This is a genomic window from Proteus hauseri, from assembly GCF_040139125.1.
Classification (GTDB): Bacteria; Pseudomonadota; Gammaproteobacteria; order Enterobacterales; family Enterobacteriaceae; genus Proteus; species Proteus hauseri_B.
Map to the genome: position 1 here is coordinate 1 of NZ_JBEEUB010000011.1, position 57,671 is coordinate 57,671.

Below are 57,671 nucleotides of genomic sequence, written 5' to 3' on the forward strand. Positions count from 1 at the left end.
TGTCTCCCCCAGCTGATACTGAGTGGGTTACCGTCGGGATTAAACTTCCAGCAGGCATTGAGGCGTTACCTTTAAATGTACTTTATCGTTCCGACATTTGCCAACGTGCTCGATATAATTCTGCGGGTGAGAAATATTATATTTCTGGTTTTAACCCTAATACCGTGGCACTTAAACAACAAGGTAATAGTGATATCTATCAAGTACAAATCGCCCTTAATGGGGGGGGGTCATGTCAATGGCAATTAAGTGAAGTTTGGATGTCAATCATTTACAAAAAAACACTGAATACTGATAGTGACTTTAAAACAATACCATCACATAAACTTATTTTAATCTTTAATAACCATAAATTTAACGAAGGAGAAATTATAAGAAATTTAATAAAAAATGAAAAAATAGAACTTAACTATTATCCGGTATTTATTAATAACAATATATCAAATGAAAAAAAATAATCCTGTTTAATAGTTGGGATAGGTCTCAATATATATTAGTCAATAATGAAAAAAACATATTATTTACCCCTATCTTTCATAAAGAAAATATAACGAAGATTGACATACCTAAAGAACGAGAAAAGGAGAATATCCTTTATTATTCAGATGGTACTATAGAAAAAATAAACTCTTCAAGACCCAATTATAATAAATTAAAAAGTCTTAACTAAATATAACTCTAATTAAAATCCAGGAGGTTATTTGAATTTGTTTCTTTTAAATATAAAGCAAGAGAAGAAATGGATCTTTTATCCGTTTTTTCTCTTACTTTCTATCATCATTGTTATTAAAATATTTAACTCAGCAGTGATATAAATAAAACCCCCTCTCCTATTTAATACCAAATAACTTACTGTTGGTATTCAACATCTAAAAGAGATTGAAGTATCACTTTTTAATATACATTAATGGAATAATTTATGAATAGAAAAATTATATTATTAGGCGATAAAACCAGTCATGGTGGTACAGTTATTACAGCCACCTCTGATTTTATTATCAATGGAAAAAAAGCGGCTAAAGTAGGAGATAAAGTTAATTGCCCAAAGAGAGGGCATGGAATTAATTATATTATTGAAGGTTCACCTTATTTTACTTGTCAAAGTACAGCTCTTGCGACTGAGGGATGCCATACAGAGTGTGGTTGTTATCTTATTGCTAGCATTACTAATTTTTCATTGGATTAATTATGGCATGGAATAAAGAATCAATTAAGTTAATATCAAAACCTACTCCTTTTCCTTATTTTAAATGGTGTTTAGCAATAGGTTTGTCGATTTTATTTCTAATCTATTCTTTAAGTTTTAAAAATAAAGATGAAGTTGCACAACAGAAAGAATTATTTAGTATTATTATTTCTACTCTACCTTTTTTAATAACAATAATTACATTTTTATATAAGCATATGATTTATATAAAAAACAAAAATATTTATTCTTTTTTATATAATGAAAAAAAATTTGCAGATAAAAAATGGGAGGATTGGGGAAGACGTAGTGTTTGTGTTATCGATAGCCTTGTTTTTCTTCCACAAAAGACAACGATTTCATATATAAAAAATAATTTATCAGAACATATATCATGTTATCACCTTCCTCTGGATATCGACTATTTAGATGATAAAAATCCATCAGTTTATTATTTGTTAAAAAACACACAACAAACCATAGAGAAATTACTTGATAAACTACCTATTAAAATAAAATATTTAACGACTAAAGATAAAAATAAAATAAGAAATGAATTTCAGCTTGTATGGAGAGAACTTTTTATTAATAAAGAAATACTAGATTTTGAAATAGTTGAAGACTTATCTTATCAGCATATAGAAAATACTATAGCAAATAATAATAATTATATTGAAATAATAATTATCGATCAGATTTTTACAGAAAAACAATCTTCAGTCTTGGCAATATTGATTATGGCATCAGATGAAATAATTAAAAAATATAATATTGACATAATGGTTAATATTCAACGTCCCATGTTAATTTCAGAAGATGAAAATTACCAAGAAGCACTAAGTATCTTTAGCGAAATTCAAATTGAATCGACTTTAGCCACACATGTTATTCTGGATAGTAAAGCAAATAGTAATATAACTTCAGCATTGTTCAATAATGATTGTCCATTAAATAAAATATCATTAGATAGCACCATGGATTTAGAATATTTTATTGGGCCTATTGGTGATTATTCTTCTTGGATAACAATGGGTTTATCTGTTAACTTTGCATATCAATATAAAAATAATGTTATTTCTTTATCTCATAAAGAAAATAACTTTTATATTAATACGATAACGACAAATAACGAGCGAATGGAATGAATGTGAAATTTTTATCATTATCTATAAAAACTACCTTCTCTTTTTTTATTATATTAATTCTTTGTATCGTCATCTGGCGTTATGGTGAATATTTTTTTATCGATACGATAAAAAAGAAAGAAATAGCTATTATTACTCTAGCATTGGTGTCTTTTTTTATTAGTACTTTATTTTTTTATTTTAATAAAATCAAAAAATATAAATATAGAAATAATGAGAAAAATTACAATAAATATCCTTCTGAAGAAAAAAGAATAAAAGGAGAAAGTAGTAGTAATAATCTTTTATTAGAAAGAATGAAAGAAAGTTATGGTTTATTTTGGCAGGGAAAAGTAAAAATTCACTTGTTAATAGGTACCTCGACTTCTATCGAAAAACTCGCCCCAAATCTAACCACTGAACTCTGGCAAGAAAATAACGGCACACTACTTATTTATGGTGGAGATATAAACCAAAATAGTAATGAGAATTTAATTCAAGACTTAAAACAACTTCGTCGTCGTCGTCCTTTAGATGCGGTGATTTGGGTATCTGAAAATAACTTGTCACAACAACTTTTAGGGCATTCACAATTAGCTCATCTTAATCAAACGAGTTCAGACACAGCAAGCCGCTATTTTCACCAGCTATTTCGCCAATTACGTTGGCAAGCACCAATATGGTTGTGGAATGTCAGTAATAATGGTGATATGACAATAGAAGATACGCCTGCTGTACTCTATTCCGCACCTTTAAAAGCTACTTCTGAAATACTTTCTGACGATCTGGGAAACCTATTATCCGCACTGATTGAACAAGGCACACAAGCCGTATTACATAACCAAACACACACTTATCTGTTAGCACTTGCTCGTTTTTTACAGCATGACGGTTGTGAAAAATTAGCCAATAACTTAGCGCCTCTTTTATCAGGTTATCGCTCGTTACCTTTTGCTGGCATATTATTTAGTACACCATCACCAGAGAATTTATCTTCAGCGCCCTCTTTGGATCATCAATGGCTAACTAATTCTCATTGGAAAGCATTACTGTTGGCAAATTCTCAACTCCCAGCTCAATTAAAAGCCTCCCCTTTAGGCATCAATGCAAAACGTGTCATGCAATATACTGCTGCCACCGCAATGGCACTTTGGGGCGTTGGTATGGTGGTCTCTTACTTTATGAACCGCCAATTAATGACGCAAAGCCAACAACAAGTTCAACTTGCGACTGATAACCATCAATCTGAATTAGCTCGCTTACAAGCCCAATATGGCTTACAGCAAACCCTCGGTATACTGAGCCACAGAGCCAATACGTCAGTTCCAATTTGGTTTCGTTTTGGCTTAAACCAAAATGCCCCATTACTTGACCAACTTTGGCCGATTTATAGTCAATCCATGTTGCCGTTATTACGGGATTCAACTCAGCATCATCTTGAAACTTATCTTCAAAGCTTTGTGCAGCTTCCACCTGAAAGTGCTGAACGCATAGAAGGCGCTCGTTCTGCTTATCAAGCACTGAAAGCCTATTTAATGATGAGTGATCCTTCTCATATAGAACCTGCGTTTTTTACTGAAAGTATACTCAATATTTGGTCCCAAAATAAAGGTCTAAAAGAAGGTGAATGGCAAACATTAGGCACCGAATTACTCACCTTTTATGCATCGCAATTACCTCAACATAATGATTGGGTAATTCAACCTAATCGCACATTAATTGCTGGTAGCAGAACAATTCTGATCCGCCAAATTGGTCAACGAAATGGAGAGTTAGCCCTTTACCAAAAAATATTACAGCAAGCACAATATAATTTCGCAGAGATGACATTAGATGATATGACCGGTGATACCGATGTCAGCTTCTTATTAACCTCAACCGAAACTGTTCCTGGTATTTTTACCCGAAAAGCATGGGAAGATTCTATTGAACCCGCAATTAAAAAAGCGGTAAATGAAAGACGTGAAGAGATAGATTGGGTGCTGAGTGATACGCAAAAAAATGCAGAAATTGATATCTCACCTGAAAAGTTACAGCAAAACCTGACTGAGCGCTATTTTAATGATTTTTCAGGTAGCTGGTTAAGCTTTCTCAACGGATTACAATGGCGAGAAACACAAAATTTATCCGATACCATTGACCAATTAACATTGATGAGTGATGTACGACAATCACCGATTATTGCGTTAATGAATACCCTTTCTTATCAAGGTAAAACAGGGCGTCAGCAAGAAAAATTAGCCGATTCTTTTGTTAACTCAGCGAAAGATTTACTTAATAAAGAGCAACAACCTGTCATTAACCAAAAAGCAGAATTTACAGGTCCTCTTGAACCTGTTTTTGCACCTATTCTTGCTTTTACTGATCCTCAATCTACCGCTCAAAATAGTGATGCGTTAAGTCTTCAAGCGTATTTAACCCGTGTCACTCGTGTTCGTCTTAAGCTTCAACAAGTGGTTAATGCGCCTGATCCACAAGCGATGTCACAAGCATTAGCAAGAAGTGTTTTTGAAGGAAAAACCGTCGATTTATCAGAAACACGAGATTATGGCAGCCTAATAGCCGCAAGTTTTGGTCAAGAGTGGAGTGGTTTTGGTCAGACTATTCTTGTACAACCGATGTCACAAGCATGGCAGCAACTGCTAGCGCCTACATCTCAAGGCATTAACAACCAGTGGCGCAATGCAGTCGTTAATGATTGGAATATGGCATTTGGTGGGCGTTATCCTTTAAAACAGACACAAAGTGAAATCTCACTCCCTCTTATGGCGCAATATTTACGGCCTGACAATGGGCGTATTCAGCGTTTTCTTGAGACTCACCTTAATGGTGTTTTACATAAAGAAGGAACACATTGGGTTCCTGATACCACCAATGCTCAGGGCTTAACATTTAATCCTGAATTTTTAAAAGCATTAGATAAACTGAGTTATTTAGGCGATGTTGTTTTTGCTAATGGTGAAGCAAGGCTCTATTTTGAATTACGCCCAGGAACCTCATCAGACATAATGCAAACGCATCTTATAATAGATAAACAATCGCTTATTTATGATAACCAACAGCCACAATGGCAGCGTTTTGTTTGGCCTGCAGATACGGTTGCATCAGGCGCTTCATTAAGTTGGATAACCACTAATACAGGCACACGTATATATGGTGATTATCGTGGTGTATGGGGAATTATTCGCTTATTCGAAGACGCTAAAATAACGCCTTATGCAGGAAGCAGCAGCAGTTATTCCATAAATTGGAAAACATTAAATGGCAAATCCTTAAATTACACGTTAAGAACTGAAATGGGTGAAGGTCCTATCGCTCTTTTACAACTACGTGATTTTGTTTTACCTGAAAAGATATTTTTGGATTAGATACATTATTTAATTTTCCGCTTTGCTTTATTCATTTCTATTTTAACGCTGAACGCTTATTCTCTTAAAAGGAAACATATTAACTATGTCCTTATTGGATACCTTAATTAAAGCCTGTTTTTCTGACGACCAAATAAAAATACAAAAACTTGCTCAGCAGCAAATTGTATTATGGGAACGTTGGTTATTACCTATTACTTCTGAGCAACCTGTCGGTAATGATCCCGCTTATGATGATAATTTTGAACGAATGAAAGAAGAAGTAAATAAATTATCGGGTGCTGATACCGATTTAATTTGTTCATTAGCTGAGAACTTATTACTTAATTCATGTAAAGATGTTCGTGTTATCACTTATTATATTTGGGCTCGATTACATAAAGAGGGCGAACATGGTTTTGCTGATTCATTAGGGCTTCTGGCTGGTTTACTTAACCGTTATCATGATGCTTTATTACCTATTCGAGCCACCAGCCGTAAAGCCGCTTTAGAATGGCTATCAGGACAACGTGTATTAGATAGCTTGTCGCTCTATCCTGAAGTCGACCATAATGAATTTTCTCGTATTGTTGCCTTATTAGCGACTATAGAAGCTGAATTAACAACATGGAATGATGCAGATAAACCTCAATTAATAGGTCTATTTAAAGCGCTAGAAAAACGACTTGCTCAATCAGGAGGAACGGACTCATTAGTGCCCCAAAATATAAGTCGTACTGAACCTAATTATGGTAATAAATCAGTTGCATCTCCCCCATCACAAAGCACAACAATAGAAACCATACAATCGGGGAGAGAGTTATTAGATCAATCCAAAGTACTTGCTAATTATCTGCGTAATCAACCTAATGGTTGGTTAGCAGGTCATCGCCTAATGAAAGTTGTAAGATGGGATACGCTTCATCAATTACCTCCTCAAAATCAACAAGGTTGTACGCGTCTTTCTTCACCTCGTTCAGATGCAAAAGCACAATTAAAACGCCTCTATTTACAGCAAAGCTGGGGAGAGTTAGCCGAACAAGCCGATAAACTATTTGCAGAAGGAGTTAACCATTTTTGGTTAGATTTACAGTGGTATCTCTATCAAGCATTAAGTAAGTCACCTACGCCTTGGAATGTCTGGTCTGATATTATAAAAAGTGATTTAAAACAATTTCTTATTCGCCTACCCGGCTTAGAAAACCTCTCATGGGAAGATGGTATTCCTTTTGCCGATGAGGTCACATTAAATTGGATAAAACAGCATGTCATGGAAGCCAGCTTTGATGTGATGCAAGACTTACCTAGCTCACCGATTAATCAAATTGGTGACGATGCCATTCTGACCTTAGAGATAGAAGCGATGACACAAGCTGATAACGAAGGTATAGAGATCGCACTAAAATGGCTTCAGCATCGTCCTGATATTAAAACACCCAGACAAAACTGGTTATTGCACCTTGTTATGGCGCGTATTGCAGAGCAGTTTGCTCGCCAAGATCTCGCACTTAATTTATTGCACGAATTAGATAAAAAAGCACAAATTATGCCTTTATCTGATTGGGAACCTGACTATATTTTTGAAATAAAAGCACGACAACTTCAATTATTAAGAACAAAGAATCAGCGTAATACCGTAGACAAAACAACCATCGAACAGCAAATGGAAACGCTATTAAGAGAATTAACCTCTCTTGATCCTGTTCGCTCTGCAATTCTTTATTCCTGATCTTCAATCATTATTTAAGGTATCAAATTAATGGATGATTTAACCCTGCGCTATTTTGATGCGGAAATGCGTTATCTACAAAAAGCCGCTAAAGAGTTTGCTCAAGCACACCCAGATAGAGCAGCAATGCTTGATTTAGATAAAGCAGGTACGCCCGATCCTTTTATTGAACGTTTATTTGAAGGCTTTGCTTTTTCAATGGGACAATTACGACAAAAAATTGATGATGATTTACCTGAATTAACCGAAGGATTAGTAAGTTTACTCTGGCCTCACTATTTACAAACTATTCCCTCTTTATCTATTGTTGAATTAACACCTGATATTCAAAAAATGAAAATGGCGGAAGATCTACCCGCTAAATTTGAAATACTTTCACGTCCAATAGGCGTAAAAAAAACAGTCTGTCATTATCGAACAACCCAAGACTTAACCCTTAATCCATTAAATTTGTCTTCTGTTTATTTAACAACAGAGCCTGATGGCAGATCAATTATTCGATTAAAATTTCAATGTAGTGAAATGATAAATTGGTCAGAAATAAATTTAACTAAGCTCTCATTCTATTTAGCTGGTGATATTCCGACAACCAATGCATTGCATTTAGCGCTGACAAAACAGGTCGCTAATACTTATTTAAAATTACCACAGTCAAAAGATAGGATTGCCCTACCTCTCTACTTTTCACCAGGTGGATTTGCCGATAACGATACACTTTGGCAAAAAAGCGATAGCACATTTAGTGGTTATCAATTATTACTCGAATACTTCTCTTTTCGTGAAAAATTTATGTTTGTGTTACTTAATGGACTCGAAAATATCACGTTTCCAGAAGAAACCCAGCAGTTTGAATTAGAGTTGGTACTCAATACATTATGGGATAATGATTTAGCACTTAGCGATGAAAATATTCGTTTACATTGCGTGCCCGTTATTAATCTATTTAATATTGAAGCAGATCCTCTTACTGTTAATGGGTTAGAGAGTGAATATTTATTACGACCTCGGCGAATTCAAGATGGACACACAGAGATTTACTCTGTTGATAGCGTACATGGCTCTCAGCGCTCTCAACAAGCGACTTACGTTCCTTTCACTAGCTTTCGCCATCGTGGTGGTATGTTGCGTCATAATGCACCAGAACATTACTTTCATACTCGTGTAAAACGAGGTGTCTCTGGATTACACGATACTTGGCTTATTCTCGGTGGTGATACACAAGATGTGAGTCAAGCCACACAACCTGAAACGCTTTCGTTGCAACTCACTGGCACTAATGGGCAACTACCTCGCAAAGCACTTCAAAGTACCTTGCTAGATAGAACAGAACAGACGCTACAAGTCCCATTAACTGTGCGTAATTTATGTAAACCCACCCTACCGCTTTATCCACCAGCAGAAGACCGTTTTCATTGGCGAGTATTAAGTCATCTTGGCTCAAGTTTTCTTAACATGATGGATAATGCCGACGTTTTACGTGGCACATTAGCGCTCTATGACTGGCGTGATGATGATATGAATCACCGTAAACTTGAAGCCATTATCCACGTTACACATCATCTGATAGAACGTTTTGAAAAAGGTTTTTTGCAGCGGGGAATTGATATAGAAATCACACTAGACGGCAATGGTTTTAATGGTGAAGGCGATATTCATCTCTTTGGTGAAATGCTTAATCGCTTTTTTGCCCTCTATGCTGATATTCATCTTTTTAATCAACTCAGTCTGATTATTTTACCTACCGGAAAACGAATTCAATGGAAAGAGAGCCACAAACCACAGCTACCCCGCTAATTAATGCACTTGGTGATAAACTGCCTTACACCAATTTCTATCGTTTTTGCCAATTACTGGAAAAATCTTGTATTGATAACCCCGCATTAGGTTGCTCTCAAGATCCAGAGCATGATCCGATTCGATTTCGCCCTCATCGCGGTATGGGGTTTCCTGTTACAGAAATTAGAGGCATTGATCCTGTTGATCGTTATCGCAATAGCTCAATTCCTAGTATAAGAACCACTTTTCTTGGTCTTTACGGTATAACTTCTCCTTTACCGACTTCTTATCTTGACGATATCGCTCAATATCGAGATGGCACCGATGCACTTACTGATTTTTTAGATATTTTTAATCATCGTCTTACTACACAGTTTTATCGGATTTGGCGTAAATACTCTTACCCTGCAACATTTGAATCTGGGGGAAAAGATAATACTTCACAATATCTTTATGGGTTAATTGGGTTAGGGATCCCGGGTTGTGAAAATCATATACAAGCGCCGCTATCACGCTTTTTAGCACTGCTCAGTATATTAAGATTGCCAACACGTACAGCTGAAGGGATCAGCGCTTTGGTAAAACTGCTAGCGCCATTGACTCAAGTAACAATCACGCCACATGACCCACGTAGGATAATCTTAGATTCGCCAACAAAAATATCTTGCCGACAACCTATTACCTTAAAAAATAAACCTGTATTAGGTTGCTATGCCACTGATGTAAATAGCCAAGTGTTAATACAGCTTCATACTGAAGATAAGATTGAAGCTCGTGGATGGCTGCCTGACGGTACTATTTATCAAGATCTAATGGCATTACTTCGCGTGTATTTAGGTGCAAGAGTTAATGCTCGTTTACGCTTAACACTTCCAAGGAAGCTATTACCTGACGCTAAATTGAATACGACAAAAAATCAGGGTGTTCAACTTGGTCGCACTGCGGTTATGCGCCCTTGTAGCGGTTCATCTAAACCTAAACAACCAGCTTCAATCTCCATTGGACTTGGTATATATCAACATCTATCACCTAACGTTCAACATAATAAAAGTGAAGAATATGGCAACTATCAATTCTAAATCTCAATCACATTTTTTATCTATTTGGCGATTTACACTGCTATTACTTATCTCATTAACTATTGCTGGATGTGGGTTAACACAAACTATTAGCGATGGCACAGTAGCTATCACTAAATCCATTTTCTATAAACAAATCAAAATATTGCATTTAGATTTCATAGCGCGTGAAGCACTTAATACCGATGATAATGGTGTATCACTTTCTGTGGTTGTACGTGTTTTTCAATTAAAAACTGTCGATACCTTTAATAATAGCGACTATGAATCGCTATTTAATCAAGACGAAGTGATTCTTAAAGATTCACTGCTAGCACAACAAGATTTACGTATTCGACCCGCTGAATCAATCGCATTAGATATGCCGATGGAAAAAGAGACTGAATTTGTTGCTATTGCGGCGATGTTTCATACTCCTGATGGCATTAAAAATAGCTGGCGAATTGTTATTCCTAAAAAAGATCTTGATCCAGATAATGCACGTAAAATTACTCTCGATGAAAACACCTTAACTTTACAACCGATGGATAAAAAATAGTTATGCCTCAACCTTCGCTTTATGAAATGTTAACGGGTTACTTTGCTGGAGGGTTACCTGTTAGTTCTTTAACAGAAGAAGAACAAGTCATTTTATCGGTAATGGATAATATTCGTCGAATTCTTAATTCTCGTGCGGGTACATTAAAACACTTACCTGATTATGGCTTACCTGATATGAGTAAGATAATTCAAAGCTTACCGGGTAGTGCACATAAAGTAATGGCAATTTTATCAACAACATTAATAAAATATGAGCCTAGAATAAAAACCGTATCACTAGGAATATTACCAGAAAATGAGTTTGGCAAATTGCGTTACTCGTTAGATATTGAATTACATGAGCAAGGTCTTATTCGTTATGGTACTGAGTTTTTACCTGATGGGCGGATCTTCCTTCATCACTTAAAAAACAATTCAACCTAGCTTAATACTTTTCATTGCTTCAGTTCTAACAACAAATTAACGCTTAAACCTATTTTTGAGGCAGTTATGAGTGCTTATTTAGATTCACTTCCTATTGGTCGTGACCCTCGTGTTTTTAATCAATTTTTATCCCTTAAAGAAGAGTTAGATAAACGCTTTCATCCAGCTCGTCCTGATATTAACTGGCAACAAGTTTATGATTTATGTCTCTCTTTATTTAATCAAAATGGAATTGACCTCCAAACTACAGCTTGGTTTGTTTTATGTCGCCAACAACAAGCTGGGTTAAATGGATTAAATGAAGGGCTATCTCTTATTCATAAAATACTCATTCAACACTGGCAAACCATATGGCCAACACAAACACACACTAGAGTAAGTATCCTTTCTTCACTTAGCCAACAACTCGTTACTGGAATTAGAGGAACTCATTTTGTTTATGCTGACTTACCTCTTTTATATCAAGTAGAAGAGTCATTAAAGAATATAAATGGTCATCTTCAACAATTAGAATTGAAGCACCTTATACAATTTGAGCATTTACAGAGTTTAATTATTACTCAGGCAAAACAACTAGAAAACGCAGATACGCTTGATAACGATTTTTATCCTCTTAATGTATCTAGCCCATCGACTATAGTAAATAAAGGGGGGAATAGTGTAACATCCTCAACTGAGCCATCTCTATCGAATATAAATACATTTCAAGAGAACCAAGCCGCGCCACAATCCTATACATCAACATCAATTCAATTAGATCTACCTATAAAGAAAAAAAATAGGCGCGACTTATGGCAAGGTATTTTTATTGGCGTATTACTGAGTAGTTTATGTTTTTTTGTGATTTTTTATTTTTGGCTATCTGAATTAAAAGATGAAAGATTAATTGATACACTTCCTTATATTCCAACCTTTAATTCACATACTAGTTCGATTATTGAACAACAATTAACTAATTATTCAGATATAGAAAAACCACTTAATCAAGAACAATTTTCTCTTGTTCAACAACGATTAGATGAGTTGCTATTACTTTCACCTATTTGGGCGCAAAGCTATGGAATAGTAGTAGTCAATTATTTAAAAACACAATATGAGAATAACGATGAAGTGTCTTTATTTATTCAGAGTTGGAAAGGCAACATTCAAGTCAATGCGATGGGAGATGATAAACTTACACAATGGTCTGAAGGAATGGCTCAACTAGATGCATTAAGTGAACGCCTAGATAGTTTTGATGGTAATCCTAAAAATTACATTACTGGTTCTGAATTAAAATCGATTATTTTTAAAGCTCGTCAACACTTTATCCAAGGAAAACCGCTCGAAGAAGAGTTACGTTTACTTGAACGACAACCTTCTAAAGAAGCAATTCCAGATTCAGAATATCAGCAAATAGATAACCATTTTAAGCAGTTATTAAATCGATATGCTTTATTACGTAATCAATAAGTTTATTTTTAAAATAAGACCAATAAAATTGGTCCTATTTTCATTTAGCTAGTATCTGATTTTCGTATAAAAAAGATCCCTCAAGAATAATCGCCAAGAGGGATGTTATCGAAACTTAATTAGAATGAATAACCGAGATTTATCCAACCGGTATAATCTGTTCTATCAGAATTAGCTTCTCCACTAATACGTACATCAGAAGTAAAACCGTTCTCACTCACTAACGACATACCCGCATCAAATGAACCTGACGTTGATTTATCTTTCGTTGTCACACGTACAGAATTAGCATTAGGCACTTGCTGATCTATTTTAATTTCATCGCCATATAATGTTTGATGTACACCTAAGCTTAAATAAGGTTTAAGGAGTGTTTCATTGGTTAATGGATAACGTCCATCAAAACGTAATTTAGCATTCGCAATAACGGCTTGCCCACTGTAGCTTTTATAATGGGTATCAATTAAATCATAATCGACATTATGAGAAGATACAGTATAACCTTCACGTTGCTGCCAAATATGAGTTAGTCCTAACATTGGTGTGATTTTATAGTTACGGTTGATATCCCAACTCTTACCTGCTGAAATATCCGTATAAAGCCCGTTACTAGTGTAATCGGTGCTCTGGTTTCCTATACCTGAATAATTATTGCTGTCTGTATAATCAGTTTTACTGCTAAACCATGTTGTTGTTGCAGTGGCAAACATATCATTTTCAAATGTCATCCCACCTTGCATACCCAGCATAAAGGTATTTACATCTTCTTTGCGTCCATCTGACGTGCCATTAAAACTAGTTTCTGCTTTTTCGTAACCACCATGCCAACCGAGGTTAAAATTATCAAACTGATGATCTTGTCCTAATAACACCCCATAGCGATGACCGCTATAACCAGATGAAACCTGATCACGGCGATAATCTCCGGCATAAGGCGTAATAAACATACAGTTGCTTGCATCTGTTTTTTCATTACATCCTTCACGGATAAATTGCTCATTTAACCGTGATGAAATGATATTAGATGCTTGAGTCATTGATGAACGCTGAACTAACGCAGATACACCGGCATGTGAAACATGGGGAGCATAAACTAACGCAGCAGAGCCTAAATCACCGCTACCAGTGTTTGTATGAATCACTTTAAAATCTTGATTAATACCAGAAAGAGAATCGATATTTCCAGTAACCGTTGCAGCCTGATTATTACTGGTATCGTAAGCTAAAGAATCAAGAGCATAATCTTTACCATATTCAAACCCATCCCCTTTTTGTCCTGGCATAAAGATAAGATCAGCACCTTTATCTCCATTACCAAGCACAATAGAACCACCATTACTCACTGACCATGGGGTTTCTGAACCTAATGTCATCATATAACTTTCAATATTAACGACAGAACCATCAGCCATGACTTCATAAGCTTGTTGAGAACCATTACCGGATGTTGAAACAAAAATACGTCCTTGCGACTGAATAACTGCATGACCATTTACAACATTAATACCATAAGCATTTGCGCTATCTTCAGCTTCAGCATCTACATTAATAGTGCCATTATTGCGAATAATAACGTTATCACCTTCGGTATATATACCACTGGCTGTTGCTGTTTTACCTGATGCAGTAATATTCATCTGACCATTATTGGTCATCACATGAGTTGGATTGCTCGGGTTGTTACTATCAGGTGTTACATTAGGATTACCTTTAATGGTATGTAAACCTGATGCTTTAGCGATACCACTTTCACTTTTTGCACTGACAGTAAGTTCGCCGTTGTTGGTTAAACCATTTGCCGAGTTGGTATAAATTCCTTGCGCTGTTGCACTATTTTTTGCATCAGCATTAACCGTTATTTTTCCATCATTAAACAGTGCCATATGGTCGCCATAGCGATCATAGGGGTTATCAGAAAATGATAAACCTGCATTAATGCCAGCAGCTTGAGCATCACCTTGATGACTTTGACTAGAGACATCAACACTTCCTTGATTACGTATTGTTGACCAATATGCATCGGAAGCTTGCAAACCATTTGCCGCAGATAGTCCATTTTGGCTTTCTGCCGAAATAACGACACTACCGCCATTTTTATTGGTAAAAGTACCTGATTTAACTAATACCCCACTGGCTCTTGCATCACCCGCCGTTGGTGCTAGGGTTAATGCCATTTTGCCACTATTGGTGGCATCGACAGGATGACCTTCAGTATTAGCCGTTAAATCAGATAATTGAAACTCGTTAATACGCTTATCTGCAATCACTTCAATAGTGCCGCTATTATTTGGCTTTTCAGCAAAATGATAAGTCTGATTTGCATAAGCGTTGCCACTAATAATAAGTGCGGTAGCGATAGCCGATAAACGCCACATTGTTTGGTTCTTCATCATTTACCTCTAAATCAAGATATCGTTTAATTTGAATTAATTAAAATGTCTTTACTTCATTAGAAATTAACAATGAAGCCAACTTTGGCGAAAATATCTTCTTTATCACCCCAAGACCACTCATTTCCTTTATGTGCTTTTTGATCTTTAAATTGTAAATCAGCCATTAAAGAGAATGTTGGATTAAATGGGATTTCAGTATATAAGGCGTAGTTATTATAGTTATAACCACTACCATCATGTGTACGAATACTTCCAACTTCCCAACGTAATTCAAGGTAAGTATTATTAGCAAATCGATATTGTACTAATGGACGAACTGCGGATTCACGCCATCTAAAATCATTATCTTCAGCATGATAATAAAACTTAGCACCCATATTAAAATTATCAGTTAAACGATAAAGATATAAAGGTTCGGTTTCAATATAAGCGCCTCGATCTGCACGATCAATCCAGCCTATTTCTGTATTTAAATGCAAAAAGTTACGACCAAAACCAAGGTTGATTTCAGGGCGAATGTGATACATCTGTTTTTCAGCAGAGTCTTTTGCATCACCAATATGTTCATAACCAAGTTCTACGCCATAACTAAAGTTTTCATTTACCCAATTTATATATTTAGGTAAAAGTTGAATCTCAGTAAAGGTGTCACGACGAATACGATTGCTTCCTGAGCCAACATATTTATTATTTTCAGCGGTATCATAAATAGTTGTTTCACGAATAACATAACCCATACTTAATTTATCAGTAATACGAGTAGAACCATCAGCAATTACGAAAGTACTTAATAATTGTCCTGGGTGTTTAGAGAATTTAATATTTTCATATTCATATCCTGTAAATACTCGTGTTCTTTTTGGTGCTGAATTTTGGCGTGTTGTATCATCATCAACAAAAATAATATCGCCAAAACTACGAGATACACCAAATAAATCTAAATTTGAATTTTTAATGCTTGTTGTATTTTCTTGATTATTTAAAAGCGGTTTTTCTATTTGCTGCTCTGCAAATGTTGCACTTGATGCCATCAGCAATGCAACAGGGAGAATGATCTTTTTCATGCTCGGGTTGATCCTTATTAATTCATCGCTAACCGCCCTAACGCTATCCAAAGAAGCGATAGAATTAGGAACAGAAATATGTTGTTTTACTGCATTGAAGAACTATTGATGACATTCATATTTTTATAGTTATTTGGTATAAAGCCTTGATATAGCGTTTCTAAATCCTTGAGATGTCCCTGACTTTCTAAATAGGTTTTAACATCAGCATTAATTTCTTTCGACATAATGGCAGTGACAAACATACCAACATCAAGTGATAAAATGTTTTGAGTCATATTGCCTTTATTATCAACAGCGTCATACCATCCATAAGGGGATTGAATATGAGGATAAACTTGCTTGAGTTTTTTCAGAGCACTAATGGCACCGTCAGGATCAACAATATAAGATAATGCAATAGCATGAGGAGTACCGGTATTACCATCCTCAATCACATTATTAAACCGCACTTTACTTTCTGAAAGCGCAGGAACACCAAAGGAGTGATAACCATTATCAATTCGAGCTGATGATGAAACCATTGGAATACCATGTTTAGCACCATAGATTTTTTGGATTAATGTATGGTCTTCAACAATCTTATAATCTGGCATTAGTTCTTTTTCATTTAGCCAAATTTGCGGCATCATCATTTGGAAATAAGCACCATCCCAAGTTAGCAATGGATTATAAATTTTATCGTTAATTTTATAATGCTGGGTATAGAGTTCCATTTTATGGAATGCACTTTCAGGAATAGAATTAGCACCTAAATCTTTGGTATCTAAAATAGCCCAAATAACAGCAGCGCGGCTTTCATTCCCTTTTCTATCAAGGTAATAACCTAAAAACGCATTATTTTTTGTTGACCAACCAGACGACATTAACCCTTTATTTTCATCATATAGCGCCACCCAACCTTCTCTTTGCCCATCAAGAATAGCTTGAACTCGTTTTACAATTTCTTGTTTATCAGGATCTGGCGAGTTTAAAAAAGCCCCTGCCACTGCCATCAATGCAAACGAAAAGTTACCATTATCAACGGCTGGCACAATTTCATCTGGATTTTTAACTAATTTATTATCACGAATATCATAAGGCCAATAAAACAAACCCTTCCATTTAGGGGCTTGTTCCATAGTGGTCAATGTCTCTTTGATTCTCTCTACCGCATCCTGATTTCCAGCTTTAGCCGACTGAGTTAACACATTGAGATATAAACCAACTTCTGTCGTATTAGTATAATATCCTGGTACAACACGATTACCTTCAATTCTTATGGTGTCGTAAGGTACTTTGACATATTTATCGACACCGACACCATCTCGGAAAAAGTTGAGATTATTTTGAAATTCTTCTTCAAAACCCGCTGGGTATAAATGTTCAGCAACTTTGATTTCATTAATAACAACATTATTGGCTAAAGATTGCGTGCTAAAAGCCAGCAATAGGGAAGCGAGAAGCATCGAACCATTCTTAGTCATATCATTTTGCCTTCTAAGCGAAAACTAATTATCAAATCGTAGAAACGTTTCTATAATCATCTCACTAATAACCCTTGGTCAAGTCAATTTATTATCATTTAGCTAAAATGTGACGAGTAGTGTATTTTTAAACTACTTTAGGCTGAAAAAATATACCACAAAAAATAAAACCAATAAAATCAATAAATTACACAAATTAAAACATCTTAATGTGATAAGGATCTCGAATTAAATTGATCAAATAAATTACTGTTGACAGGATTTATTAAGCATTCATAATCTATAGAAACGTTTCAATGAAATGCGGAGTGTAGTGATGGCAGGCGTCACATTAACCAACGTCAATAAAATCTATCCAAATGGTACACATGTGCTTCATGATATTAATTTGGATATCAAAGACGGTGAATTTATGGTCATCGTTGGTCCATCTGGTTGTGCTAAATCCACCATGCTGAGAATGATCGCAGGACTTGAAGCTATATCTTCAGGGGAGCTACGTATTGCAGATAATATCTGTAATGATATGCCGCCCAAAGATCGTGGTATTGCCATGGTTTTTCAAAACTATGCACTTTATCCGCATATGACAGCCTATGAAAATATGTCTTTTGGTTTGCGCGTTTCTAAAAAATCGAAAGAAGAGATAACCAAACGCGTTTCTGAAGCAGCCGAATTACTTGAAATAACCGAGCTTTTAAAGCGTAAACCTAAAGAGATGTCAGGCGGACAGTGCCAACGCGTCGCATTAGGCAGGGCAATGGTAAGAAAACCTGCGGTATTTCTTTTTGATGAACCACTATCAAACCTCGATGCTAAACTCAGGGTTTCTATGCGATTACGAATAAGTAAATTGCATCAACAACTTCGTGAAGCAGGCAAACCTGCAACCATGATTTATGTTACTCACGACCAAATAGAAGCGATGACAATGGGAGAACGCGTCTGCATTTTACGCAAAGGCCGTATTATGCAAGTCGATCATCCTTTAAACGTTTACCACCATCCCAAAAACAAATTTGTCGCGGAATTTATTGGCTCTCCACCAATGAATATTATTTCAGGGCAAGTTATTCAACATCATGATCAGCTAGCGATTCAATGTGATGGAAATATCTTCTCTTTACCAACAGATAAACAAGAAAAAGCGAAAGCGTATCTTAATAAAGAGATCTATTTAGGCATTAGACCTGAGGATATTAGAGTTATTGATAAACTTGATAATAACTGTTTATCAACATCTATTCTTCGTGTTGATGCGATGGGCTCAGATGAATTTATCTATTTTCACTTGGCTGATAATGAAGTTATTTGCAAACGCCCTAATCCAGAAATAGAAATAGATAAAACAAAAAACTGTAGTTTCCATTTTAATATGGATAAATGCCATCTCTTCGATAAAGAGAACGAACAGAATATTTTTTACACTTAGTATTTTTAGGATGAGTAACATGACAATTAAGCCAGTTAATAATGTGGTCTATAGTAAAAAAAACGCACAGCTCACATTTAATTTTATGCCAGGCCAAATGCTTAAAAATATTATGGCGGGTAATATCATGCTCAACCTATTTGAGACACCAAGATTAGATACTGCCATCAGTAATATCTATCTTCGTGAATTGAGCGACAACCATATTATTTCTACTACGCCTCTTTTAACGAGTCATGCTAAAACTCAATTAAGTAAAAGCGAACAAGGAAATATAACTTGGCATATTGAAACTGAGAATTTCCTTGCCTCGGTTACCCTCTCTTTGTCAGACGATCCTGCAAATATTTATTATTATTCTGTTAATGTAAAAAACATCAGTAATAAACCACTTAATTTTGATCTCATTTATGGGCAAGATCTCTCGTTATCCGATAGCGGTGCAACAAAAACCAATGAATCATATTGCAGCCAATATCTTGATCATAAAGTATTTAATATAGAAAATTACGGGTATATTACCTCTTCACGCCAAAACTTACCTCAAAGTAGTGGTAACCCACTCTTACAGTTAGGAAGTTTCTCTCCTGTTGTGGCTTATTCTACTGATGGCTATCAGTTTTTTGGTAAGCAGTCTAAATTTACTCATCAGCCAATCATAACAAAAGAGCTAGTATTAGCTAATGAGAACTATCAGTATGAAATGGCGTTTATTGCCTTACAACTAAAGCCTGTAACACTTGAACCACAAGAAGAGTCTGACCAAGTATTCTATGGTTATTATGTTGCTAATCAACCTGAAGCTAATATTGAACAACCTATTAGCATAAAAAAAATTACCGATAACTATGACAAACCAGACGTTGATAGCGCAGTAAAAATCAGTGAAAAAACAGAAGTTATATTCGATATTCAGCCATTATCAGGTTATAAGCTCACATCTCAAGAGTTAGATAGTTTATTTCCTGGAGAACGAAGCTTTGAAGAAAACGAACATGGTGAATTACTCTCTTTCTTCCAAAAAGAGGGGCGTCATTATATTACGCTAGCCGATAAAGAGCATTATCAAGAGCGAGCAACAGGGCATATTATCTCATCAGGTAATAACCTTAATTTTAACAATTCAATTATGAACTCAACTCACTATATTTATGGTGTTTTTAATTCACATCTCACACTAGGAAACACTTCATTTAATAAATTACTGGGTACTAATCGTAATTTTTTAAACTTCTTTAAAAGCAGTGGTCAACGCATTCAAGTTAAATTAAATAATCAATACCATTTACTTGCCATGCCTTCTGCATATGAAGTTGGATTTAACTTTTCTCGTTGGATTTATAAATTACCAGAAGGAATTATTGAAGTCTTAGCCTTTGCTAGCCATGATAATCCTATTATTCAACTTGATATTAAACTTCATAATTTTGCTCAAGCAATAGATGTTATTGTCAGTCATCCATTGATTATGGGTAATCAAGAAGAAGAGTCTATTATTCAGGTTTCACAGCCCAATAAAGAAAATAGTATACTGATTACAAGTGCAAATAATCCTAATGCGCCAATATTTAGCTTAACCTATAGCCCAGAATTTACTGATATTGAACAATATAGTGATGTTGAAACTGATTCTGTTCAATACCTGATGCTTAAAGGTAAAATTCATAACCAAGCCAGTATTGTTTTTGGTGGCAAAAATAACCAAGTTAATACATTAGGTAAGTGGTTAACTTTTGCATCTGAAGTGGTAAATTATGAAAATCAGCAAGATGAATTATTGAATAATTTTTCTATTGATTTTTCGCAGAAACCAAAGCATGCAAAAAAATTAAATCATACATTACATTGGTTTACACATAATGCACTGGTTCACTACAGTTCACCGCATGGGCTTGAACAGCCATCAGGTGCGGCTTGGGGAACACGTGATGTATCACAAGGTCCTATTGAATTCTTTATGTCATTAGGTCGCTATCAACATGTTGAACGTATTTTATGTGAAATGTATAGCCACCAATATTTAGAAACGGGTAATTGGCCACAATGGTTTATGTTTGATAACTATGCTCACGTTCAACAGCAAGAGTCTCATGGTGATGTTGTTATTTGGCCGTTAAAAGCATTAGCAGATTATCTATTAGCAACAAATAATACAGATATTCTTAATACCGAATTACCTTATACAAGCATTACCAACAAATTTGCTTTTACAACTGAAAAAGAGACACTGTTACAGCATATTTATCGTCAGCTTGAGCATGTTATTGAACATTTAGTTCCAGGTACTCATCTTTCTAGTTATGGTGATGGTGATTGGGATGATACCCTTCAGCCTGCAAACCATTCGTTACGTAAAAATATGGTGAGTGGCTGGACTATTCCGCTGACATTACAAACATTTAAGTTATTGATGAAGGCATTAGTGAATCAACCTTTATTTGCAGATTTGCTGACAAAAATTAATGATCTCTTTATTAAGATGGAAGCCGACTATCATAAATACCTAATTAAAGATGGTGTTATCAGCGGTTTTATTCATTTCAATCAAAATGATGTTGAGTATTTATTACATCCGTCAGATGTTAAAACAAATATAAAATATCGTTTATTACCTGCTAATCGTTCAATTATTTCTGAATCATTTGATAAAGAAATGGCAGAGAAACATATAAAGATTATTCTCGATAATCTGCTTTATCCTGATGGTGTTCGTCTTATGGATAAAACAGCACAATATAAAGCGGGTCGCCAAAGCTATTTTAAACGCGCAGAGCTAGCTGCAAATTTAGGTCGTGAAGTTGGATTACAATATTGTCATGCTCATATCCGCTTTATTGAAGCACTTTGTAAGATGGGAATGGCAAAAGAGTTATTTGAGAACCTCTTTAAAATCTCCCCGGTGGGTATAAAAGAGAGTGTACCTAATGCTGAACTGCGCCAAGCAAATAGCTATTTCTCTAGTTCTGATGCAAAATTTAACGACCGCTATCAAGCCTATGATAATTTTGAGCAATTAAAAACAGGTAAAGTTGCAGCAAAAGGTGGTTGGCGTATCTATTCGAGTGGACCAGGTATTTATATTAACCAAATTATCTCTAATGTTTTAGGTCTTCGTTATGAATTTGGTGATTTGCTGCTAGATCCGGTTATTAGTAAAGATTTTGGCGATATTAGCCTTAACTTTCAACTTTATGGAAAATCGATTGTGATTAATATTTATCCTAATGAGGGTGAATATACACCTAAGCGTGTCATGCTTAATAATCAAACACTGGATTTTACATTGCAAAATAACCCTTATCGTACAGGCGGCGTTTTAATCAAAAAGTCGGATGTAATGGCTTATTTATTGAATAACAATACACTCGATATTTATCTATAAATATCAACATAAAGCTTAGAATTTGGCTCTTGCTACTCATCGTAAGAGCCTACTAAATGGTATATTTACGTATTGTGTGTTTATTTTTTGAGGGATGAAGATGAGTGTTACCATAAAAGATGTGGCTAAAAGAGCAAATGTATCAATCTCTACCGTGTCTTACGCGATAAATGGTAGTCCGAAGATTACTGAAAAAACACGCCAATATGTACTCAAAATTGCAAAAGAGATGAATTACATTGCCAATAGCAATGCAAAAATGCTCAAAACTAAGCGTAGTGGTGCTATCGGTCTCTTTTTTAACTCTTGGTTTGGTCCTATATACAGCGAATTAGTACGTGGTATTCAAGAACAAACACACAGTGAGCAATATGATTTAGTCGCATGTAGCCTTTATGGTGGTGAACAATCAACCGCTCATAAATATTTACGAGAACGTATTGTTGATGGTGCGATTATTTTATCTAGCTCATTTGATGATGAGTTTATAAAATCTATCGCATCTGAAAACTTACCTGTAGTCGTATTAGATAGAGAATTAAAAAGTCCCCATATCTACAGCGTATTGATAGATAACTTTGGTGGTGCATTTAAAGCTGTTAATGCGTTAGTCAATTCTGGTGCTACCGATATTACCTTCTTTAGTGGTCCTGAAGGTTCTTACGATAATCAAAAACGCTTAGATGGCTTTATTGCAGCATTAGGCTATAACCGTATTCCTTTAAATCCCGATCTCATTATTCACTCAAACTTTACTGAAGTTGATGCTTACCAAAAAATGAGTGCATTAATTGAAGCCGGCAAAATGCCTTCTGCAATTTTTTCCGCCAATGATGAAATGGCTATTGGTATTTTGAGGGCGGCAAAAGAACATAATATTCAAATTCCTGAACAATTAAAGATTGTTGGTTTTGATAATATTTATGCATCAAGCATATTAACGCCAGCGCTAACAACAATAGATCACCATAAATATGAAATGGGTGTTATTTCAGCAAAGCTTTTATTAAAAGCAATTAAAGAAGAAACAGATATTGATGAAGTAACCTTTCTTCCTACTGAATTAATAGAACGTGAAACACTTTAATTTATTTTAATATCATCAGGATAATAGTTTATGAAACTAGTTTGTTTAATTACGGCTGCACTATTCTCTTTTTCGACTATTGCAGCGGAAAGATTAGAAATCATGGTTCCTAGTGGAAATTATGTTTCTTTTATTCGTAATACTGTTGTTCCTGAATTTAAAAAGCAACACCCTAATGTCGAACTTGTTGTATCTAACGATGAACAACTCGATACTCGTATGGCAGCTGGTGATAACCCAAACATTTATATTGGTGTTTATGGCTATCAACCTGCGCATTTAGCAAAATTAGGAAAGCTGGCTTATTTAGATAAATTTGATGACTTTAGTGCGTTAATAAATCGTATTGATAGTCATTTCCTACATCAAAATTTTGGTCGTACTTATTATATTCCTTGGAATGCGACCACTCAGATGATGATTTATAATAAAGCACTATTTATTGAAGCTGGGTTAGATCCCAATTCACCACCAGAGACTTGGGATGAGTTTCTTATTGCCGCAGAAAAAATTTCAGCGCTACCCGCCAGGAAAGATGGCAATAAAGTTTACGGTACCGTATTTTGGAATGATGTATTGTCATTTGGCAGTTGGTATTGGAACTTACTCGCCCCTATTTATTACAACGTAAATCAAGGTAATTACCAGTTACTCAATAAATATGGCACCGATGTTATTTTTGATAAACCGCAAGCACATATGACTGAATTTATTTCATTAATGCAACGCGCTCAAAAATATGCACCTCCAACAATGGAAAAAAGCTTTTTTTCACGCAATATTGGTATGTGGCTACAATTTGGTTTTGGTTGGAAAGCATCATTAACAACTGCTGCAGGAAAACCAATGGTTATTGGTGATGATGTTGGTATCGCACCTATCCCAGTAATGAAAAAAGGGGATACACATTATTCTATTCTTGATGGTAGAGCGATTATGATTTTTAAAAACACATCAGAGAAAGAAAACTTAAGTTGGGATCTAATTAACTTATTAATGCGTGATGATATTAATTTAAAAGCAAATATTGAATTAGGTCAGCTACCAACGTTAAAATCATTAAAAAATCATGAGTATTTTCAAAGCGATGAAGCAAAGCCTTTTGTTAAGCAACTAGACAGTGCATTATTAAGTGAACCGCATGCAAAAGTGACTGATATTGCAGATATTCTTTTATCAAACTATGCCAGAGCTGTATTAAAAAATGAATTAACGCCAGAACAGGCAGTTAGTGAATCTGCTCATGCTGCACGTAAAATATTAAACGAAAAATAGAAACTGCTATTTAAATAAATAGCAATATTCAAGCTAAAAAACGGCATGAATATTAAATAAACCAGCTTTATTTGTGTAACTTAAATAACACAATACTAATAACTTAATGTTTTTCTAAGGAATCGACATGAAAAACAAAAATATTTTAGTGGGATACCTATTTCTGTTTCCCTGGATAATCTATTTTGTTGTTTTTATTTTATATCCATTTTTCTTATCTTTCCAAAATAGCTTTCTTGATATCAATGTATTAACGCCAGAAAATACTCAGTTTGTTGGAATAAAAAACTGGGTGGATGTTTCAACAGATGGTCTATTTTTGAAATCGATATTCAACGTTATTTTCAATCAAGTTATTTTTGTTTTTCTAACGTTTGTTATTGCCATGGGAATGGCACTGCTACTTCATGAAGTTACTCATTTTGGTGGTGTTTTTCGAACTATTATGTTTATCCCTGTGATAACTTCCATCACAGTAGCAATGATAATTTTCAATTTTATTTCAAGTCCAACGGGTCCTGTACAAAGTTTAATGCTTGATTGGAATATTATTAATGCACCTATATTTTGGAAATTTGATGAATGGTTACCTATGCCAATGATTGCTGTTTTTAGCACATGGAAATGGTTTGGTATTCAAATGATTATTTTTCTTGGTGGTATAGCGAGTATTAATCGCTCTCTTTATGAAGCTGCAGATATTGATGGTGCATCATGGTTAAGAAAAATGTGGAGCATCACCTTACCCTTGTTAAAGCCACAAATTATTTTTGTTATGACCATTAATATTATTAACGGCATGCAGATGTTTGTGGAAGTCTTAATGAATTTTGATTTATCTGGTGGACCTTATAATTCAGCCTTAACACCAGTGCTGTATCTATATAAGACAGGGTTTTCTGATGTAAAAATGGGTATGGCATCAACAATAGGCTTATTACTAGCAACAATTATCTATATCTTCACCATGTTGCAGTTAAAATTAACTCAAGATAAGGAGCATAGATAATGCGTTTTAATAAAAGAAATCTTATTATTTATAGCTTACTTATTATAGCGAGCTTAGTGGTACTTTATCCTTTCTTCTTTATGATAATGAACTCATTTAAATCAGGAAGTGAGATAATTAACACCCCAAATGCATTACCAACAGAGTTCTCTTTTAATGGTTATATTGAAGCATTTAAAAGTTTAAATTTAGGACGTATATTTTTTAATACCTTATTTATTGCTCTTACCGTAACGGTTTCTAATACGCTTCTTTCATCAATGGTCGCTTATGCCATTATTAAAATGAACTTACCCGGTAAAGAGTTTTGGTTAAAGCTAATTTTAACCTCAATGATGGTGCCTGCGATTTTATTTACTATCCCAACTTATATGATGCTTTACTCTTGGGACTGGATTAATACATTTCAAGCTCTTATCGTGCCAGGAATGATAAGTGCCTATAATATATTCTTACTCGTTCAGTTTTTAAAACAAGTGGATAACGCTTATATAGAAGCTGCACGGATTGATGGTGCAGGTGAAATCACTATTTTCTTTAAAATTGTTTTACCAATGATCCGCCCTGCATTAGCAACCGTAGCGATATTAACATTTATGGGTGCATGGAATGATTTTATGGGACCACTGCTTTATGTTCGTGATGACTCATTAATGACATTACAACTTGCACTTTTTAAATTTGTTAATGATGTTCCGACTGAAAATCTTGAACAGTTATGGGCAATGACAACCATGATTGCAGTTCCTGTTGTTTTCATCTTTTTCTTTCTGCAACGTAATTTTATTAAAGCCTTTACAGGAATTGGAGTGAAATAATTATGAGTGGAAGAAATAGCTTTATCATATTAATTACTCTTGTTTTTATTGCCTATTTTACGGGCTGGTATAGTGTTTATCAAAAATCAAAACTTTATTATGATTTTGCAGAGCAACAATATGAACAAGGCAATTATATCTTGGCATTAAAAGGCATTAATAAAATCGAACTCTATCCTGAAGATGATTATTTTGGTGGTTATCAAAAAGTGATTGAAGCATGGCAAAATGGATTATTTGTCTTTTATCCTAGTTTTTATGATAAAGCCCTTGAAAGAAGTCAGTCTATATTAAAGAAATCAAGTAATAATGAATTAAAAGATTTTATTTACACCTATATAGAAATTGATATTCGCTATATTCCAGAAGCTGCGACATGTTTGTTATATCGTTATAAAAATAATAATGATAAAGAAGGTGAAAATGAAATGACACAACTTTTAAGTGAAGCATTTCCTGCTTATAAATGGCAAGGATCACCATTATTAATAAACGGTTGCCAATCAACTGAGTAATTTATATTTCTTTGACTATTAAATGGAGACGGCGATGAATAATCTTTACCGAGATCCCACACAGCCAATTTCTGCTCGTATTACTAATTTATTAACTCAGATGTCATTAACAGAAAAAGTTGGACAACTTTGCATGGATCCAATGCTAGAGTTTAAACAACACCAAGAAAAATATTATGACTTAATACGCCAAGGGAAATGTGGTTCACGTATATTAGCAGATACAGCATGGGCGGGTAATGCACCAGCCGAAATTATAGACCCAGTAGAATTAAACCAAATTCAACGAGTTGCGGTAGAAGAGAGTCGCTTAGGTATTCCGATTATTTTTGCTCGTGATGTTATTTATGGGCAAGCAACCGTATTGCCTATTCCTTTAGCACAAGCGGCATCATGGGATCCTAATTGTGTATCTGAAGCTTATCGTGATATTGCACGTGAAGCGTCGTCTCTTGGTATCCACTGGACTTTTGCCCCTATGCTTGATATTGCCCGTGATCCACGCTGGGGACGAGTCATTGAGACATTTGGTGAAGACCCTTATTTAACAAGTCAATTCGCTAAAGCAGTGGTTACCGGTTTTCAAGGCACTGATGTTAGTCAACCTGATTCACTATTAGCTTGTGCTAAGCATTTTGTGGGTTATGCCGCCGTTGAAGGTGGACGAGATTACGATACGACGGAGCTTTCTCAAAACACACTACATAATGTGCATTTGCCTCCTTTTGCCGCGGCAATTGAAGCTGGTGTCGGCTCTATCATGACAGGTTTTTGTGATCTTGGTGGTACGCCAGTAAGTGCATCAAAACCGCTTATTCGTCATTGGTTAAAATCACAGCAAAACTTCAATGGGCTCGTGGTGAGTGATTGGGGCTCAATTTCTGATTTAGCTTATTTTGGTATTGCAACAGATGCAACCGATGCCGCTAAACAAGCCCTTAATGCTGGCATTGATATGGCAATGACCAATGAAGCTTATGAAGGTCATCTTGAAAAATTAGTTGATAATCAAGAAATTGATATCTCATTAATTGATGATGCTGTTTATCGTATTTTATATGCAAAATTCAGCTGTGGATTATTTGAAAATCCTTACGTTGATGAGAGTAGACATTTAACAGCGTTGCGTCACCCTGAACATATTAAAAGAGCACAAACTCTCGCTGAAAAATGCATTGTGATGCTGAAAAACGGTAATAACATATTGCCGATAAACTCCGCGAACAAACAAACAATTGCCGTTATTGGTCCACATGCTCATTCTCAACGTCAACATTTAGGTTCATGGTGTTTAGATGGCAATGCAGATGATGTTACGTCTATTTATCAAGGCATAAAAAATAGTGCAAATAACTGCAATGTGATCACAGACAACAGCGAATTTAGTGATGAGATGGTTGAATGTGCTCATCGCGCTGATATTGTTGTGCTCTGTGTTGGTGAAAGTCATCGTCGTACTGGTGAAGCTCGTAATATCGCTCAATTACAATTACCACCAGGTCAAGAAGAGCTAATTAATGCCATTGGGGAAACTGGAAAACCGCTTATTATTGTACAATGTACTGGTCGCCCTATTCCATCAAAAGCGATAGAACACTATGGCGATGCGTTATTAATGAGTTGGCAATTAGGAACTGAGACAGGAAACAGTGTCGCCAATATTTTATTTGGTCATACTAATCCTAGTGGCAAACTTCCGATTACTGTACCTCGCACTACAGGACAGATCCCTATTTATTATGGACGTAAGCAATTGGGGAAAATGCGGGCATATCAAGAGTATCAGCCTTATAAAGACACGAGTGATACTCCGTTATATCCCTTTGGTTTTGGCTTAAGTTATACACAATTTTCTTATAGTCAGCCAAAATTAAAATATGCTGAGCTTACACAAGATAAACAGCAACAAGTTTCAGTGACGATTTCCAATATAGGAAAAAGCACTGGTATTGAAATTGTGCAGTGCTATATCCGCCAATGTACTGCATCTACATCTCGTCCACTACGTGAGTTGAAAGGTTTTCAACGTATAACATTAGCGCCGGGTGAAGCAAAGGACGTTACTTTTACGCTAACTTCAAAAGAGCTCTCTTTTTTCAATATAGAAGGAGTTATTACTACTGAGCCATCTGAAATTATTGTGTATATTGGTAACGATAGCAATACAGAGAACAAAGCTATATTTAGCTTAGTTTGATTATTAGACTTATTATTTATTATTAATTCAATAGTAATAAGTACCTAATCTATTTTATTTTTATAAAATAAAGAGTAAAAAAGATTTCATACATTTCCTTTTTACTCTTATTTAGATTAATAATAAGAGCAATAACCTTTCTAATTCCATTCCCTATAAATTTAACGATTAAATTCAATCTCTAATTTAAAAAATATTATTAAGACTACAAATAATATATTTTACATTTTGTTTCAACTCCCAACACTAATAAATATTATTTTCATTAGACTAATTACTATAAGAAATAATGATTAATCAAATTGAAGGGAAATCAAAATGTCTATAAGAAAAATTGTGCTTTCATTATTATTAATGTCTTTCAGCACACAAGCTTATGTTGTTAACGAAAATAATCCTCAAGAGTATCGTTCTTTTAAATCAAATTACTCGGATATGATTGAATTAGCTAACAAATCACGCTTACCACAACGTATTTTCTATGCTTCGCCAAGTACCGGAAGAAATGCATTATGGTTTGATGCCGTAAAACATGGTGATTTAGATGAAGTAAAAAGAATGATCGGAAATGGACAAGATATTGAAGTTAAAGACACCGGAAGCTTAGAACAAACTGCGCTAGGGTGGGCAGCATTTATTGGTGATGAAGAGATGGTGGATTATTTAATTTCACAAAAAGCGAATCTTTGGGCTAACGATAAAGATGATGTTTGTAATGTATTAAAGGCGGCAGTGTTGGGTAATAATGCACAAGTTGTTGAAAAAATTTATAACTTGATGAAAAATGATATTAATTTAAATGATCAAAATTTAGATAATGATGGCGAAACATTACTAATGGTTGCGGCTAGTTATAATCGTATTAATACGGTGAAATATCTTTTATCGCAAGGCGTAGATGTCAATCTTTCTACCACGATAAAAGATCCCTCTTTATTTTCTTATGACCAAAGTGCGTTAACTTATGCATGCGAAAATAATTTTAAAGAGATGCAAAATTTATTAATCAGAAATGGTGCCGTTAACCATAGAACGGGTAAACCATCTTGTAAGTAAATATTAAAAATATTTACTTTAAACGATTTACGTCCCCAAATTTAGTCTATAAATTTGGGGTTTTATTATTTATTTTCAGAAAAAAGTCTTTATTTTTTCTTTAGTTCAAATTCATATTCATAAAGTCTCATTTTTACTGGCTCGCTTTCAGTATCTTTAAATTCTAATCGTAACTTTGTGGCTGTTTTCGCCGGAATACTGATATCTTCATGAGGGGTTGCTAAATAAGCAACAAAGTCATCACCATCTAAAACATAGAGGTTCATTTTTTCATTAAGATTAGTTAAGCGAATAAGTGAATCAGAAGTATTTTTTACAGCGAGTGTTACTAAATGACGATTTTCGCCAACAGGTTCAATAGAGAGTGTTTTGATTGTTGTGTATTTACTAAGATTATCTTTATCATAAATAATAACTGCACCATCAACACTACTACCAGACTTACGACCTTCATCAACACCATCTTTTATCCCAGATAGCGCATCTTTACTTGCTGTAGTAATACTTGATGTAAATACTTTAACACCCTCTTTAATTGCGCTAGATTCCTGCTCTGCGGCTGCAAATGCACTCGATGCCATAATCAGCATCGTACTTGCTATCAATATCTTCTTCATTATATTTTCCATTCATCAAATTATGATTGAATATTAATTAATATGATTAAACTAAACAATCCCAAAATATGAATCAGATATAACTTAAATAAAGCAAGAAAAAAACAAGTTTTTTCTTAATTATCTATATGTTAAATAAAACTTAAAAATTAATCATCAAATAAAGAATATCTATAAATAAAATAAATTTAATTAACTATTAGTAAAAATAAACCTAATAACACTATGATTTATAACCAATTCTTAATGCTACTGTTTTTTATTAGCTAATAAAAAAGCCCTCTAATAAGAGGGCTCCCATATAAAAACGACGATTAGAATCTATACAGACTAAATGGTTTTGGATCTAAAATAGGCGTTTTGCCAAGTAATAGATCGGCGGTAAGTTCTGCAGATACTGGGCTTTCTGTCATTCCCCAGCCTGTTGCCGTATTAATTACTAAACCAGGATACTCTTTAACTTCTGAAATAATTGGGTTTTCATCTGGTGCGATAGCCATTGCACCACTCCACTGATCAATTAACGTCGATTCTTTAAATGCTGGGAATTCAGCTTTTAATTTTTCTAGCGACGCATTTAATTCAGGAAGATCAGGCAATGCCGTCATATTTCTATATTGCTCGAATGGAGATACTTCATTTAGCTTCCAATGAGTCGATTGCATAAATGAATTAATTAACTGTTCGTTAAGAGAAATATGTACTGGGAAATCAGGCAGAGCTAATAATGGCAGATATTTATAACCATAAGTAAAGGACTCTTTCACCACAGGAGCAACAATAACGCGAGGAGAGGTTGCATAGGTGCCGTCAGCTTGCTCACGGAAGAAAATCCCCCCCGGTAAAGCAACGTTTCCACCTGGGGCATTAGGAGCAGCGCTAATAAGTTGTTGCGACTGATAAGCAGGCAATGTTGGAACATCAACATTTAAATTTTGCATAAAGAGTCTAGACCATACACCGCCAGCAACAACAACTTGAGCGGTTTTAATAGCACCCTTTTCTGTTACCACATCAGAGATAACACCCGCTTGAGTTTCTAATCCTCTTGCTGCGCATTGGGTGTAGATTTTAACGCCTATTTTTTTAGCGTATTCCGCCATCACAAACGTTGCGACTTCAGGATCGAAGCTACCAGAATCTTCTTCAAAACCCGCAATTTTCCAATCGGTGGTCGCACCACGAAGACGTTGATTTAATTCAGCACCTTCAATAATTCTTGTTTTAAATGGAATATCGGAGCCAACATTTTTGCTTCTTGTATCAATCCATTTTCTTACGTTGACTAAATCTTCTTCATCAAGAGGAACTTCAACACGACCTTGTGTACGATAAGTTGTATCAATACCCACTTTGGCATTCATTTCACGCCAGCGATGTTTTCCGAGATGATGAAGCAAGAAGGTTTCATCAGGCATTTTGTAACTTATCGCTTGACCATAAAAGCGGGATGATTGTTCACCTGCAATATTACCTTTTTCGACGATAGTTACAGATAAACCACGCTCAACCAAATTAATTGCTGTCATTATTCCTAAAATACCAGCACCAATAACCACTACATCAGACTGTTTTGGTAATGCACCTTCCGTTCCTTCAACAAAACCATGTCTTGGTGTGCCGGGAACAAAGCGTCCTTCACGAGTTAACATTGGCGTTAAAATACCGGCGCCAGCAGCAACAGCAACAACTGTTCCACCAATAATAAATTTTCTTCTGGTTATTGCCATTTTAAAAAGGTTCCTTTCATGCGGTGAATAATTAACATTTTAACTATAACGTTATTTTATTCCCTTTGTGAACCATTTGTAAACCAATAGTAAATTACCGTTACCATTTTTCTTTAATGACTACACTCCTCTTTTAATGGCTTCAGATTTCATAAAAAAAATAAATAATAAGTTTCTACTGTCAAAAAACTGAGTTTATTGATATTTCTCACCAACAGATAAGTATAAAAACCTAATGATTAAATTAATAAATAATTTATATATCAAAATATTTCACTGTTATTATTCTTTAAGGGAGGAGAAAAGAGGATGTGTTAAAAAAATACAAGATTTGAATCATGACGGTGATTTTTGGATTCACGGACGGTTTTAATTCTGATAATAAAAAATATTAATTTCAATGGAAAATCTTAGAGCGACTTCTTATATCTTGAAGACTCATATGCAAAAATATATTTTCAGTGTTTTCTGTTTATAATAAAAACTATGTAATTCCTATTATTTAAAATAATAATCGCCAAAACTTAAGCTTTGGCGATACATTTAACAAAATAAATTTCTAATTAGCAAATGTATAAAATGGAGTTATAAATACTGCCAGGATTATTAAACATAACTCTAGTGTTCGAATCACTTTATCTTTTTTAGAAAAACTTTTACTATTTAATATGATAGTAACTAATATACCCACTCTATTTATTACAAATAAATAAGATAAAACGGCTACAATAATTAAAGAAAAGCCTTTGATACTTTGTACATCATCCCCACTTTGATTAGCCAACATAATGGCACAAAAAACAATTAGAGCATAAAAAACAGCTAACACCGCGATTTGACTAGCAAAATAGGGTGTGTATACATCTTTTTCTATAGTAGACCGCATATTTATTCCTTCTTTTTATAAAATACAAAAATTAATCGTAGTTTATTTTTTAGAATTTTCAATTTTGCTATCTGAGTATTTAATTAAAATAAGTATCCGAATATAAACTGTATTAGAATGGGATAATATCCTATTTATACCATTAGGATTTGCGGCCTTAAATAAACATTTAATAGTATGATAATTGTAGGTTTAAATTATAAAACACTTCATCTATTTTTTAAAAAACATCTAATTAAGTAATCGACAAATAAAGTGCCTTTAATGGTTACCTAAAAGCGAATAACAGAAATGTTATCTGAGTTAATATTTAAAATAATTACCATGAACAATATTAGCGCAATCTTCTAAAGCATCTGCATAGTTGTAGGTTTTAATAAATATAACTTGCTCTTGAGACACAATGAAAATTTATGCGGGTTGATTTTATAAATAGTGGCAAACTTAGAAATACTTAATAATGGTACGCCCTACAGGATTCGAACCTGTGACCTACGGCTTAGAAGGCCGTTGCTCTATCCAACTGAGCTAAGGGCGCCTAGAAAAGATAGGCGTCATCGTTTGTACTGATAACGGGTGTGAATTATACGTTCAACATTCTGAGAGTCAACGCTTTTTCAACAAAATCAATCTATGTGGTTAAAATATGGTAAGGAAGCGACTGACAGATTGCTCTTGATCTGACAAAATAGGGACATACCGTAATTAGATAATTTGGATGTACAGATGTCAGCAAGAATTATAGATGGGAAATCGATTGCGCAGACCATTAGAAGTGAAGTTGCAGAAAAAGTAAAACAGCGTCTTGATGCCGGCAAACGTGCTCCTGGTTTAGCTGTTGTTTTAGTGGGTGATAACCCTGCATCACAGATTTATGTGGCAAGTAAACGACGTGCTTGTGATGAAGTCGGTTTTGTCTCTCGTTCTTATGATTTACCCGATACCACCAGTGAAGCCGATTTATTAAACCTTATCGATCAACTTAATAACGATGACACGATTGATGGCATCTTAGTTCAGCTTCCTCTTCCTGCTGGTATCGATAACGTTAAAGTATTAGAACGCATCCACCCTGATAAAGACGTTGATGGTTTTCATCCTTATAATATTGGTCGTTTATGCCAACGCGCGCCTAAATTACGCCCTTGTACACCTCGTGGCATAGTCACGTTATTAGAACGTTGCAATATCAATTTATATGGTTTAAATGCTGTTATTGTTGGTGCATCAAATATTGTTGGTCGCCCAATGAGCTTAGAATTATTACTTTCAGGCTGCACAACAACGGTGACCCATCGATTTACCAAAGATTTGCGTTTTCATGTTGAACACGCCGATTTATTGATTGTTGCCGTAGGTAAACCTAATTTTATTCCTGGAGAATGGATAAAACCGGGTGCTATTGTTATTGATGTAGGTATTAATCGTCTTGAAAATGGTAAAGTAACGGGTGATGTCGATTTTGCACAAGCTTCAGCGCGCGCAGGCTGGATTTCACCTGTTCCTGGTGGCGTAGGCCCAATGACAGTAGCAACGCTTATTCAAAACACTTTGCAAGCATGCGAAGAGTATCATGATCCTGAAACAGGTAATTATTAATCAATGGAAAAATTTCAATTAGATGGGCACGACTACGTCGAGCTATGTGATTTATTAAAACTTCAAGGCTGGACTGAAAGCGGTGCTGCTGCAAAAAATCTTATTGCTGAAGGTCATGTCAGCGTAGATGGCGCAGTAGAAACACGTAAACGCTGTAAGATTGTCGCGGGCAAAACCGTCACATTCGGTGAATTTTCAGCCGTCGTCAGCAAATAATCAGCAATTTGGTTGTTTTCTCTCAAGCGTTACTTTTTAAGTGACGCTTTTTTTGTTTTTAACGCTTTTTTCCTCTCTATACTGCTTTTTTAGTGGTTTTACTGTTCTAGTTTTTTTTATTTAAAATAAAAAACAAGATAACAATTTGAATTTCAATGTTTTTATGAATTTAAAATTGAGATTATCTAATTTAAATCATCTTTTTAAACATCATTTATGGTTATAATCTATCATCTTTAAACGAATACATTTATTATTTCAACAATATAGTATGTTGATATAAAACATAACGTATTGTTTTATATATTAAATAAGAACTATTACAAATAATTTAAAACTTAATTAACAATATCTTGATGACTATTTTCACTTGTTTATTATTGATTTAAAGTGCTAAAACGTGATTTAGATCTAATTTTTTCTTACTTTAGATAGGCAAAAGAACATAGTTTGTACTAAATTGTATCTTATTATTTGAAACGATTCAGCCTAGTGGTATTATTTAACGTGTAATTTTACGCTATTTATGCATTATTTGATGGTTTATCTAACAGGAGATCTTATGCTTAACCAACCTATTCAAGGTGATTTTTTTTCTCTTATTACAGAGAAAAAAATGCCACCTGCACTATTGCTTAGGGTAAGAAATTAGCATGAGACGCAGAGTCGCAACGATTACCCTCAACCCTGCTTATGATTTAGTGGGATTAAGTACGCCTATCGAGCTGGGTGAAGTTAACCGCGTTAAAACAGCGGGTTTTCATGCTGCGGGTAAAGGTATCAATGTTGCTAAGGTTTTAAAAAGCTTAGGCGTTGATGTCACCGTAGGTGGTTTTTTGGGTAAAGAGAACCAAGATGGTTTTCAAAAAGCGTTTAGTGAATCTGGCATTGCAAATCGATTTCAAATGGTTGAAGGCCGTACACGTATAAATGTAAAACTGACTGAGCCAAGTGGCAAAGTGACAGATTTTAATTTTTCAGGTTTTGATATCACCAAACAAGATTGGAATAAATTCGTTAATGACTCACTGAGTTGGGCAGGTCAATTTGATATGATCTGTGTGAGTGGTAGTGTGCCACCCAGCATTGATTTAAACGATTTTACTGCATGGATGACAAAACTACGCAGTGAATGTATGTGTATCATTTTCGACAGTAGCCGAGATGCTTTTGTTGCAGGACTAAAAGCTTCACCTTGGTTAGTAAAACCTAATCACCATGAGTTAGAGATTTGGGCAGGGAAACCTTTACCTGAGCTTTCAGATATCGTACAAGCAGCACAAGCATTGCGCCAACAAGGTATTGCTCATGTCGTTATCTCATTGGGTGAGCAAGGAGCAATGTGGGTAAATGCGTCCGGTGCATGGATGGCAAAGCCACCTAAATGTGATGTCGTTAGTACAGTGGGTGCTGGTGATTCGATGGTCGGCGGGCTTATTTATGGCTTAATGATGCGTCAAACGAGTGAACATACATTACGTCTTGCCACTGCTGTTTCTGCGCTTGCTGTTAGTCAAACCAATGTTGGTATTAGTGACCGAGAGCAATTAGCAAAAATGATGACGGAAGTTGAATTAACCCCCCTTAAATTATAAATAATAACAATAAGTGGTACATCTAATAATATAAGTAGAGCTACCACTATTCCTAGTTAAATATACCAATATAATTTCAAAACAACGCTAAAATAGAGTCTCTTATATTGATTAATTAATGTTTGTTATTAATCAAATCTTTGTTTTTTCTATTTATTAGATAAGCTTCACTTTAAAAGAATTTAACAATGATATTCTAACGCTGATAAAAACTTGTTTTGTTTTTAGGAGAAAATATGGAAAGGCCCATAGTACTTTTATGGATCCAAGTTATTTCAGTATTATGTTTAGGTATAAGTTTAGTGGTATTAGTCGCAGGTGCACCTATCTATTTATTAGCAATGGCGATGGGTGGCGGTAATGTGATACTACTGGGTTTATTCATTATGCTCTGTCTAATTATTATAATGATAATGCAAGTGATAGCATGGATAAAACTCGCCAAAAATAGTAGAAATGCCTACTCTTTTTTAAAGATATCATGGGTCTGCCTATCTATTTATCTCTTTTTTATACTCAGCTTTTCGATGTCACTAAGTAATATGTCTGAGGTAAGCTTTGTTATTTTTTCCATTATTGTAATATTAACTCATCGGCTTTTTTTCTCTGAAAAAGTAATTAATTATTTTCAGGATAAACAAAAAGATAATGAAAAAGAAACCAGTATTATTAGTCATTGAGTTAAATAATGGACAAAAAATATCGGATAATTTATATCCGATATTTTTATTTAGTCTATTGCTATCAACGCTAACTTAGCGTTTAAGAATAATATTAGTTATTACGACGCCACGTTGTTCCTTGTGGACCATCTTCTAATACAATTCCCATCGCTGTTAATGCATCCCGTGCAACATCTGCTGCTGCCCACTCTTTATTTTTACGTGCATCATTACGTTGCTGAATTAACGCTTCAATTTTTTCCACTTCATCAGCGCTTTCTGCTTTAGCACCACTTTGCAGGAAGTGCTCAGGTTCTTGTTCTAATAAACCAAGCACTTTCGCAAGTTTACGTAATACAGCAGCTAATCCATTGGCAGCATTCATATCTACCGCTTTTAAGCGATTAAGCTCACGAGCGGTATCAAACAGTACAGAGTAAGCTTCTGGTGTATTGAAATCGTCATTCATAGCAGCAATAAATTGAGCTTCAAATGCTTCACCACCAGCAGGTTGTGCATTGCTATCGGTACCACGTAATGCGGTATATAAACGCTCTAATGCTGTACGTGCTTGCTTTAAGTTCTCTTCCGTGTAATTAAGCTGACTACGATAATGACCAGATAACAAGAAATAACGAACAGTTTCAGCATCGTAATAGGCTAATACATCACGAATAGTAAAAAAGTTATTGAGTGATTTAGACATTTTTTCTTTGTCTACCATCACCATGCCTGAGTGCATCCAGTAATTAACATAAGGACCATCATGAGCACAGGTTGATTGCGCTATTTCGTTCTCATGGTGTGGGAACATTAAATCAGAACCACCGCCATGAATATCAAAATGATGACCTAACTCTTTACCATTCATTGCTGAACACTCAATATGCCACCCCGGACGTCCTGCACCCCACGGAGATTCCCAACTTGGTTCTCCTGGTTTAGACATTTTCCATAATACGAAATCCATTGGATTACGCTTTGCATTGGCAACTTCTACCCGAGCCCCCGCTTGCAACTGCTCCAGATCTTGACGAGAAAGTAAGCCATAATCAACATCGGTATCGATAGCAAACATTACATCGCCATTATCAGCAACATAGGCATGATTACGTTCAATAAGTTTTTCAGTTAACGCAATAATTTCAGCAATATGATGCGTTGCACGTGGCTCAGAATCTGGGCGTGCAATATTCAGCGCATCAAAATCTTTGTGCATTTCAGCTAACATACGCGTTGTGAGTTGATCACAGGTTTCACTGTTTTCAATGGCACGTTTAATGATTTTGTCATCAACATCCGTAACGTTACGGACATAATTAACATCGTATCCTAAAAAGCGCAGATAACGGGTGATGGCATCAAACGCCACAAATGTACGTCCATGACCAATGTGACATAAGTCATAAATAGTGATGCCACACACGTACATACCTATTTTCCCTGCATGGATAGGTTTAAATTCTTCTTTTTGGCGAGTGAGAGTATTAAAAATCTTTAGCATCAGAGGACGTTCCCGTTTTCAACTGTACGTGTTTATTACATGTCTATTACGCATATTACGTATGTAATAATAAAAAGTAGTAATTACGACGATAAAATACAAATATAGCATTACCTTTATAAGGGTTTTAAACCTCAATTACAAAAGTAATTCAGACTAACAAACTGTTATATTACTCTGCTCTGCACTTATTTTCACTGCCCAATCGTTGACAGCGAACAATCTAATTTCGCTTTATTAGCCAAAAAATTGGCTAAAAGTGTTTTTTTCTTATTTTATGAACTGATTTAACCGAAAAATACCTACGAAAAAAAGATGAATACTGACTAAATAAGGTAACTGTGGTATAAAAAAAAGGACATTTGTTTCTGCCCAAATCTGGGTAAAGCTAAAATAATATTAGGATCTAAATATGGTTACTTTTCATACCAATTACGGCGATATCGTGATTAATACATTTGCAGATAAAGCACCTGCAACCGTAGAGAATTTTTTAGACTACTGTAAAGAAGGATTCTACGATAACACTATTTTCCACCGCGTTATCAATGGATTTATGATCCAAGGTGGTGGTTTTGAACCTGGTATGAACCAAAAAGCGACCAAAGCACCCGTTAAAAACGAAGCAAACAATGGCCTAGCAAATAACCGCGGTACATTGGCAATGGCTCGTACTAACGATCCACACTCTGCAACTGCACAATTTTTTATCAACGTCGCAGATAACGATTTCTTAAACTTCCGTGCTGAAAACGCAAATGGCTGGGGATACTGTGTATTCGCAGAAGTTGTTGAAGGTATGGATGTGGTTGATAAAATCAAAGCAGTATCTACAGGTCGCAGCGGTTCACACCAAGATGTTCCTCGTGAAGATATCGTAATTAACAGCGTTACTGTTAGCGAATAAGCAGTCACTTTTTATGTCTACGCTGTTTATCGCAGACCTACATTTAAGTGAACATGAACCGGCAATTACTGCCGGTTTTCTTCGCTTTTTACAACAGCAAGCAATTTATGCTGATGCACTGTATATTTTGGGTGATTTTTTTGATTTTTGGATAGGCGATGATGATCCGAATCCATTACATCAACAGATTACTCAGGCATTGATGAAGTTAAAACAAGCGGGTGTTCCCTGCTACTTTATTCATGGTAATCGTGATTTCCTCATTGGCTCACGCTTTGCTAAAGAGAGCGGTATAACAATATTACCACAAGAGAAAGTGCTTGAGATTTATCAGCATCGTATCTTAATTTTACATGGTGATACCCTTTGTACTGACGATGAAGCTTATCAACGTTATCGCAAAAAAGTCCATAATAAGCTTATTCAACGCCTATTTTTACTCCTACCTCTTTTTATTCGGCTTCGTATTGCAGATAAAATGCGATCACGCAGTCAACACGCTAATCGCTATAAATCTGAAGCGATTATGGATGTTAATCCGCAAGCCGTTATTGATACTTTTAATCATTTTGATGCTCAATGGATGATCCACGGTCATACCCATCGCCCCGCTATTCATACTGTCGAAGTTGATAGAAAAATACATTATCGCGGTGTATTAGGTGCATGGCACACCGAAGGCTCAATGTTTAAAGTGACAGCTGAAAATATCGAACTGATATCATTTCCTTTTTAAATTACAACGGTAATTTTCACGATAAAAAGCTATCTTTTTCTTTACGCAAACGTTTTCCTTGACGTATTAGCGTGATACTATCACTCTCTGTTTATCAGGCTATCTCTGTTTATGCTTACAGGAGCAGTTAAGTAATGTCTTCTCAAGTTGGTCTAAATACTCCTTCGCCACAAATTGCCATTGTTATGGGTTCTAAAAGTGACTGGGCAACAATGTCTCACGCCGCTGATGTATTAGATGCTCTGCAACTCCCTTATCATGTTGAAATTGTCTCTGCACATCGTACTCCTGATAAGCTATTTAGCTTTGCTGAAACGGCAAAAGCAAACGGCTTTGATGTGATTATTGCTGGTGCGGGCGGTGCCGCTCATTTACCGGGAATGCTAGCAGCAAAAACATTAGTGCCTGTTTTAGGTGTGCCGGTTCAAAGTGCTGCATTAAGTGGCGTTGATAGCCTCTACTCTATTGTACAAATGCCAAAAGGTATTCCTGTTGGTACGTTAGCTATCGGAAAAGCGGGCGCAGCCAATGCGGCGTTATTAGCAGCACAAATTTTGGCATTACATAACCCGGCTATTTTTGCCTCATTAACAGCATGGCGCACAGTGCAAACTGACGATGTACTCAATAATCCTGATCCAAGAGAGGCATTATGAAACCCGTTTGTGTCCTTGGAAATGGTCAACTAGGTAGAATGTTACGTCAAGCAGGAGAACCCCTAGGTATTGCCGTTTATCCTATTGGTCTTGATGCAGAACCAGAAGCCGTGCCTTATCAGCAAAGTGTTATCACTGCAGAGATAGAACGCTGGCCGCAAACGGCATTAACCAAAGAACTAGAACGTCATTCCAACTTTGTTAACCGCGATATTTTCCCTCTACTTGCCGATCGCTTACCACAAAAACAGCTACTTGATGAACTTGGTTTAGCCACTGCGCCTTGGCAACCTTTAACTTCACCAGACCAATGGCATGACATATTTGCTCAATTAGGTGATTTTATTATTGTGAAACGTCGTGTCGGTGGCTACGACGGTAGAGGTCAATGGCGTATTCATCCCGGTGAAGAACATCAACTTCCGGCAGAGATTTATGGCGAATGTATTGTTGAACAAGGCATTCCATTTTCTGGTGAAGTTTCATTAGTTGGTGCAAGAGATAGCAACGGTAACTGCGTTTTTTATCCTCTAACACATAACCTTCATCAAGACGGTATTTTAAGACTCAGTGTTGCATTTCCTACTCCGTCACCAACATTACAACAATCCGCTCAGCAAATGCTTGGTGCTATTCTCAACAAGCTTAATTATGTTGGTGTTATGGCGATGGAGTGCTTTATTGTTGGCGATAAACTGCTTATCAATGAATTAGCACCTCGCGTACACAACAGTGGTCATTGGACTCAAAATGGTGCATCAATTAGCCAGTTTGAATTACATTTACGTGCTATTTTAAACTTACCAATGCCAACACCTGAAGTATGCCAAACCTCAGTAATGGTTAATCTTATTGGTACGGATGTGCATCCTCAGTGGCTCTCTTTACCATTAGTACATCTTCATTGGTATGAGAAAGAAGTGCGCCCCGCGCGCAAAGTGGGACATTTAAATCTCTCACATAACGATAACCAATCTCTTCAAAACACATTAATCTCATTAAGCACAATGCTTGATGAAGCTTATCAGTACCCTATCAAATGGGCTTTAGAAAAATTAAGCTAGCAGTCCGACTCATAAAGTTAGAGAATAATAGCCCTTAACTAACAGGCCTTTAAAATAAAGGTCTGTTATTCGCTATTTTCTCCTGATTATTCAGGTTACTGCACCCGTTTGATGGAGTCAGGATGCAAGTCACACAACAGATTTTTGGCCCTGTATATCAATGGAGTATGTTGATATTACTAGGTTTAGTGTATTTTTTAGCCACAGCAACCACTTTTACCTCATTAGGTGTTGTTCTTCCTAGTATGATAAATGAACTGGAATGGAACTGGACACAAGCCGGTCTCGGTTTTACTTTATTGGGATTGACCTGTGGACTTGCCAGCTTTTTACCTACCCTATTAATCCGTAAGCTTAGTGTTCGCCTCACACTCTTAATCGGCTTAATGATTTTTGTTAGTGGTTTCTATTTTTTATATGAAACCTACACCATTGCTCGCTATTTTCTGGGTACCGCACTATTGGGTATCGGTTTTACTTTACTGGCAACCGTTCCCGGTACTTATGTAATCTCTCGGCTCTTTGAAAAGCAGTCTTTTGCTTTTGGTGTCTATTTTACTATTGGCGGTTTAGGCGGTGTTGCTGGTCCTTGGATCTACTTTTTAGCAACGCATTTATGGCACACATGGCGTATGCATTGGCTTATTTCAGCAATCACTCTCACAATTATTACCTTAATAACTATTCTATTTTTGCGTGAAGGTAAAAACGAACAACAACATGCAAAACAGATTAGCCAACTACAAAGCACTAAGCGCATTTATCAAACTAAAGAGATTTGGACGGCTCGCCACGCTTTAAAAACCTGGCAGTTTTACGTTATTGCCGCGACTTACACCGCATTTCTTTGGTGTGGTATTACAGTAAATAGCTTTGCTGTCGCTCATATTATTGAAAATGGTTTTAGTGAAACTATTGCCGCCACACTGTTAAGTACCATGGCATTTATCAATGCATTTTCACGTTTAGCAGGTGGTGCCATTGGTGAGTGGTTAGAACCGAAAAAACTGCTAATTGCAAGCCTGAGTATTATCATTGTCGGCTTATTGGCATTGAGTATGGCAAACTCATGGTTCTACTTAATTCTATTTACTATCTGTGTCGGTATTGGTTATGGCATGACCTTTTTGGCATCAAGCATATTACTTGCTAACTACTTTGGTCGCGCCCCCTATCTTGAGCTGTTCTCAGTGATGAATTTAATTTCGACACTCGCCTGTTTAGCACCGTTTTTTGCTGGCGCGATTAAAGATATATCAGGCAGTTTTACGCCGGCATTCTTAATTTTAGCTGTACCTGTTTTACTGATTTTAGCAGTAACGTTATTTATGCGTCCCCCCGCTTATCCAACGTATCAGCATGCCAGTAAAAAACAGCAATAAGCCGTTATTTTATTAAATCAGCAAGGTAGCTTAATAACTAACGTAGCATCATATAAAAGCAATTTTATAAGGAGACATTAGGCTGATGAATGAAGAACTAATAATGAAATACTCCATTGGTATCGGTGTTGTTTTAGCCTGCTTTATTGGATTTTTGGTTGTTTCTCTTTTTCAAAGTAAAAAGAAAAAGCGTCGCAGAAATATTATTATTCATATTAGCCAAGCTATCTTGCTGTGTAGTCTTGTGATTATCTTAGGGGAATATGTTGAAATGGCGATAGTGGATTTCAATCTCCACTTTATCTCTTTCAAATTGGTAAATTTCTTTACCTCTGCGGCAATTGCCCTAATCTTGATGCGAAAATTTTTCTTACTGATTAATCGGTTGGAACAAAAACAGATTAAGAAAGGGAGTGATCCTACATCAGCACGTATTATTTCCCGAGTATTTAAAATCACCCTATTCGTTATTATCATTTTATTATTTGGCGAGCATTTCGGTATGAGCTTGTCAGGATTAATGACCTTTGGTGGTTTAGGCGGCATTGCCATTGGTATGGCAAGTAAAGATGTAATGAGCAACCTCTTTTCAGGTGTGATGCTCTATTTTGATCGCCCTTTTAATATTGGCGATTGGGTGCGTTCTCCTGATCGTAATATTGAAGGAACTGTAGTAGAAATTGGTTGGCGTATTACTAAGATTATTACGTTTGACCATCGTCCTTTATATATTCCTAACTCTGTATTTTCATCTATTAGTGTTGAAAACCCAGGTAGAATGACCAATAGACGTATCGAAACAGAAATTGGCTTGCGTTATGAAGACTCAGATAAAATCGGGGCGATCGTCGAAGATATCCGCACGATGCTGATGCAAAATGAGAAAATAGATACTCAACAAACTATTTTGGTCTATTTTAATCAGTTTGCAGACTCTTCTCTTAATATTATGGTGTATTGCTTTACTAAAACCACAGTATGGGGAGAGTGGTTAGCAGCCCAACAAGAAGTCTATTTAAAGATGATAGATATTGTGCATAAACATGGCGCTGATTTCGCGTTTCCATCTCAAACTGTTTATATTGAAAAATCGTCCTCTGCAATAACATCACAATAGTAGATTAAGAGGTTTATTATATAATATAAACCTCTCAACCAATCTCTATTTTACCTATCTAACTCACCAGAAGAGTGGCTTTTTATGCAAAATTAATGCATAAAATAAGTGTCAATTTGCTTTTAATACATTCCATTCATATAAACAACCAAGTATATTGGCGGCATATCTGTTTACCCATAATTTAACCAAAATGTAATGAAAAAAATGAAATTGGCTTGCAGCCCAACGGTTTCACACTATTTTACGACTGAACGCCCTGTTATTGAGATTACAGAAGCTAATTTAACGCAAATATCCGTAGCGATATTGTCGTTAGCCGCTGTTAATGCTGGTGAGTTAACGCGTATTCAACAAACAGGATTTCAATTACCAGTATTTATTGCAGTTGGTCTTAGCGATACGCTTTCTGCTGACTTGCTTAGCCAAGTTGAAGGTATTGTTATTATGGATAACAGTGCCAATGAAAAAAATAGCGTATCAATTGAGAGAGCCGCACTTCAATATGAAGAGGATCTTTCCACGCCTTTCTTTTCACGTTTAATTAATTATGTCGCACAAAAAAATGTCGCCTTTGATTGTCCTGGTCATCAAGGTGGCGAATTTTTTCGTCGTCATCCTGCTGGAGAGCAGTTTTATCAATACTTTGGTGAGAACTTATTTCGTTCTGACCTCTGCAATGCTGATGTTGAAATGGGGGATCTGCTTATTCATGAAGGCGCGCCTTATGATGCTCAGGCTTTTGCTGCTCAGGTATTTAATGCCGATAAAACCTATTTCGTTCTAAATGGCACTTCCTCTTCAAATAAAGTCGCCTTAAATGCCCTATTAGCACCAAATGATTTAGTGTTGTTTGATAGAAATAACCATAAATCAAATCACCATGGTGCATTAATTCAAGCAGGAGCAACACCTATCTATTTAGAAACAGCCCGTAATCCCTTTGGTTTTATTGGTGGTATTGATGCACACTGTTTTGAAGAAGATTATTTACGTCAACAAATCGCTGAAATTACGCCTGAACGCCAATATGATAAACGCCCTTTCCGTTTAGCGGTTATCCAGTTAGGCACTTACGATGGCACTATTTATAATGCACGGCAAGTTGTTGATAAAATAGGACATCTTTGTGACTATATTCTCTTTGATTCAGCATGGGTAGGCTATGAGCAGTTTATTCCGATGATGAAACAGTGCTCTCCACTGTTACTGATTCTTAATGAAAATGATCCCGGAATATTAGTCACACAATCAGTGCATAAACAGTTAGCTGGCTTTTCACAAACATCTCAAATTCACAAAAAAGATGCTCATATTAAAGGGCAGCCACGTTATATCAATCATAAACGGATGAATAATGCTTTTATGATGCATGCATCCACCAGCCCTTTTTATCCTCTGTTTGCTGCATTAGATATCAATGCCAAAATGCATTCAGGTAAAAGTGGTGAAGCCATGTGGATGGATTGTGTAAAACAGGGAATAGAAGCACGCAAATCATTACTTAAACAGTGTCAGTTTATTAAACCGTTTATTCCTGAAGTTGTTGATGGTATTGCTTGGCAAGAGCATGACACCGATGAAATTGCTCACGATCAACGATTCTTTAATTTTATTCCTAACGATAATTGGCACGCTTTTGAAGGTTATGCCAATAACCAATATTTTGTTGATCCGTGCAAATTAATGCTCACTACTCCGGGAATTGATCCTCATACTGGTGAATATGATGCTTTTGGCGTGCCAGCAACCATATTGGCTAACTATTTACGTGAACATGGCGTTATTCCTGAAAAAAGTGATTTAAACTCTATTCTATTTTTATTAACACCCGCTGAGCATAGTGAAAAGTTTGATCGACTCATTTCATTGCTGGTTCGATTTGAGCAACTGTTAATTGAAGATGCGCCGTTAGAATTAGTATTACCTTCTGTTTATCGTCGTTATCAATCACGTTATCAAGGTTATACCTTGCGTCAGCTTTGTCAGGAAATGCATGATCTTTGTGTCACTTATAATATAAAGCTGTTACAAAAACAGATGTTTAGAAAAGCACATTTCCCTAAGCGAGCACTGAGTCCACAACAAGCGAATATCGAGTTTGTACGTGGAAATATTGAGCTTTTACCATTAAGTGAATTAAAAGGCAGAATTGCGGCAGAAGGGGCACTTCCTTATCCTCCGGGTGTTTTGTGTGCAGTGCCTGGCGAAATTTGGGATGGTGCAGTATTACGCTATTTTCAAGCGCTTGAAGTCACCATTAATCAACTTCCGGGCTTTTCAACAGAGCTTCAAGGTGTTTATACGCATAATGAAGAAGATGGTAGCAAACGTATTTATGCTTATGTTTTAAAAACGCATTAATTTATATTTTATTTAAACCAAAAAAATGCTGATATCGTTAAATATCAGCATTTTTATTTGATGACACTCTTTAACGCTTATTCCCCTTGAATGCGTCGATATTGCCCTTTATCTTGCAGCAATCTAACCCCTAAAACAGAGCCACAAACTGAAAGCAAAAATGCCGCTAATAAAGGCACCGAGATCCACATTAACCATTGCGGTTGCCAAGGGAAATTAAACACTGATTTTTGCAATAAGCTTAATGCGACTTCGGCACCAATAGCGGCGGCAAGACCTGCCATTAAGCCTAATAACGCAAACTCAGCCCATAAGGTACGACGCAATAACGATTTACTCGCACCTAATGTTCGATAAACCACCAGCTCAATACGACGTTGTGTCATACCCACTTGAATTTGAGCGATCAGCAGTAATCCACCACAGATAATCACCAACCCCACCATAATCTCTAATGCACGGCTCACTTGCTGTAAGATCTGCTGAACTTGCTGAATTAACGCCCCCGTATCTAACACGCTCACGGTTGGGAATTGTCGATTCAACGCGGTGATCAGTGAACCATCACCTTGATAATGGAAACTGCTCATCCATTTTTCAGGTTGATTACTTAATCCCGCTTCTGAGAAAATAAAGAAAAAGTTAGGGCGAAGATTTTCCCAATCGACATGGCGAATACTTGTTACAACTGATTTAAACTCACGGGTATCACCCACAAAGGTTAATTCATCACCCAACTTAATTTCTAATTTTTCGGCAACGCCTTGATCAAGTGAAACACCATTGCCAACAGGTGGCCATGTTCCTTCAATAATCAGATTATCTTTAGGTAATTCACTATGCCACGTTAAATTTAGTTCTCTGCGAACTGTATTGTTGCCGTTATCTCGTGCATCAGCCCACTCTTTCGCATTATTACCATTAATTTGTGTCAGTCTGGCTAATACCACAGGATAAGCATCCGTTGGTGTAACTTTATATTGTGCCATTAAGGTATTAATTTCTTGTACCTGAGGCTGTGACATATTAATTAAAAAGTAATTTGGACTATCTTCTGGTAACTGTTTTTGCCATTTTTCTAATAGATCGCCCTGAATAAGTACTAATAAAGTCAATAACATAAACGATAATGCAAATGCGGCAAGTTGTGTCATGGTTTGAAATGGTTGACGTAATAACCGAGTTACCGCTAAACGCGCACTAAGTTGGCGAAACTTAAACTGTTTTAAGATCCACAGCCCTAACCAACCAATCACACCTAATAAAAAGGCAATAACCACAACACCTAATAGAATTGACCAGAGCAACACACCCGTGCCAGCAAATAACGTTAAAGCGCCAACAACGATTAATGCCACTATTGGTAAATAGTATCGAAGCCGCCAAACAGGTGCCGTCACATCATTACGTAATACGCGTGAAGGTTGGGTAGACATCAATTGGTGATAAGGTCTTAAACCCGTTAATAACGCGATTAACAGTAGCGAACCCACCGACCACAGCCAAGGTAATAGACTCGCTTCAGGTAATGTTTTTGGTAAAACCGGAGCTAGGATCTGTAGCAAAATAGCTTCAAATGCCAAACCAACCAATGAACCAACAATTATTGCTGCAAAAATAATAACGCCCCATTGCCCAACAATCCATTTACGCAATGCGCGTTTATCTGCACCTAATGTTTTTAATACCGCAATTAAGGTATGACGGCTGCGACAATAGTGCGTCATAGAAACAGCCACCGCAGAGATTGCCAATAACAGCGTTAACAGAGCTGATAACAATAAGAAATTTTTTGCTCGTTCCATTGATTGAGAGAGCGCACCGCTATCTTGTTTTAAACTATTCCAGCGTTGATCCGGCTTTAATAATGGATCAAATCGTTGCTGATATGCATCAATTATAGATTCATTACCAGCAAACATATAGCGATAAGTTAATCGACTTCCCGGTTGAATCGCCCCTGTTGCTTCCACATCATCAAGACTAATTAAAATTCGAGGCGCGATTTGAAATGGGTTAAATCCGCTATCTGGCTCTTGAATTAAAACACCACTTATTGTGAATGTGGTATCACCAACATCAATTTTGCTGCCAACAGTAATATCTAATAGTGCTAATAATCGTGCATCTACCAGCACGTTACCTTTTTCGGGTTTTAAACCTACTGGTTGAGTTTCTAATTCACCATACAGCGGATATAAATTATCAGCGGCTTTAACTAACGCAAGCTGCGGTGTATCACCTTCAGGTGCGTAAGACATGGTGGTAAATTGCATTTGACGACTAATGATTAATCCCATCTTGTTAGCGTCATCTAACCAACTTTCATCAACGGGATAAGAGGTTCGTAAAACGAGATCACCCGCAATTAAATCACGACTTTGGGTATAAATACTTTTATCAATGCGATCACCAATACGACCCAATGCCAAAACACAAGCCACCGCTAAGGCTAGCGATAACCAAACAATCAATAAAGCAGGAGAGCGCCATTCACGCCAGAACCAACGCCAAATCATGACTCCTCCTTAAGTTGACCATCAACCAAGCGTAATCGACGCTGACATCGCGCAGCTAGCTCATTATCATGAGTAACTAAAATTAGAGTCGTTGCATAATCACGATTAAGCGAAAACAATAAATCAGCAATTTTATCGCCCGTTTTACGGTCAAGATTTCCTGTCGGCTCATCAGCAAAGAGGATTGCTGGTTGAGTACAAAAGGCTCTGGCGAGTGCAACACGCTGTTGTTCACCACCAGAAAGTTGTGCTGGCATATGATACAAACGGTCAGCAAGCCCCAATTGCTTTAGCAAATCGACGGCTCGTGTGTGGCTCTGTTTTTCTGAGCCACCTTTTAATAATGCGGGCAATTGCACGTTTTCTAATGCATTAAGCGTTGGAATTAACATAAAGGACTGAAAAACAAACCCCACATGCTGAGCACGTAACATAGCGCGTTGCTCTTCATTCATGGTGGTTAAGTCTTGTCCCATCAGTTTTACTGAGCCTGCACTACCATCATCTAACCCTGCAATGATGCCTAATAAAGTCGATTTTCCAGAACCTGATTCACCAATTAACGCAATTGTTTGTGCAGACTCGACAACAAGCTCAACACCCTGCAATATAGAGATCTGACTATCACCTTGTCCTACTTGTTTGGTTAACTGATGAACTTCAAGAACCTTTTCCTTCGACATACATTTTTCCTTATCGTTATGATGATGTTTAGCTTTAAGGCAATTGCTGCTGATACATTTTTAATCTTTGGTGACAGCTTAAGTGCCGGGTATCGCCTTCCTGTTGAAAATGCATGGGCACAGCGTCTTGCTGATAAATGGCAAAAGACCCACCCAAATATAAATGTAGTTAATGCCAGTATTAGTGGTGAAACGGCATTTCAAGGGCAAAATCGACTCCCTGACTTATTAAAACAACATCAACCTCGTTGGGTACTGATTGAATTAGGTGCAAATGATGGCTTACAGGGATATCCTGTTGCTCAAACCAAAGAAGCACTACAAAACATTATCACACAAGTGAAAAATGCCGGTGCAACACCGCTGTTTATGCAAATAATAATTTCACCTAATTACGGTAAACGTTATACACAATCATTTTCAACGATTTATCCCGCATTAGCAGATGATAACGCACTGCCATTGATCCCATTTTATATGATGCAAATCGCGGATAAACCAGAGTGGATGCAAAGTGATAGCATTCATCCTAATGAAGCGGCTCAACCTTTTATTGCTGAGTGGATGGATAAAACATTATCCCCTTACTTAACACACTAGACTATTCTGACAGTAGTTAACCTAGATTAAACGAGATTAATTGTAAAATTATGCAAAAAACGGTATTGATAACAGGAAGTTCCAGTGGAATTGGCCTTTGTGCCGCTAAAACCTTAAAAGAAAGAGGTTTTCGTGTGCTTGCCGCTTGCCGTAAAGGTGAAGACCTTGAACGTATGGAAACACTGGGATTAGAGCCTATTTACCTTGATCTTGATGATGCCGAAAGTGTCGAAAAAGCGGCATTAGACGTTATTCGTCTAACAAATGGTCGTTTATATGGCTTATTTAATAACGGCGGTTTTGGGGTTTATGGTCCATTAGATGCCATTAGCCGCCAACAGATGGAAAAACAATTTTCTACCAACTTTTTTGGTATGCACCAACTTACCATGTTATTACTTCCAGCCATGTTGCCTCATGGTGAAGGGCGTATTATCCAAACCAGCTCAGTAATGGGAATTATTTCGACTCCGGGGCGTGGTGCTTATGCGGCAAGTAAATACGCGGTAGAAGCGTGGTCTGATGCATTAAGAATGGAAGTTGCACACTCCGGTGTAAAAGTCTGTTTAATTGAACCAGGTCCAATACACTCCTGTTTTACTGAAAACGTAGCTCAAGCAGAAAAAGATAAACCCGTAAAAAATCCGGGGATTGCAAGTCGTTTCACACTAACACCTGATGACGTAGTGAAAAAACTTATTCATGCTTTAGAGAGCCCAAAACCTAAGTTACGTTATCCCGTAACCCTGTTAACTTACGCCGTCAGAATATTAAAACGACTTTTACCCGATGTATTAATGGATGCTATTTTAAGTCGTCAAAGTGGCAAGGCTTGATTTTTATGCTTTTCATCCTTACTTATTAATTAAATAGCTTAAAAATAGTGTTTATTTTCAAAACTCTCAAAAAGGGACAAGTTAATGTTAGCAACTGCACATATTGTTGATGTAAATGAATCAAATATTCAGCAAATTATAGAGCAATCCATGACAAAGCCCGTCATGATCTATTTCTATTCAGAACGCAGCCCACATTGTGCAGAGCTTGGTGCAACACTAGATAAACTTGCTGCTGAATATGCAGATCAATTTATTTTAGCCAAACTCGATTGCGATGTAGAACAGATGATTGCCTCTCAATTTGGCTTACGCGCAATCCCTACTACCTATATTTTACAAGAAGGTCGCCCTGTTGATGGATTTGAAGGTCCTCAACCTGAAGATGTTATTCGCAATATTCTTGCCAAGGTTTTACCAAAACCGGAAGAGTTAAAAGCAGCGCAAGCGGCTGGATTATTAGCGGAAGGCAAAACTGAAGAAGCACTACCATTGTTAAAAGAAGCACATCAACTTGCTCCTAAGAATAGTGAAATTACACTAGCGTTGTCGGGTGCTTTAATCTCATTAAATAAAAATGAAGAAGCACAAGAACTATTAGCAACCATTCCACTACAAGACCAAGATAGCTACTATCAAAGCTTGTTATCGCAAATTGAACTGCAAAAGCAAGCTGCTGACACACCTGAAATTCAACAGTTACAAAACGATTTTAATCAACAACCTGAAAATACCGCGCTTGCTACTCAACTTGCGCTAAAATTACATGAAGTGGCTCGCAATGAAGAAGCATTAGAGTTGCTCTATTGTTTCTTGAAAACAGACCTCAACGCAGGTGATGGGCAAGTTAAGAAAACACTGATGGATATTTTGTCTGCTTTAGGGGCTAATGACAGTTTGGCGTCTAAATATCGCCGTATGATGTACTCTTTACTTTATTAATTTTTACTCACTAAAACGAGTTTAGGACAGGTATATGGAAATAGTCATTGGTATTATCATTTTATTTGCTGTTATTGTTGTTTTAAGTGGTGTTAAAACCGTGCCACAGGGTTATCAGTGGACTGTCGAACGTTTTGGTCGTTATACACGCACACTTTCGCCAGGTCTTCAAATTTTGATCCCGTTTGTTGACCGCATTGGTCGTCGTATTAACATGATGGAACAAGTGCTGGATATTCCATCTCAAGAAGTTATTTCTCGTGATAATGCGAACGTGAGTATTGATGCAGTCTGTTTTATCCAAGTTATTGATCCTGTAAAAGCCGCTTATGAAGTTAATAACCTTGAACTGGCAATTATTAACTTAACACTCACCAATATTCGTACTGTATTAGGCTCAATGGAACTTGATGAGGTTTTATCTCAGCGTGACCAAATCAATAACCGTCTGTTACTGATTGTAGATGATGCAACAAACCCTTGGGGTATCAAAATTACCCGTATTGAAATCCGTGATGTTCGCCCACCTAAAGAACTGATTTCTGCGATGAACGCACAAATGAAGGCTGAACGGACTAAACGTGCCGATATTTTAGAAGCTGAAGGTATTCGTCAGGCTGCAATCTTAAAAGCCGAAGGTGAAAAGCAAGGTCAAATCCTTAAAGCAGAAGGTGAGCGTCAATCAGCATTCTTACAAGCTGAAGCCCGCGAACGTGCGGCAGAAGCGGAAGCAAAAGCGACACAAATGGTTTCTGAAGCTATCGCTAAAGGGGATATGCAGGCAATTAACTACTTTATTGCTCAAAAATATACTGATGCACTATCACAAATTGGCTCCGCTCAAAACAGCAAAGTCATTATGATGCCATTAGAAGCAAGTAATTTTATGGGTGCAATTGGTGGTATTTCTGAGTTAATTAGTAATACGAAAAAGACCGATTCTGGTAACAAGAGCAATTAATGATGATTGAACTGATTAGTGCTCAACCTGCGCTTTTTTGGCTTGGTCTTGGTGGCTTGCTGTTAATTGCAGAAATGCTAGGAACAGCGGGATACCTATTGTGGTCAGGTATTGCAGCGCTATGCGTCTCTTTGTTTGCATGGATATTGCCTATTGGTTGGCCTATTCAAGGTATTCTATTTGCCTTGCTTACTGTTATTAGCGCGATCCTTTGGCGGATCTGGCTTAAGCAAAGAAAACTGTCAAAAGAAGCTGAGAACTTGAACCAGAAAAGCCATCAGCTTATTGGTATTAAAGCGGTTTTATTGTCAGATACAGAAAGTGGTTTTAGTCGTGTGAAACTCGCGGATGGTAGCTGGCGTGTTTATTCAGACACGCCACTACAGGCAGGTGACAACGTTGAAGTCGTTGCCATTGATGGTATTACGTTACAAGTTGTCGCAATCACTTCTGCGAGTGGCAACAGCCAGAAAGGTGATTAATTATCGGGCAATCTGCACCATCATCACCCGGGCACTCACTAGCTAATGAGAGAAGACGATGACGAATTGCGTTTAATTCGTTAATCGTTTTCTCAATCTCTGCCACTTTTTTCAATGTTGCTTCTTTTACATCCGCACTATGCCGTGAAGGATTTCTTAGCAACATCAATAATGAACGACACTCTTCTAAATTAAAACCCACTTCTCTGGCTTGTCGTAACAGCGTCAACTCTTCAATATGTTGAGGTCGATAATAACGATAGCCATTTTCGCCTCTTCCTGGCGGTGTGATTAAATCTTTTTCTTCATAGAACCGGATTGCCTTAGTGGTTAATCCTGTTTTACTTGCGATTTCACTAATATTCAAAATTCCCCCTTGACCTTCCCCTTGCGGAAAGGTTTAGCCTTTATCTCAGATAAGAAAAACCTTTAAAGAAAGCAAGTTACCTAGTATTGCGCAATAATAGAGGAATTCGCTTTTTTATTTCGGAGATAAAAAATCATGGCAAAAAATACGCTTCTCGCGCTACAAGGGCTTTCATGTTCCCACTGTATAAACAGTGTAAAAAAATCACTTGATGCCCGCAATGACATAGAACAGTCCGTAGTGACTATTCAATACGCTAAAATTGATAGTGATGCAACTGCTGAAAGCTTAATCAAAACAATTGAAGATGCTGGATATGAAGCAACGGTTGCAACACAACCTGATGTTAAATTAAGCCTAAGTGGTCTTAATTGCATGAAATGTGTTGGTAAAACCGAAAAAGCACTGTTATCCATTGAAGGTGTTGTTGACGTTAATGTCACTAGAGAGTCTGCTAATATCTTTGGTGATGTAAACGCAGACACCCTAATTTCTGCCATTGAAGCTGAAGGTTTTCAAGCCCGCTTAGCGGATACCGATAACGCCATTAATTTAACCCTTTCTGGTTTAAATTGTGGTCATTGTATTGGTGCTGTAAAAAAAGCCCTTGAAGGAACTGACGGTGTAGAAAGTGCAGAAGTCGAATTAACTCACGCTAAAGTTACTGGCTCAGTTTCAGCAGAACATTTAATCACAGTCATTAAAGATGCAGGCTTTGAAGCCGAATTAGCGAGTACTGATTACCCAAAAACTGAGCCGCTGACGCAAACACATGCTCAACTGGAAGCATCGTCAGCGGCTGTTTGTGATATTCCAGTTGAACAAGCTGATATTCCTAATGACGATGCCCATATTGATGCCGATGATGACAATAGCGTTCAGCTTTTAATTGATGGTATGACTTGTGCTAGCTGCGTGAGTAAAGTGCATAAAGCGCTGCAATCCGTTGAAGGGGTTGAAAATGTTCGCGTTAACCTTGCTGAACGTAGTGCCTTAGTCACTGGTGATATCAATCATGATGCACTTGTTAGTGCTATTGAAAAAGCAGGTTATGGCGCTGAAATTATTCAAGATGACGTAAAACGTAGAGAACGCCAACAAGAAGTTGCTGTTGCCAATATGAAACGTTTTCGTTGGCAAGCCGCATTAGCATTAGTCGTTGGTATTCCTGTTATGGTTTGGGGAATGATTGGCGATAATATGATGCTCACCGAAGCTAATCACAGCATTTGGTTAGCGATTGGTATCGCCACACTGTTAGTCATGGTTGTTGCTGGTGGACATTTTTATCGTAGTGCATGGCAAAGCTTAAAAAATCGCAGTGCAACCATGGATACCTTAGTTGCATTAGGAACCGGGGCTGCTTGGCTTTACTCTATTACCGTAAACTTATGGCCAGATGTTTTTCCTGAGCAAGCACGACATCTCTATTACGAAGCCAGTGCGATGATCATCGGTTTAATTAACCTTGGTCATATGCTAGAACAGAGAGCTCGCCAGCGTTCATCTAAAGCTTTAGAACGTCTATTAGATTTAACCCCACCAACGGCAAGAGTGATAACTGATACAGGTGAAATTGAATTACCTCTCGCGGAAGTTAAACAAGGCATGGTGCTACGCTTAGCAACTGGCGATAAAGTTCCTGTTGATGGTGAAATCATCCAAGGTGAAGTATGGATGGATGAAGCTATGTTAACGGGTGAGCCAATTCCTCAGCAAAAATCAACAGGTGATACTATTCATGCTGGTACTACAGTGCAAGATGGTTCAGTGCTGTTTAAAGCCGCCGCTGTTGGTAGTAAAACAACGCTTGCTCGCATTATTAAACTAGTGCGTCAAGCACAAAGCAGTAAACCTGAAATTGGACAGCTAGCAGATAAAATCTCAAGTGTTTTCGTGCCAATTGTTGTGGCTATTGCGCTTACAGCTGGAGCCATTTGGTATTTCTTTGGTCCATCACCACAAATTACCTATGCACTGGTAATTATCACAACTGTATTGATTATCGCTTGTCCTTGTGCACTTGGTCTTGCAACCCCGATGTCTATTATTTCAGGTGTTGGTCGTGCCGCGGAATATGGTGTTTTAGTTCGTGATGCCGATGCACTGCAACAAGCCAGTAAACTGGATACGTTGGTATTTGATAAAACGGGTACATTAACAGAAGGTATGCCACAGGTAACTGAAATCCATACCTTTAACAAAGTGAGTGAAGCAGATGCATTAGCATTGGCTGGTTCACTTGAAAATGGCTCTAATCACCCATTAGCTAAAGCTATTTTAACGCGCGCTGAAGGTATTCATTTGCCTGAAATTAGCCAATTCCGTACCTTAGCTGGTATGGGCTTAAGTGGTGAAATTAATGGTAAAACAGTGCTGTTAGGTAATCCTAAACTGATGAGTGAATCAGGTGTTGATATAAGTGAAATCAATACATTAATTGAAACTCAAGCAGCAAAAGGTGTTACCCCCGTTTTACTTGCCCAAGAGGGTAAAATAGCAGCGCTATTATCCATTCGTGACCCATTAAGAGAAGATACGGTTAGCGCACTACAGCGCCTACATAATCAAGGTTATCGCTTAGTCATGTTAACGGGTGATAATCCAATTACTGCTAATGCTATCGCAAAAGAAGCAGGTATTGATCAAGTGATTGCGGGAGTAATGCCAGAAGGTAAAGCACAAGCCATTACTGAGCTTCAAGCACAAGGTCATCGTGTTGCTATGATTGGTGATGGTATTAACGATGCGCCAGCGTTAGCTAAAGCTGATGTCGGTATTGCCATGGGTGGTGGTAGTGATATTGCAATAGAAACAGCTGCAATTACCTTAATGCGTCACAGTTTACATGGTGTTGCTGATGCCGTTGAGATCGCAAAAGGAACGCTGCGCAATA

45 protein-coding genes, 1 tRNA gene and 1 pseudogene (1 of these 47 running past the window's edge) are annotated in these 57,671 nt (G+C 36.6%); 36 read left to right on the plus strand and 11 right to left on the minus strand.

All coding sequences use genetic code 11. The features are described from left to right. The 10 genes and pseudogenes from ABN099_RS16110 to ABN099_RS16155 form a co-directional block, all read left to right on the plus strand. Positions 1 to 458: pseudogene (locus tag ABN099_RS16110) on the plus strand (hypothetical protein); the annotation flags it as partial. 461 nt (positions 459 to 919) lie between these two features. After that, positions 920 to 1,186 carry a PAAR domain-containing protein gene (locus ABN099_RS16115; protein WP_349465201.1) on the plus strand — a complete coding sequence of 89 codons (267 nt, stop codon included), beginning with the start codon at positions 920 to 922 and terminating at the stop codon, positions 1,184 to 1,186. A 2-nt stretch (positions 1,187 to 1,188) separates the two neighbouring features. Continuing rightward, complete coding sequence (locus ABN099_RS16120; RefSeq protein WP_349465203.1) at positions 1,189 to 2,331, plus strand: hypothetical protein; 1,143 nt, start codon at positions 1,189 to 1,191, stop codon at positions 2,329 to 2,331. Positions 2,332 to 2,627: 296 nt separating this feature from the next. Beyond that, a complete protein-coding gene (locus ABN099_RS16125) occupies positions 2,628 to 5,678 on the plus strand; it encodes an ImcF-related family protein (RefSeq protein ID WP_349465205.1) in 3,051 nt (1,016 codons plus the stop codon). 85 nt (positions 5,679 to 5,763) lie between these two features. Continuing rightward, positions 5,764 to 7,386, plus strand: a complete 1,623-nt coding sequence (gene tssA / locus ABN099_RS16130; RefSeq protein ID WP_349465207.1) for a type VI secretion system protein TssA — start codon at positions 5,764 to 5,766, stop codon at positions 7,384 to 7,386. Between the two features lie 30 nt (positions 7,387 to 7,416). Then, positions 7,417 to 9,180 carry a type VI secretion system baseplate subunit TssF gene (gene tssF / locus ABN099_RS16135; protein ID WP_349465209.1) on the plus strand — a complete coding sequence of 588 codons (1,764 nt, stop codon included), beginning with the start codon at positions 7,417 to 7,419 and terminating at the stop codon, positions 9,178 to 9,180. Further along, positions 9,144 to 10,241 carry a type VI secretion system baseplate subunit TssG gene (tssG, locus tag ABN099_RS16140; protein ID WP_349465211.1) on the plus strand — a complete coding sequence of 366 codons (1,098 nt, stop codon included), beginning with the start codon at positions 9,144 to 9,146 and terminating at the stop codon, positions 10,239 to 10,241. The genes tssF and tssG overlap by 37 nt, the downstream gene beginning before the upstream one ends. Then, positions 10,222 to 10,779, plus strand: a complete 558-nt coding sequence (tssJ, locus tag ABN099_RS16145; protein WP_349465213.1) for a type VI secretion system lipoprotein TssJ — start codon at positions 10,222 to 10,224, stop codon at positions 10,777 to 10,779. The genes tssG and tssJ overlap by 20 nt, the downstream gene beginning before the upstream one ends. A gap of 2 nt (positions 10,780 to 10,781) precedes the next feature. Next, positions 10,782 to 11,204, plus strand: a complete 423-nt coding sequence (tssE, locus tag ABN099_RS16150; protein WP_349465215.1) for a type VI secretion system baseplate subunit TssE — start codon at positions 10,782 to 10,784, stop codon at positions 11,202 to 11,204. A 66-nt stretch (positions 11,205 to 11,270) separates the two neighbouring features. Continuing rightward, positions 11,271 to 12,656, plus strand: coding sequence for a VasL domain-containing protein (locus ABN099_RS16155; RefSeq protein WP_349465217.1), 1,386 nt, complete (start codon positions 11,271 to 11,273; stop codon positions 12,654 to 12,656). A 119-nt stretch (positions 12,657 to 12,775) separates the two neighbouring features. Here ABN099_RS16155 and ABN099_RS16160 read toward each other — a convergent pair whose 3' ends face one another. The 3 genes from ABN099_RS16160 to ABN099_RS16170 all read right to left on the minus strand — a co-directional run bounded on the left by ABN099_RS16160 (position 12,776) and on the right by ABN099_RS16170 (position 17,579). Then, complete coding sequence (locus ABN099_RS16160; RefSeq protein WP_349465219.1) at positions 12,776 to 15,049, minus strand: autotransporter domain-containing protein; 2,274 nt, start codon at positions 15,047 to 15,049, stop codon at positions 12,776 to 12,778. A gap of 56 nt (positions 15,050 to 15,105) precedes the next feature. Then, positions 15,106 to 16,113, minus strand: a complete 1,008-nt coding sequence (locus tag ABN099_RS16165; protein ID WP_349465220.1) for a transporter — start codon at positions 16,111 to 16,113, stop codon at positions 15,106 to 15,108. Positions 16,114 to 16,199: 86 nt separating this feature from the next. Next, positions 16,200 to 17,579, minus strand: a complete 1,380-nt coding sequence (locus tag ABN099_RS16170) for a glucoamylase family protein (protein WP_349465222.1) — start codon at positions 17,577 to 17,579, stop codon at positions 16,200 to 16,202. Between the two features lie 316 nt (positions 17,580 to 17,895). Here ABN099_RS16170 and ABN099_RS16175 point away from each other — a divergent pair, with 316 nt between their 5' ends. The 9 genes from ABN099_RS16175 (at position 17,896) to ABN099_RS16215 (ending at position 30,350) form a co-directional block, all read left to right on the plus strand. Continuing rightward, positions 17,896 to 19,011 carry an ABC transporter ATP-binding protein gene (locus tag ABN099_RS16175; protein WP_349465224.1) on the plus strand — a complete coding sequence of 372 codons (1,116 nt, stop codon included), beginning with the start codon at positions 17,896 to 17,898 and terminating at the stop codon, positions 19,009 to 19,011. 19 nt (positions 19,012 to 19,030) lie between these two features. After that, complete coding sequence (locus tag ABN099_RS16180) at positions 19,031 to 22,393, plus strand: GH36-type glycosyl hydrolase domain-containing protein (RefSeq protein WP_349465226.1); 3,363 nt, start codon at positions 19,031 to 19,033, stop codon at positions 22,391 to 22,393. Positions 22,394 to 22,493: 100 nt separating this feature from the next. Beyond that, complete coding sequence (locus ABN099_RS16185) at positions 22,494 to 23,480, plus strand: LacI family DNA-binding transcriptional regulator (RefSeq protein ID WP_349465228.1); 987 nt, start codon at positions 22,494 to 22,496, stop codon at positions 23,478 to 23,480. Between the two features lie 30 nt (positions 23,481 to 23,510). After that, positions 23,511 to 24,755, plus strand: coding sequence for an extracellular solute-binding protein (locus ABN099_RS16190; protein ID WP_349465230.1), 1,245 nt, complete (start codon positions 23,511 to 23,513; stop codon positions 24,753 to 24,755). Between the two features lie 127 nt (positions 24,756 to 24,882). Beyond that, positions 24,883 to 25,764, plus strand: coding sequence for a carbohydrate ABC transporter permease (locus tag ABN099_RS16195; protein ID WP_349465232.1), 882 nt, complete (start codon positions 24,883 to 24,885; stop codon positions 25,762 to 25,764). Beyond that, positions 25,764 to 26,582: a carbohydrate ABC transporter permease gene (locus ABN099_RS16200; RefSeq protein ID WP_349465234.1), complete on the plus strand. Its 819-nt coding sequence runs from the start codon at positions 25,764 to 25,766 to the stop codon at positions 26,580 to 26,582. Before ABN099_RS16195 ends, ABN099_RS16200 begins: the two co-directional genes overlap by 1 nt. Before the next feature lie 2 nt (positions 26,583 to 26,584). Next, on the plus strand, positions 26,585 to 27,097 hold the full coding sequence (locus ABN099_RS16205; protein ID WP_349465236.1) for a hypothetical protein: 513 nt from the start codon (positions 26,585 to 26,587) through the stop codon (positions 27,095 to 27,097). Between the two features lie 34 nt (positions 27,098 to 27,131). Continuing rightward, positions 27,132 to 29,294 (plus strand): glycoside hydrolase family 3 N-terminal domain-containing protein, encoded by a 2,163-nt coding sequence (locus ABN099_RS16210; RefSeq protein WP_349465238.1) that lies wholly within the window; start codon positions 27,132 to 27,134, stop codon positions 29,292 to 29,294. 318 nt (positions 29,295 to 29,612) lie between these two features. Beyond that, positions 29,613 to 30,350 carry an ankyrin repeat domain-containing protein gene (locus ABN099_RS16215; RefSeq protein ID WP_349465240.1) on the plus strand — a complete coding sequence of 246 codons (738 nt, stop codon included), beginning with the start codon at positions 29,613 to 29,615 and terminating at the stop codon, positions 30,348 to 30,350. An 89-nt stretch (positions 30,351 to 30,439) separates the two neighbouring features. On the opposite strand, the gene ABN099_RS16220 is transcribed toward ABN099_RS16215, so the two are convergent. The 4 genes from ABN099_RS16220 to ABN099_RS16235 all read right to left on the minus strand — a co-directional run bounded on the left by ABN099_RS16220 (position 30,440) and on the right by ABN099_RS16235 (position 34,121). Beyond that, positions 30,440 to 30,967, minus strand: coding sequence for a hypothetical protein (locus ABN099_RS16220; RefSeq protein ID WP_349465242.1), 528 nt, complete (start codon positions 30,965 to 30,967; stop codon positions 30,440 to 30,442). 314 nt (positions 30,968 to 31,281) lie between these two features. Further along, positions 31,282 to 32,697, minus strand: a complete 1,416-nt coding sequence (locus ABN099_RS16225; RefSeq protein ID WP_349465244.1) for an NAD(P)/FAD-dependent oxidoreductase — start codon at positions 32,695 to 32,697, stop codon at positions 31,282 to 31,284. Positions 32,698 to 33,256: 559 nt separating this feature from the next. Further along, a complete protein-coding gene (locus ABN099_RS16230; protein WP_349465246.1) occupies positions 33,257 to 33,583 on the minus strand; it encodes a hypothetical protein in 327 nt (108 codons plus the stop codon). A 461-nt stretch (positions 33,584 to 34,044) separates the two neighbouring features. Beyond that, positions 34,045 to 34,121 (minus strand) — tRNA-Arg (locus ABN099_RS16235). Positions 34,122 to 34,309: 188 nt separating this feature from the next. Between ABN099_RS16235 and folD the strand changes: the two genes are divergently transcribed. From folD to ABN099_RS16255, 4 genes are all read left to right on the plus strand, one after another. Beyond that, entirely contained in the window at positions 34,310 to 35,182 is an 873-nt protein-coding gene (folD, locus tag ABN099_RS16240; RefSeq protein ID WP_349465248.1) for a bifunctional methylenetetrahydrofolate dehydrogenase/methenyltetrahydrofolate cyclohydrolase FolD, read from the plus strand. 3 nt (positions 35,183 to 35,185) lie between these two features. Then, complete coding sequence (gene ybcJ / locus ABN099_RS16245; protein ID WP_349465249.1) at positions 35,186 to 35,398, plus strand: ribosome-associated protein YbcJ; 213 nt, start codon at positions 35,186 to 35,188, stop codon at positions 35,396 to 35,398. A gap of 653 nt (positions 35,399 to 36,051) precedes the next feature. Beyond that, complete coding sequence (gene fruK / locus ABN099_RS16250; RefSeq protein WP_349465251.1) at positions 36,052 to 36,993, plus strand: 1-phosphofructokinase; 942 nt, start codon at positions 36,052 to 36,054, stop codon at positions 36,991 to 36,993. A gap of 236 nt (positions 36,994 to 37,229) precedes the next feature. After that, on the plus strand, positions 37,230 to 37,673 hold the full coding sequence (locus ABN099_RS16255) for a hypothetical protein (protein WP_349465253.1): 444 nt from the start codon (positions 37,230 to 37,232) through the stop codon (positions 37,671 to 37,673). 94 nt (positions 37,674 to 37,767) lie between these two features. Here the strand turns inward: ABN099_RS16255 and cysS are convergent, their stop codons facing one another. Next, positions 37,768 to 39,159, minus strand: a complete 1,392-nt coding sequence (cysS, locus tag ABN099_RS16260; protein WP_349465255.1) for a cysteine--tRNA ligase — start codon at positions 39,157 to 39,159, stop codon at positions 37,768 to 37,770. Between the two features lie 412 nt (positions 39,160 to 39,571). Here cysS and ppiB point away from each other — a divergent pair, with 412 nt between their 5' ends. The 7 genes from ppiB (at position 39,572) to ABN099_RS16295 (ending at position 47,385) form a co-directional block, all read left to right on the plus strand. Beyond that, entirely contained in the window at positions 39,572 to 40,066 is a 495-nt protein-coding gene (ppiB, locus tag ABN099_RS16265; RefSeq protein WP_349465257.1) for a peptidylprolyl isomerase B, read from the plus strand. 13 nt (positions 40,067 to 40,079) lie between these two features. After that, entirely contained in the window at positions 40,080 to 40,802 is a 723-nt protein-coding gene (locus tag ABN099_RS16270) for a UDP-2,3-diacylglucosamine diphosphatase (protein WP_349465259.1), read from the plus strand. Between the two features lie 134 nt (positions 40,803 to 40,936). Further along, positions 40,937 to 41,458, plus strand: coding sequence for a 5-(carboxyamino)imidazole ribonucleotide mutase (gene purE, locus ABN099_RS16275; RefSeq protein ID WP_349465261.1), 522 nt, complete (start codon positions 40,937 to 40,939; stop codon positions 41,456 to 41,458). Further along, positions 41,455 to 42,522, plus strand: coding sequence for a 5-(carboxyamino)imidazole ribonucleotide synthase (gene purK, locus ABN099_RS16280; RefSeq protein ID WP_349465263.1), 1,068 nt, complete (start codon positions 41,455 to 41,457; stop codon positions 42,520 to 42,522). The genes purE and purK overlap by 4 nt, the downstream gene beginning before the upstream one ends. A 122-nt stretch (positions 42,523 to 42,644) precedes the next feature. After that, positions 42,645 to 43,904, plus strand: coding sequence for an MFS transporter (locus ABN099_RS16285; RefSeq protein WP_349465265.1), 1,260 nt, complete (start codon positions 42,645 to 42,647; stop codon positions 43,902 to 43,904). Positions 43,905 to 43,989: 85 nt separating this feature from the next. Beyond that, positions 43,990 to 45,021, plus strand: coding sequence for a mechanosensitive ion channel family protein (locus ABN099_RS16290; RefSeq protein WP_349465267.1), 1,032 nt, complete (start codon positions 43,990 to 43,992; stop codon positions 45,019 to 45,021). Positions 45,022 to 45,219: 198 nt separating this feature from the next. After that, positions 45,220 to 47,385, plus strand: coding sequence for an ornithine decarboxylase (locus ABN099_RS16295; protein ID WP_349465269.1), 2,166 nt, complete (start codon positions 45,220 to 45,222; stop codon positions 47,383 to 47,385). Between the two features lie 77 nt (positions 47,386 to 47,462). Here the strand turns inward: ABN099_RS16295 and ybbP are convergent, their stop codons facing one another. Then, a complete protein-coding gene (gene ybbP, locus ABN099_RS16300) occupies positions 47,463 to 49,904 on the minus strand; it encodes a putative ABC transporter permease subunit YbbP (RefSeq protein WP_349465271.1) in 2,442 nt (813 codons plus the stop codon). After that, a complete protein-coding gene (gene ybbA, locus ABN099_RS16305) occupies positions 49,901 to 50,587 on the minus strand; it encodes a putative ABC transporter ATP-binding protein YbbA (protein WP_349465273.1) in 687 nt (228 codons plus the stop codon). Before ybbA ends, ybbP begins: the two co-directional genes overlap by 4 nt. Here ybbA and tesA point away from each other — a divergent pair. The 5 genes from tesA (at position 50,558) to ABN099_RS16330 (ending at position 54,408) form a co-directional block, all read left to right on the plus strand. Next, a complete protein-coding gene (tesA, locus tag ABN099_RS16310) occupies positions 50,558 to 51,187 on the plus strand; it encodes a multifunctional acyl-CoA thioesterase I/protease I/lysophospholipase L1 (protein WP_349465275.1) in 630 nt (209 codons plus the stop codon). The two genes, ybbA and tesA, sit on opposite strands and share 30 nt — an antisense overlap. A gap of 50 nt (positions 51,188 to 51,237) precedes the next feature. Beyond that, complete coding sequence (locus ABN099_RS16315; RefSeq protein ID WP_349465277.1) at positions 51,238 to 52,023, plus strand: SDR family oxidoreductase; 786 nt, start codon at positions 51,238 to 51,240, stop codon at positions 52,021 to 52,023. A gap of 84 nt (positions 52,024 to 52,107) precedes the next feature. After that, the gene (locus tag ABN099_RS16320) at positions 52,108 to 52,965 is read left to right on the plus strand and encodes a co-chaperone YbbN (RefSeq protein WP_349465279.1); all 858 of its coding nucleotides are present in this window, start codon (positions 52,108 to 52,110) and stop codon (positions 52,963 to 52,965) included. A 34-nt stretch (positions 52,966 to 52,999) separates the two neighbouring features. Further along, on the plus strand, positions 53,000 to 53,926 hold the full coding sequence (locus tag ABN099_RS16325) for an SPFH domain-containing protein (protein WP_349465281.1): 927 nt from the start codon (positions 53,000 to 53,002) through the stop codon (positions 53,924 to 53,926). Between the two features lie 2 nt (positions 53,927 to 53,928). Then, the gene (locus ABN099_RS16330) at positions 53,929 to 54,408 is read left to right on the plus strand and encodes an NfeD family protein (protein ID WP_349465433.1); all 480 of its coding nucleotides are present in this window, start codon (positions 53,929 to 53,931) and stop codon (positions 54,406 to 54,408) included. On the opposite strand, the gene cueR is transcribed toward ABN099_RS16330, so the two are convergent. Continuing rightward, a complete protein-coding gene (gene cueR, locus ABN099_RS16335) occupies positions 54,371 to 54,775 on the minus strand; it encodes a Cu(I)-responsive transcriptional regulator (protein ID WP_349465282.1) in 405 nt (134 codons plus the stop codon). The two genes, ABN099_RS16330 and cueR, sit on opposite strands and share 38 nt — an antisense overlap. A gap of 135 nt (positions 54,776 to 54,910) precedes the next feature. On the opposite strand from cueR, the gene copA reads away from it, so the two are divergent. Then, positions 54,911 to 57,671, plus strand: the 5' portion of a protein-coding gene (copA, locus tag ABN099_RS16340) for a copper-exporting P-type ATPase CopA (protein WP_349465284.1). Its footprint extends 185 nt past the window's final position; 2,761 of the gene's 2,946 nt are visible here — the first part of the coding sequence; its start codon is at positions 54,911 to 54,913; the stop codon falls past the right edge of the window.

Bases quoted from the DNA above. Each gene is read 5' to 3' on its own strand.
- ABN099_RS16115 (WP_349465201.1), top strand. From the start codon at position 920: ATGAATAGAAAAATTATATTATTAGGCGATAAAACCAGTCATGGTGGT.
- ABN099_RS16120 (WP_349465203.1), top strand. From the start codon at position 1,189: ATGGCATGGAATAAAGAATCAATTAAGTTAATATCAAAACCTACTCCT.
- ABN099_RS16125 (WP_349465205.1), top strand. From the start codon at position 2,628: ATGAAAGAAAGTTATGGTTTATTTTGGCAGGGAAAAGTAAAAATTCAC.
- tssA (WP_349465207.1), top strand. From the start codon at position 5,764: ATGTCCTTATTGGATACCTTAATTAAAGCCTGTTTTTCTGACGACCAA.
- tssF (WP_349465209.1), top strand. From the start codon at position 7,417: ATGGATGATTTAACCCTGCGCTATTTTGATGCGGAAATGCGTTATCTA.
- tssG (WP_349465211.1), top strand. From the start codon at position 9,144: ATGGAAAGAGAGCCACAAACCACAGCTACCCCGCTAATTAATGCACTT.
- tssJ (WP_349465213.1), top strand. From the start codon at position 10,222: ATGGCAACTATCAATTCTAAATCTCAATCACATTTTTTATCTATTTGG.
- tssE (WP_349465215.1), top strand. From the start codon at position 10,782: ATGCCTCAACCTTCGCTTTATGAAATGTTAACGGGTTACTTTGCTGGA.
- ABN099_RS16155 (WP_349465217.1), top strand. From the start codon at position 11,271: ATGAGTGCTTATTTAGATTCACTTCCTATTGGTCGTGACCCTCGTGTT.
- ABN099_RS16160 (WP_349465219.1), bottom strand. From the start codon at position 15,049: ATGATGAAGAACCAAACAATGTGGCGTTTATCGGCTATCGCTACCGCA.
- ABN099_RS16165 (WP_349465220.1), bottom strand. From the start codon at position 16,113: ATGAAAAAGATCATTCTCCCTGTTGCATTGCTGATGGCATCAAGTGCA.
- ABN099_RS16170 (WP_349465222.1), bottom strand. From the start codon at position 17,579: ATGACTAAGAATGGTTCGATGCTTCTCGCTTCCCTATTGCTGGCTTTT.
- ABN099_RS16175 (WP_349465224.1), top strand. From the start codon at position 17,896: ATGGCAGGCGTCACATTAACCAACGTCAATAAAATCTATCCAAATGGT.
- ABN099_RS16180 (WP_349465226.1), top strand. From the start codon at position 19,031: ATGACAATTAAGCCAGTTAATAATGTGGTCTATAGTAAAAAAAACGCA.
- ABN099_RS16185 (WP_349465228.1), top strand. From the start codon at position 22,494: ATGAGTGTTACCATAAAAGATGTGGCTAAAAGAGCAAATGTATCAATC.
- ABN099_RS16190 (WP_349465230.1), top strand. From the start codon at position 23,511: ATGAAACTAGTTTGTTTAATTACGGCTGCACTATTCTCTTTTTCGACT.
- ABN099_RS16195 (WP_349465232.1), top strand. From the start codon at position 24,883: ATGAAAAACAAAAATATTTTAGTGGGATACCTATTTCTGTTTCCCTGG.
- ABN099_RS16200 (WP_349465234.1), top strand. From the start codon at position 25,764: ATGCGTTTTAATAAAAGAAATCTTATTATTTATAGCTTACTTATTATA.
- ABN099_RS16205 (WP_349465236.1), top strand. From the start codon at position 26,585: ATGAGTGGAAGAAATAGCTTTATCATATTAATTACTCTTGTTTTTATT.
- ABN099_RS16210 (WP_349465238.1), top strand. From the start codon at position 27,132: ATGAATAATCTTTACCGAGATCCCACACAGCCAATTTCTGCTCGTATT.
- ABN099_RS16215 (WP_349465240.1), top strand. From the start codon at position 29,613: ATGTCTATAAGAAAAATTGTGCTTTCATTATTATTAATGTCTTTCAGC.
- ABN099_RS16220 (WP_349465242.1), bottom strand. From the start codon at position 30,967: ATGAAGAAGATATTGATAGCAAGTACGATGCTGATTATGGCATCGAGT.
- ABN099_RS16225 (WP_349465244.1), bottom strand. From the start codon at position 32,697: ATGGCAATAACCAGAAGAAAATTTATTATTGGTGGAACAGTTGTTGCT.
- ABN099_RS16230 (WP_349465246.1), bottom strand. From the start codon at position 33,583: ATGCGGTCTACTATAGAAAAAGATGTATACACACCCTATTTTGCTAGT.
- folD (WP_349465248.1), top strand. From the start codon at position 34,310: ATGTCAGCAAGAATTATAGATGGGAAATCGATTGCGCAGACCATTAGA.
- ybcJ (WP_349465249.1), top strand. From the start codon at position 35,186: ATGGAAAAATTTCAATTAGATGGGCACGACTACGTCGAGCTATGTGAT.
- fruK (WP_349465251.1), top strand. From the start codon at position 36,052: ATGAGACGCAGAGTCGCAACGATTACCCTCAACCCTGCTTATGATTTA.
- ABN099_RS16255 (WP_349465253.1), top strand. From the start codon at position 37,230: ATGGAAAGGCCCATAGTACTTTTATGGATCCAAGTTATTTCAGTATTA.
- cysS (WP_349465255.1), bottom strand. From the start codon at position 39,159: ATGCTAAAGATTTTTAATACTCTCACTCGCCAAAAAGAAGAATTTAAA.
- ppiB (WP_349465257.1), top strand. From the start codon at position 39,572: ATGGTTACTTTTCATACCAATTACGGCGATATCGTGATTAATACATTT.
- ABN099_RS16270 (WP_349465259.1), top strand. From the start codon at position 40,080: ATGTCTACGCTGTTTATCGCAGACCTACATTTAAGTGAACATGAACCG.
- purE (WP_349465261.1), top strand. From the start codon at position 40,937: ATGTCTTCTCAAGTTGGTCTAAATACTCCTTCGCCACAAATTGCCATT.
- purK (WP_349465263.1), top strand. From the start codon at position 41,455: ATGAAACCCGTTTGTGTCCTTGGAAATGGTCAACTAGGTAGAATGTTA.
- ABN099_RS16285 (WP_349465265.1), top strand. From the start codon at position 42,645: ATGCAAGTCACACAACAGATTTTTGGCCCTGTATATCAATGGAGTATG.
- ABN099_RS16290 (WP_349465267.1), top strand. From the start codon at position 43,990: ATGAATGAAGAACTAATAATGAAATACTCCATTGGTATCGGTGTTGTT.
- ABN099_RS16295 (WP_349465269.1), top strand. From the start codon at position 45,220: ATGAAAAAAATGAAATTGGCTTGCAGCCCAACGGTTTCACACTATTTT.
- ybbP (WP_349465271.1), bottom strand. From the start codon at position 49,904: ATGATTTGGCGTTGGTTCTGGCGTGAATGGCGCTCTCCTGCTTTATTG.
- tesA (WP_349465275.1), top strand. From the start codon at position 50,558: ATGAACTTCAAGAACCTTTTCCTTCGACATACATTTTTCCTTATCGTT.
- ybbA (WP_349465273.1), bottom strand. From the start codon at position 50,587: ATGTCGAAGGAAAAGGTTCTTGAAGTTCATCAGTTAACCAAACAAGTA.
- ABN099_RS16315 (WP_349465277.1), top strand. From the start codon at position 51,238: ATGCAAAAAACGGTATTGATAACAGGAAGTTCCAGTGGAATTGGCCTT.
- ABN099_RS16320 (WP_349465279.1), top strand. From the start codon at position 52,108: ATGTTAGCAACTGCACATATTGTTGATGTAAATGAATCAAATATTCAG.
- ABN099_RS16325 (WP_349465281.1), top strand. From the start codon at position 53,000: ATGGAAATAGTCATTGGTATTATCATTTTATTTGCTGTTATTGTTGTT.
- ABN099_RS16330 (WP_349465433.1), top strand. From the start codon at position 53,929: ATGATTGAACTGATTAGTGCTCAACCTGCGCTTTTTTGGCTTGGTCTT.